This is a genomic window from Citrobacter sp. wls708 (assembly GCF_005281255.1).
Taxonomy (GTDB): domain Bacteria; phylum Pseudomonadota; class Gammaproteobacteria; order Enterobacterales; family Enterobacteriaceae; genus Citrobacter; species Citrobacter werkmanii.
Map to the genome: position 1 here is coordinate 57,550 of NZ_SZXE01000034.1, position 57,671 is coordinate 115,220.

52 protein-coding genes and 3 pseudogenes (2 of these 55 only partly in view) are annotated in these 57,671 nt (G+C 51.0%); 22 read left to right on the plus strand and 33 right to left on the minus strand.

What is annotated here, in order from left to right; genetic code table 11:
* Together FDW97_RS18875 and FDW97_RS18880 are read left to right on the plus strand one after the other, a co-directional pair.
* Window positions 1-869 carry the 3' portion of a LysR family transcriptional regulator gene (locus tag FDW97_RS18875; RefSeq protein WP_137351467.1) on the plus strand. 61 nt of this gene lie to the left of the window's left edge, so 869 of the gene's 930 nt are visible here — the last part of the coding sequence; its start codon lies beyond the left edge, outside the window; the stop codon is at window positions 867-869.
* An 89-nt stretch (window positions 870-958) separates the two neighbouring features.
* The gene (locus FDW97_RS18880) at window positions 959-1,948 is read left to right on the plus strand and encodes a zinc-dependent alcohol dehydrogenase family protein (protein WP_137351468.1); all 990 of its coding nucleotides are present in this window, start codon (window positions 959-961) and stop codon (window positions 1,946-1,948) included.
* Window positions 1,949-2,150: 202 nt separating this feature from the next.
* Here the strand turns inward: FDW97_RS18880 and FDW97_RS18885 are convergent, their stop codons facing one another.
* The 9 genes and pseudogenes from FDW97_RS18885 to FDW97_RS18930 form a co-directional block, all read right to left on the minus strand.
* A complete protein-coding gene (locus tag FDW97_RS18885; protein ID WP_137351469.1) occupies window positions 2,151-2,546 on the minus strand; it encodes a hypothetical protein in 396 nt (131 codons plus the stop codon).
* 1 nt (window position 2,547) lies between these two features.
* The gene (locus FDW97_RS18890; protein ID WP_137351470.1) at window positions 2,548-3,726 is read right to left on the minus strand and encodes a hypothetical protein; all 1,179 of its coding nucleotides are present in this window, start codon (window positions 3,724-3,726) and stop codon (window positions 2,548-2,550) included.
* A gap of 2 nt (window positions 3,727-3,728) precedes the next feature.
* Entirely contained in the window at window positions 3,729-4,250 is a 522-nt protein-coding gene (locus FDW97_RS18895) for a PAAR domain-containing protein (RefSeq protein ID WP_137351471.1), read from the minus strand.
* A 251-nt stretch (window positions 4,251-4,501) separates the two neighbouring features.
* Complete coding sequence (locus FDW97_RS18900; RefSeq protein ID WP_038640679.1) at window positions 4,502-5,275, minus strand: amino acid ABC transporter ATP-binding protein; 774 nt, start codon at window positions 5,273-5,275, stop codon at window positions 4,502-4,504.
* Window positions 5,259-6,185, minus strand: a complete 927-nt coding sequence (locus FDW97_RS18905) for an amino acid ABC transporter permease (RefSeq protein WP_137347294.1) — start codon at window positions 6,183-6,185, stop codon at window positions 5,259-5,261. The genes FDW97_RS18900 and FDW97_RS18905 overlap by 17 nt, the downstream gene beginning before the upstream one ends.
* 9 nt (window positions 6,186-6,194) lie before the next feature.
* A complete protein-coding gene (locus FDW97_RS18910) occupies window positions 6,195-6,704 on the minus strand; it encodes a GNAT family N-acetyltransferase (RefSeq protein WP_006684497.1) in 510 nt (169 codons plus the stop codon).
* 10 nt (window positions 6,705-6,714) lie between these two features.
* Window positions 6,715-8,973 (minus strand): annotated as a pseudogene (locus tag FDW97_RS23470) (NtaA/DmoA family FMN-dependent monooxygenase).
* A 25-nt stretch (window positions 8,974-8,998) separates the two neighbouring features.
* Window positions 8,999-10,120 carry an amidohydrolase gene (locus tag FDW97_RS18925; protein ID WP_038640686.1) on the minus strand — a complete coding sequence of 374 codons (1,122 nt, stop codon included), beginning with the start codon at window positions 10,118-10,120 and terminating at the stop codon, window positions 8,999-9,001.
* Window positions 10,120-11,118: an MsnO8 family LLM class oxidoreductase gene (locus FDW97_RS18930; protein ID WP_137351473.1), complete on the minus strand. Its 999-nt coding sequence runs from the start codon at window positions 11,116-11,118 to the stop codon at window positions 10,120-10,122. Before FDW97_RS18930 ends, FDW97_RS18925 begins: the two co-directional genes overlap by 1 nt.
* Before the next feature lie 507 nt (window positions 11,119-11,625).
* Between FDW97_RS18930 and FDW97_RS18935 the strand changes: the two genes are divergently transcribed.
* Window positions 11,626-13,167 carry a PAS domain-containing methyl-accepting chemotaxis protein gene (locus FDW97_RS18935; RefSeq protein WP_137351474.1) on the plus strand — a complete coding sequence of 514 codons (1,542 nt, stop codon included), beginning with the start codon at window positions 11,626-11,628 and terminating at the stop codon, window positions 13,165-13,167.
* 281 nt (window positions 13,168-13,448) lie between these two features.
* Complete coding sequence (gene ansP / locus FDW97_RS18940) at window positions 13,449-14,891, plus strand: L-asparagine permease (RefSeq protein ID WP_038640693.1); 1,443 nt, start codon at window positions 13,449-13,451, stop codon at window positions 14,889-14,891.
* A gap of 42 nt (window positions 14,892-14,933) precedes the next feature.
* Here ansP and FDW97_RS18945 read toward each other — a convergent pair whose 3' ends face one another.
* Both FDW97_RS18945 and FDW97_RS18950 read right to left on the minus strand, forming a co-directional pair.
* Window positions 14,934-15,155: a YgdI/YgdR family lipoprotein gene (locus FDW97_RS18945; protein WP_038640695.1), complete on the minus strand. Its 222-nt coding sequence runs from the start codon at window positions 15,153-15,155 to the stop codon at window positions 14,934-14,936.
* Window positions 15,156-15,291: 136 nt separating this feature from the next.
* Entirely contained in the window at window positions 15,292-16,353 is a 1,062-nt protein-coding gene (locus FDW97_RS18950) for a YncE family protein (RefSeq protein ID WP_038640696.1), read from the minus strand.
* Between the two features lie 261 nt (window positions 16,354-16,614).
* Between FDW97_RS18950 and pqqU the strand changes: the two genes are divergently transcribed.
* Window positions 16,615-18,735 carry a TonB-dependent receptor PqqU gene (gene pqqU / locus FDW97_RS18955; protein ID WP_137351475.1) on the plus strand — a complete coding sequence of 707 codons (2,121 nt, stop codon included), beginning with the start codon at window positions 16,615-16,617 and terminating at the stop codon, window positions 18,733-18,735.
* A 31-nt stretch (window positions 18,736-18,766) separates the two neighbouring features.
* Here the strand turns inward: pqqU and FDW97_RS18960 are convergent, their stop codons facing one another.
* Both FDW97_RS18960 and FDW97_RS18970 read right to left on the minus strand, forming a co-directional pair.
* Window positions 18,767-19,804, minus strand: coding sequence for an NADP-dependent oxidoreductase (locus FDW97_RS18960; RefSeq protein ID WP_137351476.1), 1,038 nt, complete (start codon window positions 19,802-19,804; stop codon window positions 18,767-18,769).
* Window positions 19,805-19,861: 57 nt separating this feature from the next.
* The gene (locus tag FDW97_RS18970; RefSeq protein ID WP_038640700.1) at window positions 19,862-20,437 is read right to left on the minus strand and encodes an XRE family transcriptional regulator; all 576 of its coding nucleotides are present in this window, start codon (window positions 20,435-20,437) and stop codon (window positions 19,862-19,864) included.
* Between the two features lie 37 nt (window positions 20,438-20,474).
* Here FDW97_RS18970 and mddA point away from each other — a divergent pair, with 37 nt between their 5' ends.
* Window positions 20,475-20,993: an L-methionine sulfoximine/L-methionine sulfone acetyltransferase gene (mddA, locus tag FDW97_RS18975; protein WP_137351477.1), complete on the plus strand. Its 519-nt coding sequence runs from the start codon at window positions 20,475-20,477 to the stop codon at window positions 20,991-20,993.
* Window positions 20,990-21,439, plus strand: coding sequence for a DMT family transporter (locus FDW97_RS18980; RefSeq protein ID WP_085048177.1), 450 nt, complete (start codon window positions 20,990-20,992; stop codon window positions 21,437-21,439). The genes mddA and FDW97_RS18980 overlap by 4 nt, the downstream gene beginning before the upstream one ends.
* A gap of 80 nt (window positions 21,440-21,519) precedes the next feature.
* Here FDW97_RS18980 and FDW97_RS18985 read toward each other — a convergent pair whose 3' ends face one another.
* On the minus strand, window positions 21,520-21,753 hold the full coding sequence (locus FDW97_RS18985; RefSeq protein WP_038640708.1) for a YdcY family protein: 234 nt from the start codon (window positions 21,751-21,753) through the stop codon (window positions 21,520-21,522).
* Window positions 21,754-21,770: 17 nt separating this feature from the next.
* Window positions 21,771-23,369, minus strand: coding sequence for an ABC transporter substrate-binding protein (locus FDW97_RS18990; protein ID WP_137351478.1), 1,599 nt, complete (start codon window positions 23,367-23,369; stop codon window positions 21,771-21,773).
* 282 nt (window positions 23,370-23,651) lie between these two features.
* Between FDW97_RS18990 and FDW97_RS18995 the strand changes: the two genes are divergently transcribed.
* The 3 genes from FDW97_RS18995 to FDW97_RS19005 are packed head-to-tail and all read left to right on the plus strand — an operon-like array spanning window position 23,652 to window position 30,101.
* Entirely contained in the window at window positions 23,652-24,959 is a 1,308-nt protein-coding gene (locus FDW97_RS18995) for an SrfA family protein (protein WP_137351479.1), read from the plus strand.
* Window positions 24,960-24,963: 4 nt separating this feature from the next.
* Entirely contained in the window at window positions 24,964-27,945 is a 2,982-nt protein-coding gene (locus FDW97_RS19000; RefSeq protein ID WP_038643177.1) for a virulence factor SrfB, read from the plus strand.
* Window positions 27,942-30,101 (plus strand): virulence factor SrfC family protein, encoded by a 2,160-nt coding sequence (locus tag FDW97_RS19005; protein WP_137351480.1) that lies wholly within the window; start codon window positions 27,942-27,944, stop codon window positions 30,099-30,101. The genes FDW97_RS19000 and FDW97_RS19005 overlap by 4 nt, the downstream gene beginning before the upstream one ends.
* A 10-nt stretch (window positions 30,102-30,111) precedes the next feature.
* On the opposite strand, the gene FDW97_RS19010 is transcribed toward FDW97_RS19005, so the two are convergent.
* Window positions 30,112-30,285, minus strand: coding sequence for a GhoT/OrtT family toxin (locus FDW97_RS19010; RefSeq protein ID WP_069324931.1), 174 nt, complete (start codon window positions 30,283-30,285; stop codon window positions 30,112-30,114).
* 192 nt (window positions 30,286-30,477) lie between these two features.
* On the opposite strand from FDW97_RS19010, the gene yncL reads away from it, so the two are divergent.
* Window positions 30,478-30,573: a stress response membrane protein YncL gene (gene yncL, locus FDW97_RS19015; RefSeq protein ID WP_071524268.1), complete on the plus strand. Its 96-nt coding sequence runs from the start codon at window positions 30,478-30,480 to the stop codon at window positions 30,571-30,573.
* 119 nt (window positions 30,574-30,692) lie between these two features.
* Here yncL and FDW97_RS19020 read toward each other — a convergent pair.
* Window positions 30,693-31,471: pseudogene (locus tag FDW97_RS19020) on the minus strand (helix-turn-helix domain-containing protein).
* Window positions 31,472-31,572: 101 nt separating this feature from the next.
* Here FDW97_RS19020 and FDW97_RS19025 point away from each other — a divergent pair.
* Window positions 31,573-32,697, plus strand: a complete 1,125-nt coding sequence (locus FDW97_RS19025; RefSeq protein ID WP_085048172.1) for a multidrug effflux MFS transporter — start codon at window positions 31,573-31,575, stop codon at window positions 32,695-32,697.
* A 389-nt stretch (window positions 32,698-33,086) separates the two neighbouring features.
* Here FDW97_RS19025 and FDW97_RS19030 read toward each other — a convergent pair.
* Window positions 33,087-34,046 (minus strand): annotated as a pseudogene (locus FDW97_RS19030) (IS630 family transposase).
* 123 nt (window positions 34,047-34,169) lie between these two features.
* Here FDW97_RS19030 and FDW97_RS19035 point away from each other — a divergent pair.
* The 3 genes from FDW97_RS19035 to FDW97_RS19045 are packed head-to-tail and all read left to right on the plus strand — an operon-like array spanning window position 34,170 to window position 36,948.
* Window positions 34,170-34,532 (plus strand): GtrA family protein, encoded by a 363-nt coding sequence (locus tag FDW97_RS19035; RefSeq protein ID WP_085048171.1) that lies wholly within the window; start codon window positions 34,170-34,172, stop codon window positions 34,530-34,532.
* A complete protein-coding gene (locus FDW97_RS19040) occupies window positions 34,529-35,464 on the plus strand; it encodes a glycosyltransferase family 2 protein (protein ID WP_085048170.1) in 936 nt (311 codons plus the stop codon). The genes FDW97_RS19035 and FDW97_RS19040 overlap by 4 nt, the downstream gene beginning before the upstream one ends.
* Window positions 35,461-36,948, plus strand: coding sequence for a hypothetical protein (locus tag FDW97_RS19045; protein WP_085048169.1), 1,488 nt, complete (start codon window positions 35,461-35,463; stop codon window positions 36,946-36,948). The genes FDW97_RS19040 and FDW97_RS19045 overlap by 4 nt, the downstream gene beginning before the upstream one ends.
* A 158-nt stretch (window positions 36,949-37,106) precedes the next feature.
* Here the strand turns inward: FDW97_RS19045 and patD are convergent, their stop codons facing one another.
* The 8 genes from patD to FDW97_RS19085 form a co-directional block, all read right to left on the minus strand.
* Complete coding sequence (gene patD / locus FDW97_RS19050) at window positions 37,107-38,531, minus strand: aminobutyraldehyde dehydrogenase (protein WP_085048168.1); 1,425 nt, start codon at window positions 38,529-38,531, stop codon at window positions 37,107-37,109.
* A gap of 21 nt (window positions 38,532-38,552) precedes the next feature.
* Window positions 38,553-39,359, minus strand: coding sequence for an ABC transporter permease (locus FDW97_RS19055; protein WP_003020204.1), 807 nt, complete (start codon window positions 39,357-39,359; stop codon window positions 38,553-38,555).
* Window positions 39,349-40,293, minus strand: a complete 945-nt coding sequence (locus FDW97_RS19060) for an ABC transporter permease (RefSeq protein ID WP_069324933.1) — start codon at window positions 40,291-40,293, stop codon at window positions 39,349-39,351. The genes FDW97_RS19055 and FDW97_RS19060 overlap by 11 nt, the downstream gene beginning before the upstream one ends.
* Window positions 40,294-41,310 (minus strand): ABC transporter ATP-binding protein, encoded by a 1,017-nt coding sequence (locus FDW97_RS19065; protein WP_121529078.1) that lies wholly within the window; start codon window positions 41,308-41,310, stop codon window positions 40,294-40,296.
* 16 nt (window positions 41,311-41,326) lie between these two features.
* Window positions 41,327-42,472: a putative ABC transporter substrate-binding protein YdcS gene (gene ydcS / locus FDW97_RS19070; RefSeq protein WP_069324934.1), complete on the minus strand. Its 1,146-nt coding sequence runs from the start codon at window positions 42,470-42,472 to the stop codon at window positions 41,327-41,329.
* Between the two features lie 329 nt (window positions 42,473-42,801).
* Window positions 42,802-44,211 (minus strand): PLP-dependent aminotransferase family protein, encoded by a 1,410-nt coding sequence (locus FDW97_RS19075; protein WP_069324935.1) that lies wholly within the window; start codon window positions 44,209-44,211, stop codon window positions 42,802-42,804.
* A gap of 92 nt (window positions 44,212-44,303) precedes the next feature.
* Window positions 44,304-44,720, minus strand: coding sequence for a type II toxin-antitoxin system HicB family antitoxin (locus FDW97_RS19080; protein WP_087856629.1), 417 nt, complete (start codon window positions 44,718-44,720; stop codon window positions 44,304-44,306).
* Between the two features lie 46 nt (window positions 44,721-44,766).
* On the minus strand, window positions 44,767-44,943 hold the full coding sequence (locus tag FDW97_RS19085; RefSeq protein ID WP_137351481.1) for a type II toxin-antitoxin system HicA family toxin: 177 nt from the start codon (window positions 44,941-44,943) through the stop codon (window positions 44,767-44,769).
* 264 nt (window positions 44,944-45,207) lie between these two features.
* Here FDW97_RS19085 and FDW97_RS19090 point away from each other — a divergent pair, with 264 nt between their 5' ends.
* The 4 genes from FDW97_RS19090 to FDW97_RS19105 all read left to right on the plus strand — a co-directional run bounded on the left by FDW97_RS19090 (window position 45,208) and on the right by FDW97_RS19105 (window position 48,166).
* The gene (locus FDW97_RS19090; RefSeq protein WP_085048164.1) at window positions 45,208-46,611 is read left to right on the plus strand and encodes a cytochrome ubiquinol oxidase subunit I; all 1,404 of its coding nucleotides are present in this window, start codon (window positions 45,208-45,210) and stop codon (window positions 46,609-46,611) included.
* Window positions 46,611-47,621: a cytochrome d ubiquinol oxidase subunit II gene (gene cydB / locus FDW97_RS19095; RefSeq protein ID WP_087856574.1), complete on the plus strand. Its 1,011-nt coding sequence runs from the start codon at window positions 46,611-46,613 to the stop codon at window positions 47,619-47,621. The genes FDW97_RS19090 and cydB overlap by 1 nt, the downstream gene beginning before the upstream one ends.
* Complete coding sequence (locus tag FDW97_RS19100) at window positions 47,621-47,746, plus strand: DUF2474 domain-containing protein (protein WP_064507023.1); 126 nt, start codon at window positions 47,621-47,623, stop codon at window positions 47,744-47,746. The genes cydB and FDW97_RS19100 overlap by 1 nt, the downstream gene beginning before the upstream one ends.
* A 189-nt stretch (window positions 47,747-47,935) precedes the next feature.
* Window positions 47,936-48,166, plus strand: coding sequence for a DUF2554 family protein (locus tag FDW97_RS19105; protein ID WP_038640744.1), 231 nt, complete (start codon window positions 47,936-47,938; stop codon window positions 48,164-48,166).
* Here FDW97_RS19105 and FDW97_RS19110 read toward each other — a convergent pair.
* Together FDW97_RS19110 and FDW97_RS19115 are read right to left on the minus strand one after the other, a co-directional pair.
* Window positions 48,163-50,124 carry a U32 family peptidase gene (locus FDW97_RS19110; protein WP_110498016.1) on the minus strand — a complete coding sequence of 654 codons (1,962 nt, stop codon included), beginning with the start codon at window positions 50,122-50,124 and terminating at the stop codon, window positions 48,163-48,165. The two genes, FDW97_RS19105 and FDW97_RS19110, sit on opposite strands and share 4 nt — an antisense overlap.
* Window positions 50,125-50,203: 79 nt before the next feature.
* Complete coding sequence (locus FDW97_RS19115) at window positions 50,204-50,740, minus strand: helix-turn-helix domain-containing protein (protein ID WP_042308263.1); 537 nt, start codon at window positions 50,738-50,740, stop codon at window positions 50,204-50,206.
* 105 nt (window positions 50,741-50,845) lie between these two features.
* Here FDW97_RS19115 and FDW97_RS19120 point away from each other — a divergent pair, with 105 nt between their 5' ends.
* Entirely contained in the window at window positions 50,846-52,012 is a 1,167-nt protein-coding gene (locus tag FDW97_RS19120) for a benzoate/H(+) symporter BenE family transporter (RefSeq protein WP_137351482.1), read from the plus strand.
* On the opposite strand, the gene FDW97_RS19125 is transcribed toward FDW97_RS19120, so the two are convergent.
* Window positions 51,995-52,864, minus strand: coding sequence for a helix-turn-helix domain-containing protein (locus FDW97_RS19125; RefSeq protein WP_085048160.1), 870 nt, complete (start codon window positions 52,862-52,864; stop codon window positions 51,995-51,997). The genes FDW97_RS19120 and FDW97_RS19125 overlap by 18 nt on opposite strands.
* A 185-nt stretch (window positions 52,865-53,049) precedes the next feature.
* Between FDW97_RS19125 and FDW97_RS19130 the strand changes: the two genes are divergently transcribed.
* Window positions 53,050-53,958, plus strand: a complete 909-nt coding sequence (locus FDW97_RS19130; protein ID WP_087856570.1) for a DMT family transporter — start codon at window positions 53,050-53,052, stop codon at window positions 53,956-53,958.
* A 37-nt stretch (window positions 53,959-53,995) separates the two neighbouring features.
* On the opposite strand, the gene FDW97_RS19135 is transcribed toward FDW97_RS19130, so the two are convergent.
* The 3 genes from FDW97_RS19135 to tehA all read right to left on the minus strand — a co-directional run bounded on the left by FDW97_RS19135 (window position 53,996) and on the right by tehA (window position 56,423).
* The gene (locus tag FDW97_RS19135) at window positions 53,996-54,670 is read right to left on the minus strand and encodes a DUF3313 domain-containing protein (protein ID WP_085048158.1); all 675 of its coding nucleotides are present in this window, start codon (window positions 54,668-54,670) and stop codon (window positions 53,996-53,998) included.
* A 155-nt stretch (window positions 54,671-54,825) separates the two neighbouring features.
* A complete protein-coding gene (gene tehB / locus FDW97_RS19140) occupies window positions 54,826-55,422 on the minus strand; it encodes a tellurite resistance methyltransferase TehB (protein ID WP_137351491.1) in 597 nt (198 codons plus the stop codon).
* Window positions 55,422-56,423: a dicarboxylate transporter/tellurite-resistance protein TehA gene (tehA, locus tag FDW97_RS19145; RefSeq protein ID WP_085048156.1), complete on the minus strand. Its 1,002-nt coding sequence runs from the start codon at window positions 56,421-56,423 to the stop codon at window positions 55,422-55,424. The genes tehB and tehA overlap by 1 nt, the downstream gene beginning before the upstream one ends.
* 113 nt (window positions 56,424-56,536) lie before the next feature.
* Between tehA and ydcK the strand changes: the two genes are divergently transcribed.
* Entirely contained in the window at window positions 56,537-57,517 is a 981-nt protein-coding gene (gene ydcK, locus FDW97_RS19150) for a YdcK family protein (RefSeq protein ID WP_137351483.1), read from the plus strand.
* Here ydcK and rimL read toward each other — a convergent pair.
* A protein-coding gene (gene rimL, locus FDW97_RS19155) for a 50S ribosomal protein L7/L12-serine acetyltransferase (protein WP_137351484.1) crosses the window boundary here: on the minus strand, window positions 57,509-57,671 show its final stretch. The gene runs 383 nt beyond the window's last position; 163 of the gene's 546 nt are visible here — the last part of the coding sequence; its start codon lies beyond the right edge, outside the window — the gene reads right to left on this strand; it ends in the stop codon at window positions 57,509-57,511. The two genes, ydcK and rimL, sit on opposite strands and share 9 nt — an antisense overlap.

Consider the following 57,671-nt stretch of genomic DNA (forward strand, 5'->3'; position numbering starts at 1 on the left):
TTGCCAGAGCTGCAGACGTATTGCACCTGCATCGCCCCGCAGTGACCAAAGCCATCCAGCATCTTGAAGACGAACTGGGGGCAAAGTTGCTTAACCGCACAACCCGTAAAGTGACGCTGACCGATGAAGGTGACGCTTTTTACCAACGCACAAAAATACTGCTTGGCGACGTTGATGACATCATGGCCTCTTTCTCGCCAACCCGCCCGCCACGCGGAAAACTCAGGGTTAATGCCCCTCTGTCGCTGGCGCATTCCGTGTTAGTTCCTGCGCTGAAAGATTTCCAGTCGCGATATCCTGACATCGAGATGGTACTCACCTCCACCGACCGTAAAATCGATATGCTTGCCGAAGGTATCGACTGCATGATCCGTATCGGCGAATTACAAGACTCTTCCCTGATATCCAGGCGACTTGGTGAAGTAAAGATGGTGACCTGCGCGTCACCGGATTATTTGCAACAACATGGCGTACCACAGACGCCAGAGGATTTATCCCGACACCAGGCGCTTAACTTTTTTAGCGAGCGTCACCGGGAAGCGCTGGAGTGGTCCTTCATTAGCGGGGGTAAAACTTTATCATTCACGCCCACCGGGCGGATAAGCGTTGATAACTCCGATATATTGCTGACCGGCAGTTTATCTGGACTCGGCATCATACGTGGTGTTCATGCCGTGCTGGCCCCTTACCTCCAGTCGGGTCAGCTCGTTGAGGTGCTGGCCGATTACGCCGGAGAATCAAAACCGGTTTCTGTGCTTTACCCCGACAGGCGTCACCTCACCCCTCGCGTGCGGGTATTCATTGACTGGCTGTGCGAACTTTTTAGCCAACAAAAACCGCGGCTTCAGGGATTGTTACGAAATGAGTAATAGTGAAGTTCCGCAACTGCGGTTTTTCACTCTCATCTGAATCGTTAAATTGTGCGGACCCAATACAGAACAATTTACTGAGGTCTGCTATGTCTAAGGTCGTAGTTTTTAATCAAATTGGTGACGCTGACGTCCTGAAGATTCAGGACATGCAGGTTCCCGCACCTGATGCAAATGAGGTTCAGATCCGCGTACGGGCAATTGGTATCAACCGTGCGGAGATTATGTACCGCACAGGCCAGTATATTTACCAACCTAATTTCCCGGCACGGTTGGGTTATGAAGCTGCCGGAGTCGTTGAATCCGTAGGAGACAACGTACGTGAGTTTGCACCTGGGGATTACGTTAGCGTCATTCCGGCTTTCAGCTTTCATCAATATGGTATGTATGGAGAAGTCGTTAATGCCCCGGCGCACGCGGTCGTAAAACATCCGCACAACCTCAGCTTTGCCGAAGCCGCCGCCAGTTGGATGATGTATGTGACCGCATTCGGTGCGCTGGTTGAATATGCGGATATTAAACCTGGAGATAATGTGCTGATCAATGCTGCTTCCAGTAGCGTGGGACTGGCGGCAATTCAGATTGCTAATATGCTCGGCGCAAAGCCTATTGCGATGACGCGAACCAGCGAGAAGCGAAGCCAGCTTTTGCAGCTTGGGGCAGCAGATGTTATCGCCAGTCATGAGCAAGATCTTGTCACTGAGATCTCACGCATTACTGATGGCAAAGGAACCCGTGTGGTCTTCGATCCGGTCGGTGGCCCGGGAGTGGCAAAAATTGCCCAGGTGATGCCGGCCGGTGGGATCTTTTTCCAATATGGCTCGCTTGATGCACGCGACCTTTCTATACCGGTCATTGAGATCCTCGGTCGCCATTTGACTTTCCGTGGTTATGAAATTTTTGAAATCACCTCGGACGCAGAAAAACTTTCGCGAGCGAAACGGTTTATCTTTGAAGGATTGCAGTCCGGGCAGCTCAATCCGCTGATTGATAAAACCTTCGCCTTTGATGATATCGTCGAGGCACATCAATACATGGAAGCCAACGGTCAGGTAGGCAAAATCGTTGTCACTGTATAACCCCTGTGCGGCACACCCTTGTGCCGCAATGTGTCTCAAAGCACTTTCGACAAAAACTGCTGGGTGCGCGTGTGGCGTGGATGATTCAGCACCTAATATTGTACGTTAATGCTATTTTTAACCATCAAGAAATGAGAAAACTTGTCTCTGAGCGGGTTCTCGTATCTTGATGGGCTATGCTGAGAGCGCCTCTCAAACGATCTTAAGAAGATCCTTCTGAATCTTTGACCGTAATAGTATAGGTTTTATCGAACTCTCCTGATTTTGAAAGCATTCCGCCACCTAAGCCCCCATGTACTCGCACTTTAGCTATGCCTGCTTTTGTTGGTATCCCTCTAATCTGGATACAATTATTGAATTCATTATCATCACAATACTGTAAGTGAAGCCCTAAATTATCTGGATGAATATCTCCAGCAATGACTTGTTTACCATAAAGATCATAAGAAAGAACTACTCCACCAAATATATTTATTTGGTTATAATAGGGAATGCCAACAGTTGCATCATTAAGCACCTCCCCTTCTGGAGTGAATTCTGCCTGCAACGAACAGGCAGACAATAAAAATAAAGGCAGAACCAAAAAAAATTTTCCCATTTTATTTCAATGATTTGAAAACCATCCCTCCAAAAAACCTGTTGATAAAAAATTGCAAATCTTTGTTTGGTTTTATCCAGTTTTTTTCCTTTCCCCAAGAAAACAATTCTAAACTAATATATCCATTAGCATCTTGCATGACTGAACCATTCCAAACAACCCAATGTGTAGGTAATGTTGTTTTATTTGTACTATTTACAAGAAGTCCATCATTTATCAATGTTACGACTTTATAATCTTGCTCAATATATTTATTTAAATCTCTGATTCCCTGAACACCCGCCTGAGTAATACCGACATTACTGAAAACCATTTTATAGCCGACTTTTTCAAACCATTCTGCCAAAATTTGCCAAATTGTGATACCAGCAACTGGAGAATCAAGAGCATCAAAGCTCAGCATTGTATTCTCTGAATCTCTGAGTCCAGCAAGTGTCATCCAGTCTGTACCGGCTATCTTCGGTCTGCCGTCATCATAGTAAAATGCACCTGTAGGATGCCGACAGCCTTTACCTGGCGAAATGATTAAATTACCTATTTTAGTTTTTCCGTATCGCCAAAGTTCACGGGCAGCTTGCGCATACACATCAGGGCGATCCTTTTGCAGGCAGTAAAAAAATGCTGCAGGTCCACATACACTTGCAGCTATTTGATTAGGGAAATCAAATCCGTTAAATCTTTCTTCTATTTGACGTTCTACTAATTTTTTATCAAAAGGATCCCTGGAATTACCAATGGGATATTCTTTTGCTATAAATGGTCTCTCCTCGCGGGTTATGGTAATTATTTTCGTTTCACCGCCCTGACTTTCAGGTTTAGGTGTACCTGCCGATTCAAAATAACAGAGATTTTCACGTTTAGCCTCAGACCATGCTTTACCTGTACTAAATTCTGCAAGCGTATACATCTTTGTGAAAGGCTTTGGAGTAACACTGTGAGTATGCAGCATCGTCTTACGATAAAGCGTCATTTCCATAATGTAGATAGTTGATAGAGGCTCATTTATATCTTCAGACATATGTATCTGAGTTTGGTAGTTATCCTTAAATTTCTGCTGTCTCACATCTATCAGATAATATTTATTTCTGTCAGCATTCATACGATAAATAGATAGATCATATAATAAAGAGTTTGCAGGAACATTAGAGCGAATACGGGTGCTGAGCGGATAAACAGCCATAATTAATCCATTAATATGTGCAGGTTAATATTTTCAGCGGATTCAGCATAATGCCACTCTGTCATCCCTTGGCTATCTGTATTCCCCGTTTCTGTATGGCCGTCCGGGAGTATGAGAAGATACCGGCAATCCACCATCAGTCTGCCGTTATCATCTGCACACTTAAAACGAATACAGTTTCTGCTGCTGACATCCTGTGAGTTCTGCATCATTATCGATAATTGACTGGTGTCGCGGGTGGTTAAAGTACCCGCGCCACTGCTGGTATATTGTGTGGCTGTACCAAAAACATAGTGATTGGAGCAGCCACACAACACCCTGTCGCCAGTAGCTACATATGCTTTACCATTTTCCATCCAGTCCACTGCAGAAGCGAAAATTGGAAAATGTCCATTGCATTTCCGACAAATTGCCCTGTCACCGGTTTGGGCAATAGCTCTATCACCATCATACCAGGATGCAGAAGCAGTAATAATTTTTCCATAACTTGTTTTATCGCCGAGACAGGCCAGTGCTCTTACCATTTTCAATTCCTTAGTTAAAAAGTGGTAATACTCAATGGCATGATACATAACACATGATTTAAGCAAAGTTTTACTATGCTTGCTCACAACTTTACTAAGGGTGATATATTCCAGATCCAAGTCATTATTCACATGATAATAAAGTGATTTTTTGATAATTAGTCACTAAGTTTGTTACTCGAAAGGAAAACTAATTTAGGATTAACGGACGTTCATATTTTCTTGATAATTTCACTCTTTGGACGCAGTACTCAAAGCACTTTCGACAAAAACTGCTGGGTGCGCGTGTGGCGTGGATGATTCAGCACCTGCTCGCTGCTGCCCTGCTCGACAATTTTGCCATCGACCATAAACACCACCTGATCCGCCACTTCCCGGGCGAAGCCAATCTCGTGCGTTACTACAACCAGCGTGGTTCCCGACTGCGCCAGCGCTTTGATAACATCCAGCACTTCGCCCACCAGTTCGGGATCAAGCGCTGATGTGGGTTCATCAAACAGCATGACGCGCGGATTTAATGCCAGTGCACGGGCAATGGCGATACGTTGTTGCTGTCCGCCGGATAAGTGACGCGACCAGGCATCGGCTTTATTACGCAGTCCTACCGCATCAAGCAGGGTTAATGCCCGCTCGGTAGCGGCTTTACGTGTTGCCAGACCGTGCGCAATGGGCGCTTCAATCAAATTCTCCAGCACCGTTAAGTGCGGGAACAGGTTAAAGTTCTGGAACACATAGCCGACGTTAACGCGCTGGCGCAAAATTTCCGCCTCTTTCAGCTCATACAGCTTGTCTCCCTGCCGACGATAGCCAATGTAATCGCCATCAATTTGAATAAACCCTTCATCGACGCGCTCCAGATGGTTGATAGTCCGCAACAGAGTGGATTTCCCGGAGCCGGATGGGCCAAGAATAACGGTTACCGTACCGGGCGGGATCTCCAGCGACACATTATCCAGCGCTTTGTGGCGACCGAAGTATTTGCTGACGCCGGTAATAGAAATATGGCCTTCAGGCGAGTGGGACATGGGCGGTCTCCTGCTGTGGACGTTGACGACTGCGTTTTTCTGCACGACTCACCCGGGCGGTATTGATCGCTGAACGTCGTTCGCTACGTGCCAGCGCGCGTTCGACCAGGTGCTGAATTAACGACAGGACGCTGGTGATCACCAGATACCACACCGCGCCGACCATCAGCAGCGGGATCACCTCCTGCGTGCGGTTGTAGATCATCTGGATGGTGTAGAACAACTCAGGCATGGCCAGCACGTATACCATCGCCGTCCCTTTCGCCAGACTGATGATTTCATTGAACCCGGCAGGCAAAATAGTGCGCAGCGCCTGCGGCAGGATAATTCGCAGCGTACGTCGCCATGCCGGTAAGCCCAGCGCCGCCGCAGCCTCGTACTGACCGTGATCAACCCCCAAAAATCCACCACGAATAATTTCAGCGGTATAGGCGCTTTGCACCAGCGTCAGGCCGACTACCGCAGTGGAAAACTGGCCGAGTACATTGATGGTCTCAAAACTGCCCCACTGAATGGGAGTAAACGGAATACCAATCGTCAACGTGTCGTACAGATAGGAGAAGTTGTACAGAACGATTAGCACTACAATCAGCGGTAACGAGCGAAACAGCCAGATGTATCCCCATGCCAGACCGTTCAGCAGCCAGGAAGATGAAAGTCGCGCCAGCGCCAGCAGACCGCCGATGAGAATGCTCAACAGCGTACCGATAAGCGTCAGCAACAATGTTTGCCCGAGACCGGACAAGATAACCGGATCGAAGAACCAGCGGGCAAACACGGCCCATTCCCAGCGCGGGTTAAACGCCACGGACTGGATAATCACCGCCAGAACAAACAAAGCAATGACCGCTCCGACGGTACGCATGGGATAGCGCGCCGGTACGACTTTAATGCTATCAGTCGTTTTCATTTTATCTCCTCAGGCTATTCTGGCCTGACCGGCGATGGTTAACAGTTTGGTAAAGCGCAGTCGGCCATCAAACGGCGGCTGGCTGTACTCTTCAGGATCGCGCGCCGTATCAAACTGCGGATCGTAGCCCTGACTTAAATACAGCCGGACGGCCTCCGGCTGGCGAAATCCGGTGGTCAGATAAATCCGGCTGTAGCCCGCGAGTAGCGCCCTACGCTCCAGCTCCTGCACCACGCGCGCCGCCAGCCCCTGCTGTCGCAGGCTACTTTTCGTCCAGATACGCTTAATCTCGGCGGTATCTTTGTCGTAAGGTTTGTAGGCCCCTGTGGCGATGATCTCACCGTTACGTTCCAGTACTACGAACAGCCCCTGCGGCGCCAGATACCATTCGGTCAGTTCCACCTCTGCGTCGCGAGAAAAATAATCGCCATAGCGGGCGGCATATTCACCAAACAGACCGTTCAAAATGGGTTGCAGCTCGCTGGCTTCAGGTGAGACCACGCGAAATTGATCGCTCACGATAACCTCCTTAGTCGCCTAACCCGGCTGGGTTGATCTCAGATTGCGGAATGCGTTCAACCCCTTCCCCCCAACGGTTCAGTACCTTGTCGTAGTCGCCGTTGCCAATCACGCCGTTGAGGGCGGTTTGCACAGGCAGAACCAAACCGCTGTCCTTTTTCAGCGTCACGGCGATATGTGCCGCTTTTGGCCAACCGCCATCAACGCTACCCACCAATTGTGTTTTACCGTTGAGCGCGGCTTTCCACGCGCCAATAACGTTAGGACCGAAGTAGGCATCAGCGCGACCTGACTGCAGGGCCAGAGTCTGGGCGGCATCGTCTTTGGTATACACTGGCGTAAACGGCTGTAACCCTTTCTTCACGTTTTCATCGTTCCAGGCCAGCAGGATGGCTTCCTGGTTCGTCCCCGAACCGACGATAATGCGCAGACCGGCGATATCTTCCGCCTGCTCGATTTTCTTCAGCTTGCTGCCGGTTTTGACATAAAAGCCCAGGGAGTCCTTACGATAGGTCGCGAAATCGAATTTCTCTTTGCGCGCTTTCGTGACGGTAATATTGCTGATCGCGGCATCATATTTGCCGGAGGTGACGCCCAGCGGCCAGTCTTCCCATGATGTGGGCACAACGTTGAGTTCCAGCCCCAGACTGTCTGCCACCAGACGGGCAATGTCCGCCTCGCTGCCGATCAGTGTTTTATTGTCATCGGCAAACACGGTCAGCGGCGGCTGACTGAGCCCGGCAATCGCCACGGTGAATTTGCCCGGTACGGCCAGATGCAGGTTCGCAGGTAATTGCGCAATCGCCTGCGGATTTTTTGCCGTATTAATCGGCGTTTTATTGGCTTCCAGGCTTACGCCCGTGCCGTTAATAGTCACGTCATTTGCCCAGACGGTCGCGCTGAAAGCCAGCGACAGCGCGAGGAAGACTGATTTTTTCTGCATAGCGTTTTTCTCTTATTGTGTGAATTGATTTGCAGGTGTCGCTAATCCCAGGCTTGCACGCAGGGTCGTACCGGGATATTCATGGCGGAACAGGCCACGAGCCTGAAGCACGGGGATAACCTGTTCGACAAAACGTGGGAAGGTATCCGGCGTTCCTCCCTGAATGATAAAACCGTCAGCCGCTTTCTCGTCGAACCACTGCTGAAGGCCGTCGGCTACCTGCTGCGGCGTGCCGCTAAAACGCGGACGCGGGCTGGCGGCTTCCTGGGCAACCTGACGTAGCGTTAACCCCCGTTCGCGCGCATTACGCTTGATCTCATCGGTCGTGCTGCGAAAGCTATTTTGTCCGAGGGAACCCAGATCCGGGAACGGTGCGTCCAGCGGATATTGGGCAAAATCATGATGTTCGAAGTAGCGGCCAAGGTAGTTCAGTGCGTCAGTAATGGAAACCAGCGCAGCGGTAGTCTGATACTGCTGCTCTACGTCCTCTGCACTGTCGCCAACAATGACGCTGACACCCTGGAATATATGCAATTGTTCGGGACCGCGCCCGGTGGTTGCTAATTGGCTTTTTACATCCTGATAGAACGCTTTAGCTTCCGCCAGCGACTCCTGATGAGTAAAAATGGCATCAGCATGCTGCGCTGCTAATTTCTTGCCATCGGATGAAGCCCCAGCCTGAAATATAATTGGACGGCCTTGTGGTGTTCGCCCGATATTTAACGGCCCGGCAACCTGAAAATAATCCCCATGATGGTTAAGCGTGTGCAATTTTTGCGGATTAAAAAATTCTCCGCTTGCCTTGTTACGGGTAAAAGCATCATCTTCCCAGGAATCCCACAGTCCTTTCACTACCTGTAAATATTCATCGGCAATACGATAACGTTGGGCATGCTCTGGATGCTGGGCGCGGGAATAGTTTTTTGCCGACCCTTCCAGAGGCGACGTCACCACGTTCCATCCGGCACGGCCCTGGCTGAGATGGTCGAGGCTGGCAAACTGCCGGGCGGTGGTAAAGGGCTCGCTGTATGACGTGGAGACAGTGCCAACCAGTCCCAGATTGCGGGTGATGCTGGCCAGCGCAGATAATACCGTCAGCGGCTCAAAGCGATTTAAAAAATGTGGAATTGATTTTTCATTAATATACAGACCATCGGCGACAAAAATAAAATCCAACTTCCCTTTTTCCGCAATAAGCGCTGTTTCTTTAACAAAGTCAAAATTAATACTGGCATCGGCCTGCGCCGCCGGATGACGCCATGCAGACATATTTCCCGATGCGCCATGCAGAATAGTGCCGAGCCGTAGTTGCCGATTTTCAGCCATAATAACCCCTACCCAACAGGTAAAATTAAATGTGTGCGAATGCCGTCTTTGCTAAATGAGCAAAGTAATGCGCGGCGGGTTCTATTAAGCGTTCATCCGGATTAAATCCCGGATGATGTAATCCGTATTCGCTGGCGCTACCAATACTGACGAACGCTCCAGGCGTATTTTGCAGGTAGACGGCAAAATCCTCACCGCCCATATGCAGGTCGGCATAGTGGGTGGCGTAGCCTGATTGTTTCGCCACGGCGGTGGCGATATCCGCCCAACGATCATCGTTCACCAGCGCGGTCGGTCCCGCATGCCAGATAACATCAATTTGTGCGCCAAAAGCGTGGGCAAATCCGGCGGCGATGTCATTTACCCGGGCTTTGACCTGCTGCTGCACCTCAATGCGATGCGTTCTGAGCGTCCCTTCCAGCTCTACGGACTCCGGCAGTACGTTCCATGTGTTTCCTCCCTGAATACGGGTCACGCTGAGCACCACTGAATCCAGGGTGTTAACGTCGCGACTGGCAACGCTTTGCAATACTGTTACCAGTTGGCTGGCGAGCAGGATGGCGTCTTTGCCTTCATGCGGACGCGCCGCATGTGCGCCTTTGCCATTGATACGTAACACAAAGCGATCAACATTGGCATAGAATGCACCGCCGCGCGTGGCGAACTCCCCTACCGGCAAACCCGGTTCATTGTGCATGCCAAAAATAGCCGCGACGTTTTGCAGTGCACCGGCGCGAATCAGTGTTTTTGCGCCGCCAAAACTCTCTTCCGCGGGCTGAAACAAAATACGTACTCGCCCCGGTAAGTCTGCTTCCTGCTGCTTAAGCAGCAGCGCGGCGCCAAGCATGACGCTGGTGTGAATATCGTGCCCGCAGGCGTGCATCACCCCCGGCGTGAGTGAGCGAAACGGAACATCGGCGCTTTCTTCTATCGGCAAGGCATCAATGTCCGCCCGCAAGGCGATGATCTCTTCTCCCTGACCAATTTCCGCGACCAGACCGGTTTTCAGGTTGAATGGCAGAATCTGGACATCAGCACTGCGCAACCAGTCGCGAATACGCGCTGTCGTCGCCACTTCCTGCAGGGAAAGTTCCGGGTGTTGATGCAATTCACGACGCCAGTTGATAAGCGTTGTCGCCAGTGTCATCAGATCACCTCCACGGCGTTATGGGCTTGTGCCAACAAACGTAGCGACGTCAGACGCGCGTGCCCTTCCGCCACTGGCGTGTCGATAATGAACTCATTAATGCCAAATTGCGTATGCAGGGCGTTCAGTTTTGCCAACACGTCGTGGGCAGTACCGTGTAACAAGGCCTGTTCACGACGCGCGATTTTGCGGGGTGGACTGCCAGCCTGCGCAGCGAAGGCCAGCGCTTGCTCTTCGCTGGCAACCGTGACGCGTTGCCCATTTTCGAGTTCCACGCCCCAGATCTGCACGTTTTCCGCAAGCTGCGCGGCGGTGTCGTTACTGTCAGCCACAATCACCTGGACGGCGACTATCGTCGGGCGTGTGCTGTGGGTCTGCCAGAAGGACAAAACGTCACGCAATAACGCTCTGTCACCGTTGAGGTGTGCCGCGAAGATGAAATTCCAGTCGGATTGCGCTGCCAGCTGAGCGCTTTGTACACTGGCTCCCAGCACAAACCCTTCTGGCGGCCACGGTGGGATTGGCGTCGGGAAAACCGTTTCCCCGCTTTCCGTGCCGTTCAGCGCCAGCCAACCGTTAAGCTGAGAAAGCTGGTCAGCAAAACTGCCTTTTTCATCCTGATGAAGTCCCAGCTGTAACGCCTGAGTCGACAGGGGTAAGCCGCCAGGCGCTTTTCCGACGCCAAGATCGACACGTCCGGGGGCCAACGATGCCAAAAGATTAAAGTTTTCCGCCACTTTGTACGGGCTGTAATGCTGCAGCATCACGCCGCCGGAACCGACGCGGATACGCTGGGTTTGCCCAAGGATCCAGGCGATCACCAGCTCCGGCGACGGGCTGGCCAGCTGTGGTGTATTATGGTGTTCCGCGATCCAGAAACGATGGTATCCCCACTCTTCTGCCAGTTGCGCCAGACGCAAGGTCCGGGCAAGCGCCATCACGGCAGTTTCTCCTTCCCCAACGGGGCTTTTATCCAGAATACTCAGGCGATATGACATGTTACAGGCCCATATTTGTTAACATGTCTTTATTATTAAATTATCAAATAACCATAATGAAACACTTAATTCACATTTGCTCAGCAAAAAAGTAGATAACCAGCCCTGTTGCTGCCAGGGATAAGATTCGGCTTATCTCTCACGGGCGAAACACGCCGCAAAAACAGCCTGCACGTATTACCTACAAAATATAATAGGGTTGTTGTTACTACAGTAATACCTTCTTTATCCTTTCTGCCAGTGTGCTTTTTATGGTGATTTTTTTAGCGTGATTTACATTAAGTCAGATTAAATAGCTTGCCACGTTATATATTTGTATTAGATGTTTCACTTTCATGACAATTAACAACTTTTATACGTCGGGATTTTTATTATAACTACTTCCACCGAAATCATGATTAGTAGAGAATACAGCGTTTCTTATTAAAATGGTTTAAACAGTTTTTAATATCCCCTGGCTTTATTGCGGGGATTTTTTATGGCTTATACATACCACCTGGGGCCTCTATGAAAAGTAACATGCCTGTTACACAAATTGAGTACGCACTTAACGATAAAGCGACGCTGCTTTCGACAACAGATAAAGAAAGTCATATTACCTACGCCAACTCTGCTTTTATTGACGCCAGCGGATTCAGCGAACACCAGTTAATGGGCGAGCCGCATAATATTATTCGCCACCCTGATATGCCCTCTGCCGCTTTCGCCGATATGTGGTACACGCTACAGCAGGGGGACAGTTGGACGGGAATGGTGAAAAACCGGCGGCAGAATGGCGATCATTACTGGGTGCGGGCCAACGTGACGCCGGTCTGGCACAATGAAAAACTCACTGGTTACATCTCGGTACGCACTGTTCCTTCGCGCGATGAAATAACCCAAAGTGAAAACTTATATCAAAAAATAAATAGTCAGCAGCTTAAAGGCTTTCGTCTGTTTAAAGGTATTATCATTCGTCGCGGCATAATGGCATGGGTTTCAATGTTTAAATGGCTGAGTATTAGCCAACGCATTAATTATAGTTTAGGGGTAACTGCCCTGCTGGCGTTGTTATTTATCTTATCCCCTGTGAATTCTATTATTCAGGCGGGTGGGCTGTTGATGCTGTTTCTGGCACTGGCTATTTACCTTAAGTATCAAATTTGTCAGCCAGTTAATACGCTACTGACGCAAATGAAGAAAGTGGTGTCTGGTCGTAAAGCCGATAACTGTCATTTAAACAGGGTCGATGAAATAGGAATGTTGATGCGTCTGGTTAATCAATCCGGGCTTAATCTGAATTCACTGGTCGATGACGTCAGTACGCAAATATCCGGTATTCGCGCCATCAGTCAGCGGGTATCAAAAGAAGGTACTGCGTTGCACAAGCGTTCAGAAGAAACCTCCGCTGACCTGCAACAAACGGCTGCCGCCATCGAAGAAATTGGCAGTGCGGTACAGCAAACCGCTGAAACGGCGGCGCAGACCATGACCATGGCAGATAAAACCAGCGCCAACGCGGCAGCAGGCGGCGATATCATGAAACAAACCATTGCCATGATGCAGGCAATCTCGCGTGATAACGGACAGATAGTCGACATCATTGGCGTTATCGATAGTATTGCCTTTCAGACCAATATCCTGGCGCTCAATGCCGCGGTTGAGGCCGCGCGAGCCGGAGAATCCGGGCGCGGCTTCGCCGTTGTCGCAGCAGAAGTTCGCAATCTGGCGCAGCACTCAGCGTCGGCGGCAAAAGAGATCAAACAGTTGATCGAGAAGAACGTCGCCAACGTTAACAGCGGCGTCAAAATGGTGGAGCGAACGGAAACACATCTCACCGGGATGATTGGTGATGTCCTGCAGATGTCGATGATGATCAAAGAGATTAGTCTGGCCACGCGAGAGCAAACCCAGGCGCTGGAGCTGATTAACGATTCAATTTCACGCGTGGGCGCCATGACACACAATAACGCCGAAATGGTGGAACGTGTTACTGATGCTACCGCCGATCTGACCCAGCGATCATCACGCTTACAGCAGGCCGTTCAGGTATTTGGCGTATCAGCATAACGTTACGGCGCTTATCGGGCGAATGTCTTAATAAGCGCACTCCTCTCCCTGGTTAAAACGCCCCTTTCTTTTATTGGCTGAATCGAGGCCACACCGCGCCAGTTCCGGCTGCACAAAAATGCTGAATTCTTGTTATCGGGGCTTTGCGCAAGTGAACAATTGAATGTAGGATGCTCGGCCGGCAGTTTTCCCCCGTAACACAATGAAGGGTAACGCTGTTTTCGCCGCAGCAGGTGCGGCAAAAAGGATTTTGTAAATCAGTCAGGTCAACAGGAAACGTAATGAACACACACAACACGCAAGCCGCGGAACAACATGCGGCGAAACGACGCTGGTTGAATGCTCACGAAGAGGGGTATCACAAGGCGATGGGCAATCGACAGGTACAAATGATCGCCATTGGCGGCGCGATTGGTACCGGATTGTTTTTAGGGGCAGGCGCACGGTTGCAGATGGCTGGCCCCGCTTTGGCGCTGGTCTATCTGGTGTGCGGTATTTTTTCGTTCTTTATTCTTCGCGCGCTCGGCGAACTGGTTTTGCACCGCCCTTCCAGCGGTAGCTTTGTCTCCTACGCCCGCGAATTTTTAGGTGAGAAAGCCGCCTATGTGGCGGGCTGGATGTATTTCATCAACTGGGCGATGACCGGTATTGTCGATATCACCGCAGTTGCGCTGTATATGCATTACTGGGGCGCATTTGGCGACGTGCCGCAGTGGGTGTTCGCCCTCGGGGCGCTGGCCATTGTCGGCACCATGAACATGATCGGCGTGAAGTGGTTCGCAGAGATGGAGTTTTGGTTTGCGCTGGTCAAAGTGCTGGCGATTGTGATTTTCCTGGTTGTGGGTACCGTTTTCTTAGGTAGCGGAAAACCGCTGGATGGCAACGCCACGGGTTTTCACCTGATAACCGACAACGGCGGATTTTTCCCGCATGGCCTGCTGCCAGCGCTGGTACTGGTTCAGGGGGTCGTCTTCGCGTTTGCCTCCATCGAACTGGTCGGCACTGCCGCTGGTGAGTGCAAAGATCCGCAAACGATGGTGCCGAAAGCGATCAATAGCGTTATCTGGCGTATCGGTCTGTTTTACGTGGGTTCGGTGGTCCTGCTGGTTCTGCTTCTGCCCTGGAACGCCTACCAGGCGGGGCAAAGCCCGTTTGTCACCTTCTTCTCCAAACTTGGCGTGCCATATATCGGCAGCATCATGAATATTGTGGTGCTCACCGCGGCGCTTTCCAGTCTGAACTCCGGCCTGTACTGCACCGGGCGTATTTTACGTTCCATGTCGATGGGCGGTTCCGCGCCAAAATTTATGGCTAAAATGAGCCGCCAACAGGTGCCATGGGCCGGGATCCTCGCCACGCTGGTCGTGTATGTCGTAGGGGTATTTCTGAACTATCTTGTGCCGTCGCAGGTGTTTGAGATCGTGCTTAATTTCGCCTCGCTGGGCATCATTGCGTCGTGGGGATTTATCATGGTTTGTCAAATGCGTCTGCGCCGGGCGATTAAAGAAGGTAAAACCGCAGACGTCAGTTTTAAACTGCCGGGTGCGCCGTTTACCTCCTGGCTCACGTTGCTGTTCCTGCTGAGCGTGCTGGTGCTGATGGCGTTTGATTATCCAAACGGCACTTATACCATCGCATCATTACCGTTAATCGCCATCCTGCTGGTTGCAGGCTGGTTCGGCGTGCGTAAACGCGTAGCGGAAATCCACCGCACCGCGCCGTAAGGATAAAAAGGCCTGATAGCTTACCCCTTCAGGCCTTCTTTTTTAGTCTGCTTCAATGAGCTGCGCAACATCGTTGCTATTAATTTCCCGCGCATTCCCATCCTGATCGGTATAGCTGGTCATTCCCGTGTCTTTATCCAGCTTTGGCTTGCCCTGGGTGGTAATCGTTTGTCCGCTTTTGGTCGTCATAACGTAATTGGTTGTGCAACCTGCCAGCGTAAACAGCATGACGCCTGCACAAAGACACATAAATGGCTTTTTCATGGTATTCCCGTGTTATTCAGTTAGCCGTTGAGGGCGTAGTGTAAGTCCCTGAAGTTAGTCAGGCTACTGGCGGGGTGTAACGAGGCGTATCGTGAGGTTTAGAGAAATGACAGGAGGGGTTTCCCCCTCCGGTTAATTACAGCGCAATACGAATCACATCGTCCGGCTGAGTAGCTTCCTGCTCGCGTGTAGATTTCTGTTTCACGCTAACGTACAGCGTTTTACCGTCGGCGGAGAGCGCCAGGCTGTTCGGGAATGTTGGGGTCTCGAACGTTTTGACAACTTTGTAGCTTTTCGCGTCGATCACGCTTACTTTACCGGCCTGACGATGGGTCACATAGGCCTCGTTGCGCGCCGGGTTGAACAGCACGGCCAGGGATTCCGGCGCGGCGACTTTCGCCAGTACATTGCCGTTGCGGGTGTCAATAACCAGCACTTCCGCAGCCTTAGAGTCGGTAACAAATGCGCGGTTACCCGCCGTGTCCAGACTCAGGTTGATAAAGAAGTGCTCTTTTCCATCATCCAACAGCTTTTTACGGCTGAGAATTTTGTTATTGGTGGTATCGATAGTGATAAATTCGCCGTCCGCATTGGCGGTGTACAGGCGTTTAGCCTTGCTGTCGACAGCCAGAGCGGTGCTCATTTTGCCAGTATTTTGGATTGTGTCCTGAAGTTTGATCGTCTCACCGTCCACGACCCAAATTACGCTCTCTTTACCAATACCGCTAATGTAGACCGTGTTGGTCGCATCATCGGCGACCAGCTCACGCGGCTGCAGCGGGCGCACATCTTCAGAACGCTTACGCGCATCCAGCACCAGGCGCCCTTTCACCGCGCCTGTTTTGGCATCCATCGCCGTCACCGCGCTGTTTACCGTATTACCAAACCACAGCGTTTGCGTGGTGTTATTGATGGTGGCGCCAAACGGTTTGAGATCGTTATGGATAACCTGAGTCACTTCGAGCGTCACCGGGTCAAGACGGTAAACCACGCCCCCTGTATCCAGTTTGCGGCTCTGTGAGGTCGCCAGCCACAGCGCGTTCTCTTGCTGGCTGTACGCCATTTCATAGGCACCTTTGCCCACAGCTTTGCGCAGCAATTCTTCCGCAGCCTGTGTCGTAAAAGATGATGCCACGAGCAGTGAACCTAACAGTAAAGAACCACGCAGGCGCGGCGAAAACAGATGACGTAAAGACATGACGACTCCCTTTGATAAATTCGTTTGTTACTGCTTCACATAGCTTCAATGAGCAAAATCATGGTTTTGCCTTTTTAAGAATGAGAATAGTAATCATTATTCATCGCAAAGTGGAGCACTTCTTCACATATTGACTACACTCGTTTTCATTGCCCGAAAAATTACCGCAATTCAGTAGCGCTAAAATTCATCTTTTTTATAAAAAAATTCACATGCTTACCGTCCGTTTTCCGGCGTCAGCATCATAAACTGGCCTTATTCATGACGATTTTTTCAGCCCGCTATATTGTCTTTCCTGTTTCATTACTGCCTGTCTTTCTCTCGACTTTTGCCGCGGCAGACAGTGAGATAAACGAGCAAACGCTGATCGTTAGCGCGACGCCACAATCCGTTTCAGAGCTGGATACGCCTGCCGCCGTCAGCGTTGTTGCCGGTGAAGATATGCGTCTGGCAACACCGCGCATTAACCTGTCCGAATCGCTGACCAGCGTCCCTGGGCTACAGGTGCAAAATCGGCAGAACTACGCGCAGGACCTCCAGTTGTCGATTCGTGGTTTTGGTTCACGCACCACGTATGGTATCCGTGGCATTCGTATGTATGTAGACGGAATCCCAGCCACCATGCCGGATGGGCAAGGCCAAACATCCAATATCGATATCAGCAGCGTACAAAATATTGAAGTCCTGCGGGGTCCCTTCTCTGCGCTGTATGGCAATGCTTCCGGCGGTGTGATTAATGTCAGTACTGAAACAGGGCGTGAGCCGCCCACCATTGAAGCCAGCGGCTATTACGGTAGTTTTGGCACCTGGCGCTACGGTTTAAAAGCCACCGGAGCGCTGGGCGACGGTACTCAGCCAGGCGATGTGGATTACACCGTTTCAACGACCCGATTTACTACCCATGGGTATCGCGATTACAGCAGCGCGCAAAAAAATCTGGCTAATGCCAAACTGGGCGTACGTATTGATGACGCGAGTAAACTGACGCTGATTTTCAACAGCGTGGATATTAAGGCCGACGATCCCGGAGGCCTGACGAAGTCAGAGTGGGATGCCAATCCGCAGCAATCGCCCCGCGCCGAGCAATTCAATACGCGAAAAACCATCAAGCAGACCCAGGCGGGATTGCGCTATGAACGCCAGCTCAGCGCGCAGGATGATCTCAGCATCATGACCTATGCGGGGGAGCGCGAAACCACCCAGTATCAGTCGATCCCAATGGCCCCACAGTTAAGACCCTCCCATGCCGGAGGCGTTATCACTCTACAACGTCATTATCAGGGGATAGATAACCGTTGGACTCACCGTGGCGAATTGGGGATCCCGGTGACCTTCACCACCGGCATAAACTATGAAAACATGAGTGAAAACCGTAAAGGCTATAACAACTATCGGCTTGATAATGGTGTGCCTGAGTATGGTCAGAAAGGCGACATGCGACGCAATGAACGTAACCTGATGTGGAACGTCGATCCCTATCTGCAAACCCAGTGGCAATTGACGGAGAAGCTTTCGCTGGATGCCGGCGTTCGTTACAGTTCCGTGTGGTTTGATTCCAACGATCGCTACATTACGCCGGGTAACGGCGATGACAGCGGGGACGCCAGCTATCACCAATGGCTCCCTGCCGGATCGTTGAAATATGCAATGACGGACGCCTGGAACGTCTATTTGGCTGCGGGGAGAGGATTTGAAACGCCGACAATTAACGAACTCTCCTACCGTTCCGATGGCCAAAGCGGGATGAATTTTGGTTTACAGCCGTCCACAAATGACACCATGGAAATCGGCAGCAAAACGCGCATCGGCGATGGGCTGTTTACCGCGGCCCTGTTCCAGACCAACACGGATGACGAAATCGTCGTTGATAGTAACAATGGCGGTCGTACGACCTATAAAAACGCCGGGAAAACCCGCCGTCAGGGAGGCGAGCTATCCTGGGACCAACGCTTTGCCACAAACTGGCGCGTAAAAGCGGCATGGACCTGGCTGGATGCAACCTATCGCAGCAATGTCTGCGGCGATCAAAACTGCAACGGCAACCGACTGCCCGGCATAGCGCAAAACATGGGATTTGCTTCACTGGGCTACGTGCCTGATGAAGGCTGGTATGCGGGAGCAGATGTGCGTTATATGGGTGACATTATGGCTAATGATGAAAATACGGCGAAAGCCCCGTCATATAGCGTAGTCGGCCTGAATACCGGCTATAAATTTTATTACAGCAACCTTATGATCGACCTGTTTGGCCGGGTGGATAACCTGTTTGATAAGATCTACGTCGGTTCGGTGATTGTGAATGAATCAAATGGCCGATACTACGAACCGGCGCCAGGACGAAACTATGGCGTGGGTATTAATCTGGCCTGGCGTTTTGAATGATACTGGCGGGAATCGCTCCCGCCAGCACTCTTTACGCATCGTCTGCTACGCGAATAACCACCTTGCCGAAGTTTTTACCGGTCAGCAAACCGATAAAGGTCTGCGGCGCATTCTCCAGACCGTCAGTGACCTGCTCACGGTAGTGGATTTTACCCTCTTTAATCCAGCGCCCCATCTCCCGCTGAAACTCATGAATGCGGTGACCATAATCCTGACCAATGATAAAACCCTGCATCCGGATACGCTTTTTCAGTAAGGTTGCCATCAGCAACGGTAATCGGTCAGGGCCGGTCGGAAGCGATGTCGCATTATAACCGCTGACCAGTCCGCAAAGCGGAATGCGCGCCGAGGTATTGAGTAACGGCAGCACAGCGTCAAATACCTTACCGCCAACGTTCTCGTAGTAAATATCAATCCCCTGCGGACACGCTTTTGCCAGTTGTTGTGCAAAATCGTGCGCATGGTGATCGAGACAAACATCAAAGCCCAGCACTTCGGTAGCATGCCGGCATTTCTCTGCCCCGCCCGCTACACCGATCACCCGACACCCTTTGAGCTTACCAATCTGTCCAACCGTTGCGCCCACCGGGCCAGTTGCAGCGGCAACAACCAGCGTTTCCCCTGCTTTCGGCTGGCCGATGTCCAGCAAACCCATATAGGCGGTAAATCCCGGCATCCCCAAAACACCCAGCGCCCAGGAGGGATGTTCAGGATTATCGCCAAGCTTCACCAGCCCGTTGCCGTCCGAAATGTCATAGTCCTGCCAGCCACTGTAGCTCAGCACCCATTCGCCAGGCTGGTAATCAGGATGGTTGGAGGACACGACGCGGCTCACAGTGCCGCCGACCATCACACCGCCAATCTCAACGGGAGGCGAGTAAGACGGTTCATCGCTCATGCGCCCACGCATGTAAGGATCGAGAGAAAGGAAAACGGTGCGCAGCAAAACCTGACCTTCTCCCGGCGTTGCGACTTCATCTTCTTCAAGACGGAAGTTATCCGGGATTGGCGCGCCATGTGGGCGGGAAGCCAGTACCCAACGGCGGTTACGATTAGTCTGTTGACCCATGATGTGCTCCTCTGCTTTTGGCATGAATCCATCAATAGTAGCAGCCTGCGCCAGCATTTAGCTCACGACATGGTTTAATCGCACAACCAGATAAACGCAGGTTTGCGTGGTTTCATTGATAAACCGACAGTCATTCGGCGGCCCCAGTTCCAGACAATCGCCCGCTTTCATTTCATGACGCACATCGCCTTCCACAAAGACTAACTCCCCCTGCTGTAGCCAGATAAGCTGTCTGGCCTGCACGTAGGAGGATGCTGGCATTGGGATATCGCTTCCGGCGGGCAATTCGATTTGTACCAGGTCGATGGGGAGATCGCTGCGCGGTGAGACATGGCGTCGCAGATAGTGGCTCTGCGGATCGTGCCAGACGGGCTGGTCAGCGAGGCGCAGCAGCTTGCCCTCCTGCATTTCGGCTCGTGCAATCAGCATCGACATGCTGATGCCAAACGCCCCGGAGAGCCTGCCCAGCAGCGTGGCCGTGGGGCTACTCTCACCACGCTCTATTTTATGGATCATTGCCCGCGACACGCCTGCACGCTCGGCGAGTTCCGTCAGAGACCAGCCGCGAGATTCTCGTTCAAGGCGAATTCTTGCACCGATCCGTTGATTTATGCTGTCTTCAATAGTATTCATATTGTAATACTATAGTGAACAATCTCTGAGGTTCAACATGTCAATTCGATTTGCCAGCAAAGCAGACTGCGCCGCTATTGCTGAAATTTATAACCACGCGGTACTGCATACGGCGGCTATCTGGAACGATCAAACGGTCGATGCCGAAAACCGTATCGCCTGGTTCGAAGCCCGCCAGTTGATGGGCTATCCCGTGCTGGTAAGTGAAGAAAACGGCGTAGTCACTGGATATGCTTCGTTCGGCGACTGGCGTAACTTTGACGGATTTCGTCATACCGTTGAGCATTCGGTGTATGTCCATCCTGAGCATCAGGGCAAGGGCCTGGGACGAGCGCTGCTCAGCCGACTGATAGAAGAAGCGCGGGTGTGCGGAAAACATGTAATGGTGGCGGGGATTGAGTCTCAGAATCAGGCGTCGCTGCATCTGCACAGTACGCTGGGATTTAACATCACGGCACAAATGCCGCAGGTTGGCACCAAATTTGGTCGCTGGTTGGATCTGACCTTTATGCAACTGCAGTTAGACGATCGTCGCGATCCGGATGCCGGCAGATGAACCAGACGCTGACCCTCTCCTTTCTGATTGCCGCAGGTATTGGTCTGGTGGTGCAAAACACCTTAATGGTGCGTATCACGCAGACCTCCTCGACGATCCTGATTGCCATGCTGCTGAACTCACTGGTTGGGATTGTACTGTTTGTCAGCATTCTGTGGTTCAAGCAAGGCGCCGCGGGGTTTGGCGAACTGATCACCAGCGTGCGCTGGTGGACGCTGATCCCCGGTTTGCTGGGGTCTTTTTTTGTTTTTGCCAGTATCAGCGGCTATCAAAATGTGGGGGCTGCCACCACGATTGCGGTACTGGTCGCCAGCCAGTTAATTGGCGGACTGGTGCTAGATATTCTGCGCAGTCATGGCGTACCGCTCCGTGCGCTGGTGGGGCCTGTTTGCGGCGCGGTGCTGCTGGTCGTCGGGGCCTGGCTGGTCGCGAGACGCTCTTTTTAACTGCTGGATGGCGCTTCGCTTATCAGACCTACGGAATTTACCCAGCCTGAACATACAGGCCGGATAACAGTAATAACGAATTAAAGGATTGTGCCGCCTTTGGTCAACTGTTCGCGACGGGCTTCCATATCCTCTTTATGCTGACGACCATGATGTGCGATAGCCGTACGCAAACGCTGTTGCTGGGTGTAACGATCTTCCCGGCTCAGCGCGGCATCATCGCTGAGTTCAATCAGCAATTCATTCATATGCGTAATGACGCTCTCTTCAATGGCGGCATCAACACGTGCGCTGACCTCATCCAGATGCGACATAACCTCTCCTTAACTCTTTAATTTAATTTTGCTTTTGAAAAATCACTGCCCATCAGGCTGACGCTGTATCCGCTGACGTTGCTACGCGTGGCATAGAACGTTTTGCCATTTGCCAGGGCTATCCACGGAGCCTGCTGGTAGAAAATCTCTTGCGACTGCTGGTACAGCGCGGCGCGTTCTTCAGGTTTGCTCACCAGTTTCGCCTTTTGAACCAGAGAATTATACTCTTTATCGCACCAACGCGCGGCGTTAGATCCGGTTTTAATGCTGTCGCAGCCCAACAGTACATCAGCGAAATTATCCGGATCGCCGTTGTCTGACATCCAGCCGAACAGCGCGGTGTCATGCTCGCCTTTGCGCATTCCGGAGAGATATTCGCCCCACTCGTATGACACTATTTTTGCCTTTACGCCGACTTTTGCCCAATCGCTCTGGATCATCTCGGCAATACGTCGGGAGTTCGGGTTGTATGGACGCTGAACCGGCATTGACCACAGCGTCGCTTCAAATCCGTTTTCCAGCCCAGCCTGTTTCAGCAGATCTTTCGCTTTTTGCGGGTCGTAAGCGTAATCTTTTAGATCGTTATTGAACCCCATCATATTCGGTAGAATCGGCGATTTTGCCACCGTACCGGAACCTAAAAAGACGGCGTTAATAATGGCTTTTTTATCGGTCGCGTAGTTCAACGCCTGACGTACCAGCACGTTATCAAACGGTTTTTTCTCGGTATTAAACGCCAGATACCCGACGTTCAGCGCTTCAACCGAATGCAGCGTCAAATCTTTATTCTTGTTGATCTCGTCAAACTGGATTGGCGCAGGCGCCGGGATAATCTGGCATTCGTTAGTTTGCAGTTTTGCCAGTCTGGTCTGTACATTTGGTGTGATCGAGAATATCAGGTGCTTCGTCGGGACGGCGCCATCCCAGTAGTTCGGGTTGGCCAGATAACGGATTTGGGAATCCTGTTTGTACTGCTGCAACACATATGGCCCGGTGCCAATCGGCCAATTATCAACGTTTTCCGGGGTGCCTTTTTGCAGCATCGCGTCAGCATATTCCGCAGAAAGAATGGAAGCGAAATCCATCCCCCAGTCGGCAAGAAACGCGGCGTTAGGTTCATTCAGCACAAACTGAACGTGATAATCATCCACCTTCTTCACTTCTTTGATCAGTTTATCCAGACCGACATCGTTAAAGTATTCGTAGCTGCCCTGAGAAACTTTGTGGTACGGATGATCGGCATCTTTCTGGCGCAATACCGAGAAAACCACGTCATCGGCGTTGAAGTCGCGGGTAGGTTTAAAGAATTTATTACTGTTGAATTTCACCCCCTGGCGCAGGGTAAACGTGTAAGTCTTCCCATCGGGAGAAATTGTCCAGTCCGTTGCCAAAGACGGTATTGGGGTATTCTTTACCGGATCAAAGTTAATGAGTCGGTTGTAGAGCACCTGTGAACTTGCCACAAACGACGGACCGGAACTGGCGATTTGCGGGTTAAATGACTCCGGCGACGCTTCTGAGCAGTAGATGATGGTGTCAGTGCTGGCCGCGAACGCAGCGCCTGAGGGTAAGGCGGCGCTGAGCGCCAGCGCGAGTAACGTTTTCCTTGCAATCATGGTTATAAGCCTTCTTATTTTATTATTAACCGGAATATCAGAGCATAGCTGACAAAAACTGACCAATAACAAATCACTATCAGGTTATTCTAATCCGGTGGTTTTCGCTGAATTATTCATCACCACAAGCGAATTAATTTCCATTAAGTCTTTTTCAAAACGTCAAGATTTTTCCCGGCACTCTATGCCATGAAAATTCGCCCCTTTTTGCCTCTCTTCCGTCGTTTGCTCGTTTTTATAAACCGTAAAGTAGATGTGTGAAGAAGTCTAAGGGGTAACAACGTGGCAAAAACTCTCTTGCGCAGCGGCAATTTGGATGACTATCAGGCCGTAGGTGGCGGTGGTCAGGCCGTGTTTGATTCAGCACTGCAAATTCGTGAAACGCTTCGCTTGCGTAAACAGCAGGCGATGGTGGATTGTCTGGCGATCCCACAAATTAACGACAACGGCGATCGGGTTGACTGGTATTCTCCGGTTGAAGGAAAAGTCATTGCGTGGAAAGCCGCTGATGAAGAGGCACGTTTTCGTGCGCTGCGCTATCTGGAGAGCACGCTGGAAAATGCGGCGGCCCTGAGCCGTAAAAGCCTGCAATCGGGGAAAACCGCCCTCCAACTGTTTGGTTCATTGCTCGAAAAAGCCATCCAGTTTCCTGGCGAGAATCACGTGTTTCTGGTTGATGGTAAACCCGTTATTACGTTCTGGGGCTTCGTCAATCTGAATGAAAATCCCCGCGACGATGTGCTCGATTGCCTGCGCCTTGCCGATATACCACCGGTTGTCACTGTGACAGAGCCTGACCCGGAAGAAGAGACTTCACCTGAAATCACCTTCACTGAGGCCGATGCCCCTTTACTGATGCCGGTCGTTGAACCGCCAAAACCGGTTGAACCCGAACCACAACCGTTGGCCATGATCAACGAACCGGAAGTCACACCGCCACCGGTACAGGTGAAGCCCGCACGTCGCCTGCCGCTGTGGAGTCTACCCGTTGCCGCCGTCATTATCGCAGCCATTGTCGGACCGTTGTTATGGAAACAACAAGCCGTTATCCCTACCCCCTCAGTTGCCCCCATTGCAGTGGCTAAAGCAGACATGACGCCGTTACCGGAACTGAACTCCGCACTACCTTTGCATCGGGCTGAAGTCATTCCGGTAGCGAAAAAAGAGAAACCTGACGCAGGACCGGTAGTGATTGCCGCTATTCCCAAAGATGCGCTGGTCATGGATGCCAGCCAGATGAAGGCAGGAACGACGCGTTTCCTCAACGGTAACTGGCGCGTCATGGTCGACGTGAAAGATCCGGTCAGCGGCAAAGCGCCGTCGCTGCGTTATCAGATCCAGACGAATAAAGGCACTGCACGCGTTGTTCATGGCGACAATATTGTTTGTCGTGCCGAGATTTTCTCTGGTTTGCATCAGACTGGCGAATTAATGATTAAGAGTCGCGGCAATGCCCGTTGCACGGACGGATCACGTTATCCGATGCCTGAAATTACCTGCAAAGCGGGAACCAATGACGTCGCCACCTGCACCGCACGATATGACGATCACGCGGAAATCCCTCTGACGATCAAAAAGATAGGTGCCTGATTTTATGTTGGTGAATCTGTGTGACTACAAACAAAGCGTGACGCTCATCGCCAATAGCGGTGTGCAATTTCTGGATTTTGGCCTGACGCCGCAGGAATCTGCGCATCATGGCCGCTTTGTGCGCAAAACGGCCAACGGTCCCCTGCTACGGCTGGACTTCGATCTGACAACGGGACGCTATACCTTGCCGGGCAGCACCGGCGGTCAGCCCGAAGTGGTGAAGCCGGAAAGCACCCAGACGCTGCATTATTCTCTGGACGTGCTCGACGGCATCTGGCTACCGCTGCCGTTCCTGCGCTTTAATCCGCCGCGTACGTTTGTTGAAGGCCCGGATAACTGGGCGCGTGTACAGGTGCGAAAACTGGCGCAACCAGACAGCGCGGGCAACACTCACCGCGTTACCCTGGCGCTGGACAGCCAGCTCACTGAAAATGCCCCGGCAGCGTTAACCCCCAACGAAAATGACCTGCTTAACGGTACGCGATTTGCACTGGCCTGGCATGATAACGAAATTGCCGATTTCCTCGACCAGACCTGGATTGACGGCTGGCTGCGCGAATCCTTTATGCATCATGTCACGCAGCATGAGAATCGCTCAGAACATGAGATCCAGCAGGCGCTGCGTAATTTTGAATATCAGGCGCACTGGTTAAATTTGTTAACCCTGTTAGGCGAACAGCTTTCTATTCCTGAAGTCAAGCTGGTCACACATACGCTCAGCACACCGGCGATTCCCGTCGATCTGATCCTGGACATTGGTAATACCCATACCTGCGGCGTCCTGATTGAGGATCACGGCGATGCCAATGATGGACTGCGCCAGACCGCTGAATTACAGGTGCGGTCATTAAGCGAGCCGCAGTTTCTTAACGATCCGCTATTCACCAGCCGACTGGAGTTTTCCGAAGCGCGGTTCGGTAAACAGCACTTTTCCGTTGAGAGCGGTCGTGATGACGCCTTTATCTGGCCGTCGATTGTTCGCGTGGGCGATGAAGCCCGAAAGCTGGCGATGCAACGTATGGGTACGGAAGGCAGCAGCGGGATCTCCAGCCCGCGCCGTTATCTGTGGGATGAAACGCCGGTGCTCCATGACTGGCGCTTTAGCCAGATGAATGGCAAAACCCAGCGCGAACCGCTGGCTACCGCCTTCCCGCTGATGAATCTCATGAATGATGACGGACAACCGCTGTTCAGCCTGCCGCAGGATGACCGTCTGCCGGTGTTCTCACCGCAATACAGCCGCAGCACGTTGATGACGCATATGCTGTGTGAGATCCTGGCTCAGGCGCTGGGTCAAATTAACAGCGTGGCGACGCGTTTGCGCCTTGGTTTCCCGGCCTCTCCTCGCCAGTTGCGCACATTGATCCTGACCCTACCCTCAGCGATGCCAAAACAGGAGCGCGAGATTTTCCGCCTGCGTATGTTTGAAGCCATTGCACTGGTCTGGAAAGCAATGGGCTGGCACCCGCAGGATGAAGACTTCACCACCCGTAAGCAGCAGGAAAAGAGCGTGGTTCCCGTCCCTGAGATCCAGATGGAGTGGGATGAAGCCAGCTGCGGTCAGTTGGTGTGGCTGTATAACGAGGCGATTTCCCACTACGATGGTCACACGGAATCGTTTTTTAATGCCCTTGCCCGTCCGGACCGTCTGCCGGAACCTGGTGAGATTAAAGGCCGTGCACTGCGCGTGGCATCCATCGATATTGGCGGTGGGACCACGGATATGGCCGTCGTCCATTACCAGCTTGATGACGGCGTTGGCGCGAACGTCAAGATCACCCCGCATTTGCTGTTTCGCGAAGGCTTTAAGGTTGCGGGCGATGACATGCTGCTGGACGTGATTCAGCGTTGCGTTCTACCTGCCCTGCAAACCCGCTTGCAGCAGGCTGGCGTGACCGACGCCGCCGCATTACTGGCTACGCTGTTTGGCGATTCCGGGCGCATCGATACTCAGGCGATCCTTCGTCAGCAAACGGCATTACAACTCTTTATGCCGCTCGGTCATGCGGTACTCTCCGCCTGGGAACAAAGCGATATTAACGATCCGGTAGCCGGACTGCATGCCACCTTTGGCGAGCTGCTCAGCCAGCAACCCACGCGTAACGTGATGAACTATATCCAACAGGCTATCGATCATGCGTTGCCGTCTGGTTCGCCAGCGTTTGATGTTTTGAGCGTGCCGTTACAGGTGCAGTTCAGGCAGTTACAAGAAGCGTTACTGGCGGGGCAATTTACCCTGACCTCGCCGCTGCACGCGGTTTGTGAGGCTATTTCACATTATCGTTGCGATATTTTATTAGTGACCGGCAGACCCGCTTGTTTACCGGGCGTACAGGCGTTGATCCGCCATCTTCAACCCGTTCCGGTTAATCGTATGATCTGGATGGATAACTATCGGGTGCACGAGTGGTATCCGTTCAGTCAGCAAGGGCGGATTGGCAACCCCAAATCCACCGCAGCAGTCGGTGCAATGCTATGCAGCCTGGCGCTGGATCTGCGTTTACCGCGCTTCAATTTTAAAGCTGCCGATATCGGCGCTTACTCGACCGTACGTTATCTTGGCGTGCTGGATAATACGGTCAACACGCTACGCGATGAGAACATCTGGTATCACGATATCGATCTGGATAAACCCGGCGCGAAGCTGGATACCCGTTTGCACTTCCCGCTGCGCGGCAATGTAACGTTAGGCTTCCGCCAATTGGCAAACAGCCGCTGGCCTGCCACGCCGCTGTATACGCTGAGCATAAATTCTGCCGAACTGGCAAAAAGTATCGCCGGAGATGGCGTGTTAAATGTACGGCTGCAGTTACGCGGCGGCAGCAAAGAGAGCGGCCCGGAATGCTTCGTACTCAGCGATGCCTGGTTACAGGATGGCACCCCCGTTGCCGCCAATGCCTTAACGTTAAAATTGAATACGCTGGCGGATCGTCGCCATAGCGGTAGCCATTACTGGATTGATAGCGGGAGCGTGTACCTGAAATGAGTAAGATGTTAAACACCGCGCAGGCCGTCATCGAGTGGGTAACAGAGACCCGCCAGCGTTCCGTACGTCTTGATGATGAGGCGGATGCCCTGCTGACACAACTTACGTTAGCCGCGGTTAATGAATCTGCGCTGACAGCGACCTTTTCAGCACGAGGCTGTGTTGGGTTATATGGGCACTCACAATCAGCGAAAGCGCATCTGCTCGCGGCATTGTGCAGCAATGCCAATGGCAAAGTGAACATCGTGACACCGGATCGCAGTTTTGATTATTTTTCGCATATTAATCCGGGGCATGCACCGACCAATATGGCGATTCGCTTTACACGTGAAGATAATCCGCTCAATAGCGAATGGCCGCTGCGCTTACGCTTACTCAGTGAAGCCGAACTGGTACAGCTGTTTATCACACAGTTCTGTGCGCTTCCGGACAACCGCCAGGTTGAGAAATCGATTATTGAGGCGCGCCTGGAAAAATGGCAAACCCTGCGTCAGCGTCATCCGGTGCAAGGCATCACGGCTCAGGATGTCGCGGCAATCGGTCGTTTCTGGCGCTCCTGCGTACCGGCTAATCAGCAGCAAATTGACGATGCGCTATGGCATCAGTTTGCTACGCTTCTCCCCACTCTGGATCTGACGACCCGGGCAAACGCCTGGGCATTATTGTGGGGAGAACAACCAGAGCTAACGCAGCAGTGGCTGGCGCTGGCGCATACGCTGCAACAAACCGGGAACGCGCAAGAACTGGCGGCTCCGCTGAGCCTGTTGGTTGACCATTTTGGTTTACCTGCTGAGAGTTTTCTCACTCAGGTGGCATTGCACGGGAGTGAGGCGCAAAGTGATGTGGTTGTTCATCCAATTGAAAACCATCAGTTGCTCAATGCGGTCAGTCTCTCACAGGCATCACTAGCGCTGTTGACGCGCGAGCTGATCCTGACGGTGGAAGATGCTGTACTGGAGAATGTCGATCTGCTCGATATCCCTCTCGCCCTGGATGCTCATCCCCATCCGCTGTGGCAAGCAAAATTAGGCTGGATGCTGGAGCATTATCGCCAGCAACTGCAACCGGATGTGCTCTTAATCTGCAATGCGGTATCTACCCGCGCCCAGACGCCAGCCATTACCCGCAAGCTGCTGGGCTGGGTCAACGATACGCAACCCCTACATGACGCCGCATTACCGGGCGTAGTCTGGGCCATCACCCCACAGGATGCGCGTTTTAGCACCCAGCAAAACCTGGATGAGTCCGTACAGCAATTAATGGGCAAACCGGGACTGCACTGGGGTACGCTGCAGGCGCTGGATAACCACAGCTTACAACGCCTTGTCGAATGGCTGACTCAGGCGACTTCACCACAACAGCGTCAGGCCAGGCTGACCTCTCTGCGCGAACAACACCAACAGCGCATCCGCGAAACGCTGATGAGTTGGATTAACACCCGCGCTGATGAGTCAGGTAGCAGCGAGTCGGTGATCCGCCAGTTACAATCCCAGGCGGCAAAACATGGCGAGCTACTGGAGGGGTTACTGCCGCCAATGCGCCTCTTTGAGTCGCTGCTGCGTGTTCATCAGCCGCGCGAGGAACAGGTGAACGGGCTATTTAATGAAGAGATCGACCTGTTTGCTGAAGTGCGTGACATACCGCACTCGCCGGAAAGCAAAGAAACTGGTTATCTGGCACACAAAATGTGGGTTAATCACGTACGTCAGTGGTGTCGCGATGAAAATAATGCGCGCCGTTTAGGTCTCGATCCTCGTACGCTAAGGCAGGTGGCTGACATTCTTGTGACCACCAGTTATCGCCTGGAGATGCCGCAACGCTTACAGCGCATGATGCAGCGCGAAAACGTCTGTGCAGCGCAGCTACATGCCGATATTGGGGATTTTATTACCTGGCTTGGATTTACCAACGTTGCTGAGGAACAGCGCCCTGCCAGCAGGATCCAAAAAGGCGCGGCTATTTTCAGCGCGCCAAAGCAACAACCGATGTCGCGCCTGGCCAAACTGGAAGAACAGCCCTCGCACGGCGCAAGCCGCTATGTTTACGACTGGCTGGTTGCTTTGTATACCCGCGCGAATGAGAACGTGGGATATCAGCACCCACAGGATGTTAATGAAGTCGACAAAAAACGTTTAGATGACCTGCTTTCCTGCTGAAACGGCCTCATCAGAAAAGTGAAAACATCAGCGCGACGGGAAAGCTCATTGGCCAGGTCGCCCCGACTAATACCGCGCTGAGAAAACGAATCCGCTTTTTCTCGCGTGACAGAAACCAGGTGATGATTGCCGTGATAGCGGCCATCACCGCATAAAAGACCAACATTTTTTGGTACAGAGACATGTAAGGCATCCTGGCCGGAAGGTGAAATCGCGCGCAATATGCTCTTTTTCATGACTCACATCAAGTTTTATTAATTATTTTAAGAGAAACGGCGGTAAAACAACCCGTTTTCATTATGTTCAGAATTCGTACTATTGCGGATAGTTATAACCCGTACTATACCCATAGGGGTTAAAACGAAAGGTGGCACAAATGAATGTTTCCAGTAAAACTGTGGTGCTGATAAATATATTTGCTGCTGTAGGACTTTTCAGTCTGATTTCCGCAAGGTTCGGCTGGTTTGCTTGATGTGACTCTTCTGAATTAATTGCAGCGTCCACTGGCAGAGAGGGTTTTCTCTCTGCCATTAGCCAACGATCTTCCCACTCTGCCTTCATCCGGTAAATCATCCTTAGGATGTAATATCCCTAATCCTTCTGCGGCATTATTTGCCTGTAAAGCGGGCTGGCGTGGTGCCGGTATGCTGACGGAAAAATGCAATAAAAGCACTGTCACTGACAAATTCCAGATGTTGCGCCACCTGACTACCAGGACTCCCGTCAGCCAGCATTTCCATGGCTTTTAACAGTCTAAATTGCTGCCGCCAGTGCTGATAATTCATCCCGGTATCTCTGATGAAGATCCGACTGATGGTCTTCTCACACGCCCCAACCCGTTGTGACAACTGATTCAGTCGCGGTGGCAACGCCCCCATGCGCAATTGCTCAAGCCATACGTCCAGCCGTGGATCTGAGGGAAATTGTAATGTCCAGTTTTCACTACGCGCGGCCCGCAATTCCTCACAAAAAACGGTGATGAGGCTGGCCTGTTGCACCGCAGGCATATCCCATGACCAAAAGGCCATGCGTTCTATGACTTCGAAAAAAAGTGGATTAACCTCGACGATATGCATTGGCAGATCGGATAACGGCAGCGAGGTTGAAAAGTACAAAGAACGATAAGCCATTACGCCACGCATGATGGCGCGATGAACCGTACCGGCCGGGATCCAGACCGCACGCCGTGGCGGCAGCAGGCACAGGGCCTGCTCCAGTTCAATCGTGATGCTCCCCGCCGCCGAAAAAAGGAGTTGATGACGAAGGTGGCTATGGCGTCCGGAATCGTGTACGCCCATATCGGCGGCAATCCCAATTACCGGGTTATCAAAGCTATCCGCATCGAAAATTTCATCGGGGGCAATTTTCATTATCTGTCCGATATTTGATATATAAAGTCCTGATAATAGTAATAAGACATACCCCTTTCAGCAATAATTCCCGCCTGTTTTCGGTCTCTTCGGATATTGCTATGAATATTCTTCGTCGTCCGCCGCTTTGGCTGCTCACTCTGCTGATAATGTTTCCGCAACTGGTGGAAACCATTTACAGCCCGGCATTGCCAGGTATCGCTACCGCTTTTCACATAAGCAGTGAACGTGCAGCTCAAACACTCTCCGTTTACTTTGTGGCCTTCGCCGTCGGTGTGGCGATGTGGGGCTGGCTGAGCGACAGTATCGGACGACGGCGGGCGATGCTGGCAGGACTAATCTGCTACGGCACAGGTTGTGCATTGGCCATTGTTGCCAATAATTTCAACGTGTTGCTGCTGGCGCGGATGGTGTCAGCCATCGGAGCGGCTGCCGGGTCAGTCGTGGTACAAACCATATTGAGGGACTGTTATGAATCAACCACGCTATCCCGCGTCTTTTCTGTGATGGGCGCCGCGCTGGCCCTGAGTCCGGTTTTCGGCCTGCTAAGCGGAGGTTGGCTGGTGTGCCTGTATGGTCATATCGGTGTATTCGTTGCTCTTGTTTTGCTGGCGATATTACTGCTCATACTGACAGCAACCCGTTTGCCGGAAACAAGGCCGGAGAATACGATCCGCCCGCGGATGGCTGTGCTCCTTCTCCGCATGGCACGGGACGATGAGCTGTGGAAAAATGCTATGCTGATCGCCCTGTTAAATACCATGCTGTTTAGCTATTACAGTCTGGCGCCATTTCTTTTCAGACAGTTGGGATGGAGTTCCAGAGCCTTTGGCTGGACGGGAGTGTTACTTGCGCTTGCTTCGCTGTCGGGAAGCCTGTTGAATCGGCGTCTGTTAACGACAGGTCTGACGCCGCAACAGCTGGTACGTCATGCCTGTGTGCTGGCCATGTTCTCAGGTCTGGCGGCGTGGTGGCTACAGCATACTGCATGGATCCTGATACCGGTGTTTGGGGTGGTACTGGCCTATGGTATCGCCATTCCCAATGTATTGAGCCAGGCACTGCGTCGCTATCGTGAACAAGCCGGGGCCGCTGGTGCTTTGTTCGGGTTAAGCTATTACCTGTTGCTGGGAATGATGCTGGGATTGGCTGGCATGGTGCAACAACTGGGGCTGGTGCTGAGCGTCTGTGCGCTACTTGCCTGGCTTTGCAGCTACCGCCGCTGATAACTGGACGGTATACCTGAAAGCACAAAGCCCCGGCGTTAAGCTGGGGCTTTGTCGTATCAATTAGCCTGACCTCGCGGATATTTCCAACTTACCGCCGTCCGATGGCGACGAGGCCAGTGGCGCGAATAGTATAGAGACCCGTTTGCTAATTTTTAGCTATCCGTGCCTCTTTTACGTTTCGTGTCTGGGAGGCTTAAGAGCAAGCACTGACACAGTGCTTGATTGTTACAGTCAAAGATCCAAGGCATCTTACCAAATTTTTTATTCTGCAAGTGTTCACTATCGGTCAACTCACATGTCAAGCTCACGCGGACTGCGAAAATCAATGCGCAAAACCCCCTACTCTCATATGCAACGATATATAGACAGTATATACCCAATAAACCTCAAGATGCGGGTTTGAGTACCTGAAAGCGATCGTTAATTCGGAATGTCAGTGAGTCTGCTATATCCGGCAGCGTCTGGTTAAATAAGACAGATATTGCGTCCCTGAGCTCTAGCGTACTGCTGAAGTAGCGATTATTCCGGGCATGTTCGTTCATTAACTTCCACATTCGCTCTATCGGATTCAGATTTGGGCTGGAAGGGGGAAGGTAATGCAGCCTGATATTTACCACCTTTGCCCAGTCTTTCACTAACTGTGAACGGTGGTAACCTGCCACATCCAGGATGACATGGATTTTCTGGTTATAATCAGGATGCACCTTACGTATCTCATTGAAAAAATGATACATTATATTCATTAATGGTTTTATATTCACAGATTAACGGAGAAGCCAGCGCTTTCAGATTCAGCGCCCCCATGATATTCAATCATGTACGGCTACCCGTTGTTTCCACCGCTTTTTTCTGGCCTTTACGTATCCAGCCATAGCTGATTTTAGTGGCCTGCGTCGGATGGACTGCATCAATATAAAGAACCGGTTTATCACCCGCAGTTGTTTTAATTTCGTCATAATATTCAATGAATTGCCTTTTTCCTCTTCATTGAATTTATGGGGGATGTCTGGCGGTCTTTTGTAGGTGAAGCCGTTACGATGCAGTTACTTGTTCATTCCAGGATAACTGGCTGATTAACAAAGCGGTTTGTTCAGCACTGCGCTTACTGTCTGAGCCACCATTTTGGGGCTTCAGCTTGCCTTTGTTCAGGAACTCGCTGATATGGTGGCCAACAGTTGTCAGATGCAGACGCAAAGCCTGGGCAATCATGGCCGAACTCCAGCCTTCAGAAGCCAGAAGAATAGCTTTAATGCGATCACAAACCCGCTTGTCACGACTGGAGTCATGGAGGCGTACAAGTTCCGCTTTTGTTGGTTGGTGATGAAGATTCTCATGGTGGGCAGCATGATCTCCAGTGGCTGAAAAATCCAGCATCTTCAATGATCACCGGTATAAATAGTTATTGAGGGTCGATCTAACTATCGGTAAATGCTAAACTCCTGACCTTTCAGAATTTACCGATTTCTATAATGTTAAAGTTATTTAGTCGATATGTTTCAGTTGGTGTAATCAATACGGCACTACATTGGCTCGTTTTTGGTGTGCTGCTTCACTTTTTCGGGGCAAGCCAGGCCGTCTCTAACGTAGTTGCATTCTGTGTTGCGGTTACGTTCAGTTTCTTCGTCAACGCAAAATGGACCTTTAAATCTCATGCAACATCAGGACGCTATATTGCGTTCGTATTATTTATGGGATTTATGGCAGCACTGACAGGCCATATAGCCGATGCTCTTGGCGCACCAGCTGTTGTGACCCTTGTTGCATTCTCTGCCTTCAGTCTGATTGCTGGTTTTATATACTCAAAATTCATTGTCTTTAGGGATGCGAAATGAAGATTTCACTGGTCGTTCCGGTCTTTAATGAAGAAGACGCAATCCCGATTTTTTATAAAGCGGTACGGGAAGTTGACTCGCTAAAGCAGTATGATGTCGAAATCGTCTTTATTAACGACGGCAGTAAAGATGCTACAGAGTCCATAATTTATGCGCTTTCTGTGGCCGATCCACTTGTCATTCCATTATCGTTCACTCGTAACTTCGGGAAAGAGTCCGCTCTGTTTGCTGGTCTTGACTATTCCACCGGCGATGCTGTCATTCCTATAGATGTTGACCTTCAGGACCCGATTGACGTTATTCCAGAGTTGATTGAAAAATGGCAGGCTGGCGCAGATATGGTCCTTGCAAAGCGATCCGACCGTTCATCAGACAGCAGGCTTAAGCGAAAATCAGCTGAGTGGTTCTATAAATTACACAATAAAATTAGCAATCCGCAAATTGAAGAGAATGTTGGCGATTTTCGACTAATGTCTCGTGAAGTCGTCGATAACATTAAGTTAATGCCGGAGCGTAATCTGTTCATGAAGGGAGTTCTAAGCTGGGTAGGCGGTAAAACAGATGTCGTTGAGTATGCCCGCGCTTCTCGCATCGCTGGAAGTTCAAAATTTAACGGCTGGAAGCTTTGGAACCTGGCTCTGGAAGGTATAACCAGCTTTTCGACATTCCCTTTACGTGTGTGGACCTATATCGGTCTTTTCGTAGCAGGAATCGCGTTTCTATATGGAGCATGGATGATTATAGATACGCTCGCTTTCGGAAATTCTGTACGTGGCTACCCATCCCTCCTTGTCTCAATACTTTTCCTTGGTGGGGTGCAATTAATCGGAATTGGAGTGCTTGGCGAATATATAGGTCGTATTTATATTGAAACTAAGCACAGGCCAAAATATATAATAAAAAAAACTAACTATAAAGGTACTTGGAAATGATTACTGAAAAAAATAGCAGAAAATTAACACCCATTTTGCTATTGCTTCTTACAGCAATGTCACTTTTTTTCTTTCTGCATTTACACCCTACGGTCATTATATCTGGTGATGACTGGGGTAATCTAACTGTCTCCAGAGGACTTTATCCTCAATGGGGTATAGCAAATCCGATAAAGGTAATGCCTGAGGTTGGGTATCCTTTGTTCGCCACGTTATCAACAACGTTGATTATGCCACTTGGTTTTGGGTTTCTTGAATCGTTTTCCATCATTACAGCAATTTTCATTTCTTTATTGCTAACATTCTTTTGTCATCAGTTACTTTTGCTACTTAAAATCGGGTTGAAAGCTAATTTTTATCGAGCTTTTATCTTAACTATCCTTGCATATTCTCTGATTTTTTTCTTGTTCAATGAGGCGGGAAATCATAAGAGTTTATATATGCTATGGGAAGTTAATATAACATGTTTTTATCATTACATAGCACCCGCTCTTATTAACTCAATATTAGCAATCTACATTATAAGAAAAAAAGACATGCTTTCAATTGTCGATTTTAAAAAAAATGGTTTTGCATTTTGTTTAATAATATTTTTAATTTCATATATCGCTATCTTCTCAAGTTTATTTGCTAACGTTATTATAGCGGTCACATGTGGGGTCTTATTGTTATTCGCTTTCATCGAAAACAGTTTTTCTATAAAAAAAACAATCCAAAAATGTCCACTGCATATATTAATAATTTTAATATGGCTTATCGCTGTCGTATTTGAAGCAAATGGTGGAAGGGCAAGCAGTCTTGGGACTGGTTCTCTTGACATTGAAGGTTCTGTAAAGATTTTTAATGATCTTTTATCACAAGTGCAACCAATTTTCATTTACAGCGGATCTTTTTTGATTTTGGCTGGGCTGGCAATATCTACATATATATGCATAAATAGCACCAATAAAAATAATGCAAAAACATTCTTTATATGTTTTCTATCTGGCATACTTACTTTGGTTGCATTAATTCTTCTGTGCTCAAGGGCTGGTAGTTATTATGCCGCAAGACCAGTAGTAATGTGGGGGATATTTCTTTTTTGCTTGGTTTGCGTGCTAATTTCTATTGATTTTCTATCAAGAAAAACAAGTAAAGGAACTAACTTATTTCTCACTATTGTAGTTTGCTTGATGGTATATTTTAATGTTACTAAGGATTCAACCCTTCAAGAGTCCATCAATCTTAACTTAAATTACAAAGAAGGGATTACAGTAAGTCAATACATTATAGACAAAGTTGTTGAAGCAGAAAAAAACAATCAAAAAAATCTTATTTTGGCTGTTCCCAAAGGAGATGACAATGATAACTGGCCATTCCCATTGTATGAAGGCCCGTTTATTAGCAAGGCTTTGAAAAAACATGACTTAATAAAAAATGATATTTACATTGAGGTTAAGCCAGACCCTTCACTTAATAAAAAAATGTCAGTACCATTAAATTAATATCATTTGGGGTGATATCCACCCCTTTGACGAATAACTTAAGAACTAGTTCAATTATAATAAATGATGGACATAATGATTAAATAGTACCCTACAGTCTCCTAACAAAAAAAGTTGCCACGATATATTCACATCTATCGCGGCAACTTAACAGAGTGTTAGTGCTTGATCATGACATGGCGAACAATCGTGTAATCCTCGAGCCCGTACACCGACATATCTTTGCCATAACCAGACTGTTTTTGCCCACCGTGCGGCATCTCGCTGACCAGCGTGAAGTGGGTATTGACCCAGGTGCAACCATATTGCAGACGAGCACTGAACCGATGCGCGCGGCCGACGTCCCGGGTCCAGACAGAAGATGCCAGTCCGTATTTCGAATCATTCGCCCACGCCAGTACCTGGTCTTCATCATCAAATACGGTCACGCTGACCACCGGGCCAAAAACTTCCCGCTGCACGATGGCATCTTCTTGCTTCGCCCCGGCCAGCAGCGTTGGGGCAAAGTAGTAGCCTGCGCCGTCCACTTTTTTACCACCGGTGATAACCTTGATATGCCCCAGGGCTTTGGCCTCATCGACCGCTTTGGCCACGCGATCAAGATGTGCCTGCGAACTTACCGGTCCCAGCTCCGTCGATTCGTCGTTCGGCGCGCCAATTTTCAGGCTGGCAACCGCCGCGCCAAGTTTCTCAACCAACGCGTCATAAATGCCTTTCTGGGCATAGATTCGACAAGCGGCGGTACAGTCTTGTCCGGCGTTGTAATAACCAAAGGTTCGCACGCCGCTCACTACCGCATCCAGATCCGCATCATCAAAAATGATGACCGGGGCTTTGCCGCCCAGTTCCATATGTGTGCGCTTAATTGAAGACGCGGTATGCTGGATAATGTGTTCGCCGGTGGCAATAGAGCCGGTCAATGAAACCATGCGGACCTTTTCATGTCCGGTCAGCGGATCGCCCACGGTTTTTCCACGGCCAAACAGCACGTTGACAACGCCTGCCGGATAAATATCTTTGGCAAACTCGGCCAGTTTAAGCGCCGTCAATGGGGTAATTTCCGACGGTTTAATCACCACGCAGTTCCCCGCCGCCAGCGCCGGAGCCAGTTTCCACGCCGCCATCATCAGCGGATAGTTCCACGGGGCAATAGAGGCGACCACGCCCAGCGGATCCCGGCGAATCATTGACGTATGCCCTTCCAGATACTCTCCGGCGGCCTGTCCTTGCAGGGTGCGGGCCGCCCCGGCGAAGAAGCGGAAAACATCGACGATGGCCGGAATTTCATCGTTGAGCACACAGTGCAGCGGCTTACCGCAGTTGAGCGATTCCAGCTCAGCGAAGGTTTGCGCGTTATCCGCGATAGCATCCGCCAGTTTCAGCAGTAACTCGGAACGTACTTTCGGTGTGGTTTGTCCCCAACTGGCAAAGGCACTGTCGGCCGCACGGACCGCGGCATCAACCTGCGTGGCTGAGGCCTCGGCAATCTCCAGAATGCATTCACCAGTTGCAGGGTTATAGACTGGCTGCTTTTCACCTTCACCGTTGACCAGCTCGCCATTAATCAGTAATTGATGTTGCATAGCAATTTCCCATATCGTCGTTTATTTACCGTTTCCGGCGAGAGTGTCGCCTTCACGCGTTAGCCACCAGGCCCCTAAAATTGGCAGTGTAGTCACCAGCATTACCAGCAATGCCACAACGTTGGTGACAGGCACATCCCGTGGACGACCCAGTTGATTGAGCAGCCACAAAGGAAGTGTTCTTTCATGTCCGGCGGTGAACGTTGTCACGATGATTTCATCAAATGACAAGGCAAACGCCAGCATTCCGCCCGCCAGCAGTGCTGATGCCAGGTTCGGCAGCACCACGTAACGAAAGGTTTGCCAGCCGTTGGCGCCAAGATCCATAGACGCTTCAACCAGACTCCATGAGGTACGGCGAAAACGCGCCACAACGTTGTTAAACACCACCACCACGCAAAACGTCGCATGCCCCACCACGATCGTGAGAAAACCCGGTTCCAGGTTGATGGTTTTAAACGCCGTCAACAGCGCCAGACCGGTGATGATCCCCGGTAACGCGATTGGCAACAGCAGCAACAGCGATATTGCACTCTTGCCAAAAAAGTCCCTGCGCCACAGCGCGGCAGCGGCCAGCGTCCCCAGAACGAGAGCAATAGCCGTCGACAATGCAGCGATTTTAAGTGACAACGTCACAGACTCCAGGATATCGCTACGCTGCGCCGCAACGCTAAACCACTTCAGCGTCAACCCCTGCGGTGGAAAACTAAAAGCAGCCTCCTCAGTATTAAAAGCATAGGTGGCGATGATGAGGATGGGAAAGTGCAGGAAAATAACCCCGCCCCATGCCGCCAGTTTGAGTAACCAGGGTGCGCGTTCAGAGTGCATCGAAAGCTCCCAGACGCTTCACGAACGCCAGATACAGTGCGATTAACACAATCGGCACCAGAGTAAATGCCGCCGCCATCGGCATATTGCCGATCGCCCCTTGTTGCGAATACACCATGTTGCCGATGAAATACCCCGGCGGTCCCACCAGTTGCGGCACGATAAAATCGCCCAACGTCAGAGAGAAAGTAAAGATAGATCCCGCCGCGATACCGGGTATTGCCAGCGGAAGAACCACATAGCGGAAGGTTTGACGCGGGCGCGCGCCCAAATCAGCGGAAGCCTGTAACAGTGACGGCGGAAGCCTCTCCAAAGCGGCCTGTACCGGGAGGATCATAAACGGCAACCAGATGTAAACGAACACCAGAAAGCGCCCTAACCCTGAGGTCGACAACGTATTGCCGCCGACAGCAGGTAGCGTCAGGAACGAAAGCAGCAGCGGCTCCAGCCCAAGATGGGTTAAAAACCACTGCGCCACACCGTCTTTCGCCAACAGTAACGTCCACGCGTAGGCTTTAACAATGTAACTGGCCCACATCGGCAGCATCACCGCAATGTAAAAAAAGGCTTTCATTTTGCCGCTGGTATAGCGCGCCATATACCACGCCATCGGAAACGCCAGAATCGCGCTGGCAATGGTGACCGCTATCGCCATCGTCAGGGTACGCAAAATGATGTCGTAGTTGGCGGGATTAAACAGCGCCTGCAGATTCGCCAGCGTCAGGTCCGGCGTGACCGACATGGTGAAATCGTCGAAGGTATAAAAACCTTGCCACAACAGCGTCAGCAGTGAGCCAAAGTAGACGATGCCAAACCACATCAGCGGCCCGAGAAGCAGTAAAAACAGCCCCAGCCCCGGATTACGCCAGAAAAAACCGGAAATCTTGTTCAGATTTGTCGGTTGCGATGGCGAATGTAAGACGTTCATAGCCATTCACCTCTCCTCAACCAACGGCACCATCACGTCGCGTGACCACGATGCCATCACCTGCTGACCCGGCGACAGCGTTGACGGCAGCATTTCTCCCGTCAGGTTCGCCTGGCTCACCAGTAATTTTTCACCGCCAGCCAGTTTCAGTTCAAACCGTGTCGCCGCGCCCTGGTACTGCACCGCCTGGATGACTCCCGGAGCCTGGACGTCTCCCCCGGCATCATTCAACCGAATGTGTTCCGGACGCAGGGAAAACATTCCCTGTAGCCCGCAAACGTTCGCTGACATCGTGGCATCAAAGACATTGGACGTCCCGACGAAGCTCGCCACAAACGGTGTCCGTGGACGCATGTACAGTTCACGCGGAGAATCCACCTGTTCGATACGACCGTTATTAAACACCGCCACACGGTCAGACATCGACAGCGCTTCGCCCTGATCGTGAGTGACAAAAATGAAGGTGATACCGAGAGATTGCTGTAACTTCTTCAGCTCTAATTGCATCTGTTCGCGCAACTTAAGATCCAACGCCCCGAGCGGCTCATCCAACAGCAGAACGCGCGGTTCATTGACCAGCGCCCTGGCAATCGCCACGCGCTGACGTTGTCCGCCGGAAAGCTGTGACGGTTTGCGCTCATGAACAAAACCGAGTGCAACTTTATCAAGCGCCTCACGGGCTTTGGCGTGACGCTGTTTTTTATCAATCCCTTTGACCATCAGCCCGTAAGCGACGTTGTCGAGGATCGACATATGTGGGAATAGCGCGTAGTCCTGAAATACCGTATTGACGTCCCGCTCCCAAGGGGGCAATTCGCTGGCCTGTTTTCCAAAAATGGTGATTGCGCCGCCTGAAAGCTGCTCGAACCCGGCAATCAGGCGCAGACAGGTGGTCTTGCCGGAGCCGGATGGCCCCAGCATTGAGAAAAACTCCCCGTCGTTAATCGCAATACTCACGCCATCAACTGCACGAACATCCCCGTACAGACGCGAGACGTTATGAAACTCTACTGCGTACGTCATAAAACCCCCAGCGGAATTAACGACCGCCCATAATGGCGATGTAATCCTGCGTCCAGCGACTGTAAGGAACGAATTTGCCGCCTTCCGCAATTGGCGTTTTCCAGAAAGCGATTTTGTCAAAGTAGCTATAACCGTTGGTTTCACAGCCCTTTTCACCCAGCAGCGGGCTGGCTTTACATCCTTCAGGCACCACTGGCAGAGAACCAAACCAGGCCGCTACGTCGCCCTGTACTTTCGGGGTTAATGACCAGTTCATCCATTTGTAAGCACACACCGGGTGTTTCGCTGCACTGTGCAGCATGGTGGTGTCAGCCCAGCCGGTAACCCCTTCTTTTGGGAAAACCGTGGCAACAGGCTGCCCTTCGGCTTTCAGGGCGTTAGCCTGATAAGGCCAGGCGCTGGATGCCACCACGCCTTCGTTTTTGAAGTCACTCATTTGCACAGTGGTATCGTGCCAATAACGATGAATTAGCGCATGTTGATCGCTCAGGACTTTGATAACCGCCTGGTACTGTTGTTCGGTGAGTTGGTAGGGATCGGTGATGCCTAATTGCGGCTGGGTGGCTTTAACGAATAACGCGGCATCGGCAATATAGATCGGACCATCATAGGCCTGCACACGTCCTTTATTGCTTTTTCCATCCTCGAGTTTTTGCTCAACAAACACCACGTTCCAGCTATCCGGCGGCGTTGGGAAGGTTTTGGTGTTATACATCAGCAAGTTTGGTCCCCACTGATACGGGGTGCCATATACTTTTCCGCCAACGTTAAACCACTCGCCTTTCACCACGCGTGGATCGATAGTTTTCCAGTTTGGGATCAGCGCGGTGTTAATCGGCTGCACGCGTTTACCCATAATCAGACGCAGTGAAGCGTCACCGGACGCGGTCACCAGGTCGTAGCCGCCTTTTGCCATCAGGCTGACCATCTCATCCGATGTGGCCGCCGTTTTCACATTGACCGCGCAGCCGGTATCTTTCTCAAACTGCGAGACCCAGTCATATTGTTTATCGGTTTGTCCGCGTTCGATATAACCCGGCCAGGCAATAATATCCAGGCGGCCTTCTGGTTTATCTAATGATGTCGGGGGTTCGGCTGCCTGTGCAGTCATCAGCGTCATACTGAGCGCACACAGGCTACTGAGGGCAAATTGCTTGCTCATAACATCTTACTCCTGTCTAAAAAATATTGAGCGGCAGCCTTGCCGTAAATATATGTCCTTTCCTAAAAATAGTCGGGGTGTGCTAAGCGTTCCTGCTGGCGCAAGGAAATTTAATCAGGTTGTGAGCTAACGCTCATTACGCTACTGATTCAGACTGGGTGTTTTAATCTTCTGGAATATAGACAAGGAGTTAGGTGCAGAGGTGGCAATAGTTAGAACTATTGATTTTTTGTATGGTAGCACCCGATATAAATAACATCAGAGTTCGGTATTCTCTATTTCGAAAATAAGAACGCACTATTCTTTTATATTGAATAGCGCGTTACATTTTATTTCATCATGTCGCGAATTAATTTTCCAAGCTGTTTCACCGCCAGTTCCTCGCGTTCTCCCCAATGCCATGCGGTATTAAAGCGAAAGAAACGTGTCCAGCTCCCCGAGGTTGAGAACATTTTTCCCGGCGCAATGCTGATGTGGTGCGCCAGCGCTTGCGTACTGAGCTCTCCCGCATCCAGCGGTTCCGGCAGTTCGAGCCACAGAAAATAGCCGCTGTCGTTGTGGTGAATTTTGACCTCCGCCGGAAGATGGCGCAGTAGCGTTTGCCAGGCCTGCTGTTTGCGTTCCGCAAGCTGACGGCGTAAACGACGCAAATGCGCGTCATAGCGTCGTGTTGACAGATAGTCGACGAGTGCAAGCTGCATGGGAGAACTGGTGGATAAGGTGCTCATTAGCTGGAGTCGTTGAATGCGCCGGGCATGTTTCCCTGCCGCCACCCAGCCAATGCGAAATCCGGGCACCAGGCATTTTGAAAATGATGAACAATGCAGAACGCTATCGCTGCGATCCCAGGCTTTAGCGGGGAGCGGTTTTTCCCGGCCAAAGTAAAGTTCGCTATAAACATCATCTTCAATCAGCATCACATGATATTTCTCCAGTAATGCAACCAGATGCGCTTTTTTCTCTGCGCTGAGCGTAAACCCCAGCGGATTTTGGCTGTTGGTCATCAACCAGCACGCTTTTACCGGATACTCCTGCAACGCCTGCTCCAGCGCGGCCAGATCGATCCCCTCTTTGACATCAGTGGCAACAGACAGCGCCTTCAGACGTAATCGCTCCAGTGCCTGCAATGCGCCATAAAAACAGGGGTTTTCGACAATCACCCAGTCCCCCGGTTCAGTGACCGCCTGCAGACTCAGGTTGAGAGCTTCAAGCGCACCGGTGGTGATCACAATTTCGTCAGGTGAAATGGTCATTCCCTGTTGGGCATAGCGACGGGCAATGGCATGGCGCAATTCATGATTCCCCGGCGGCAGGTTTTCAATCACGCTCATAGCCGTGGCCGTTTTACTCACCTGCGCCAGCGAGCGGTTTAACTGCTGAAGGGGAAACAGACGCGGGTCAGGGAATGCAGAGGCAAATGGCATTACTGACGCATCCCGGCTGGCCTGCAGCATATCAAAAATGTAGGTGTTGATATCCACCGCTTCGTCGCGCATCACCTGCACCTGAGGTGCTGCAGAATGACGTTCAGGGCGCGCGGCAACATAATAACCCGACTGGGGCCGGGCAATAATCCGCCCCTGGCTTTCCAGCAACTGATATGCGTGGCCAACGGTCATAAAACTCATCCCGCTACTGACCACCTGCTCACGCAATGAAGGCAGACGATCGCCGGGTTGCCATACGCCAGACGCGATTTGATCGCGAATTTGCTCTGCCAGTCGCTGGTACTTTTTCATCTTTCGTCCTGATTACCGGTGTTGGTGACAACCACTATATATATCAGTTTACATAATCAAGATATTTTTTATAACTGTTATAGTTAACAGTTTTACAACATCGTTACCGACAGTTCTTTTCCTAAAGCGCGGGCAGCTATCTGCACAGCATCAATTTTTGTCGCGTGCTTTAAATCGAATAAACGGGTGATTTCCTGCTTAGGCCTGCCGATCCTGTTTGCCAACTCCTGCTGGGTAATATTCGATTCAAGGAAGGCATTTAACAACAGAACCTTAGACGCAACGCTCAGTGGTATTTCCACATAGTCAGCGCCAGCGACAACCGCTGAAGGCAAAGGAATCGGTTCGTTATCGTCGAAATAGAATTCAAAAGCGGTGACCAATGCGGCCTGCGCAGCCTGCAAAGCATCATGGCGAGTTTCTCCCTGAGTCAATGCTTCAGGAATATCCGGAAAAGACACCATGAACCCACCTTCCACGGCGGGTATTAGATTAACGGGATAACGCATAATTTTCTCAAAATTTCTCATATAGTCAGCCTTATAGAGATGATGATTACTGTAAGCCAGGCTGCTTTTGGATCGCTTTTCGCAGGGCCTCTTTTATCTCATCACCAGGATGCCTGGGCATAACGCTACGCCTTGCCTGATACCTCAACTTCAGATGATTTGAGCCGTTTGTAACTTTAACTCCCTGAGATTCAAGCCAGCGTCTGAACTCACTTTGCTTCACTGCGCCTCCCTGTCGTCTATTATATACACAAAGTAAACATTTATGCTTACTTTTTTGATTGTGTTGCTATTAATAACGCAAAATCACTAGCGTGGGGAGGACGCTATTTAATAACAGGAATCCAGCTTCCAGATTTCATATCAGCCAGGCCAACCTATAACAGAGCGACAACTGTTATGGTTAAAAAGAACTGTTCTGTTTCTGCCCTCCATTGCTTCCCAGGCTTAGAATTGCGCCAAATCAATTTTACCTGCGGAGTTAAGCATGTTCGGTCTTGACGCGTTTCACCTGGCGAGGATCCAGTTCGCGTTTACGGTATCCTTCCACATTATCTTTCCGGCCATTACCATCGGCCTCGCCAGTTATCTGGCAGTGCTCGAAGGGCTGTGGCTAAAAACGAAAAATCCCACCTGGCGCTCGCTATATCATTTCTGGTCGAAAATATTCGCCGTAAACTTTGGTATGGGCGTGGTTTCCGGGCTGGTGATGGCCTATCAATTCGGCACCAACTGGAGTGGTTTTTCCGAGTTCGCCGGGAGCATCACCGGACCGCTGCTGACCTATGAAGTATTAACCGCCTTTTTCCTCGAAGCGGGTTTCCTGGGCGTAATGCTGTTCGGCTGGAATCGCGTGGGGCCAGGCCTGCACTTCTTCGCGACCTGTATGGTTGCGTTGGGTACCATTATTTCTACCTTCTGGATCCTCGCCTCCAACAGCTGGATGCAGACGCCGCAAGGCTATGAAATCGTTAATGGTCAGGTTGTTCCCGTCGACTGGTTCGCCGTTATTTTCAATCCTTCATTCCCTTATCGTTTGCTGCATATGTCCGTTGCCGCCTTCCTCAGCAGCGCGTTATTTGTCGCCGCTTCTGCGGCGTGGCATTTGCTGCGCGGAAATAATACGCCAGCTATTCGCGCTATGTTTTCGATGGCGCTGTGGATGACATTAATCGTCGCCCCGCTCCAGGCATTGATTGGTGATATGCACGGTTTGAATACGCTGAAACACCAGCCGGCAAAAATTGCGGCGATTGAAGGACACTGGGAAAATCCGCCCGGTGAACCCACTCCGCTATTGCTGTTCGGCTGGCCGGATATGGAACAGGAGCGTACCCGCTATGGACTGGAAATCCCGGCGCTGGGCAGTCTGATCCTGACCCACAGTCTGGATAAACAAGTCCCGGCCCTGAAAGAGTTTCCTAAAGAAGACCGGCCCAATTCAACCATGGTGTTCTGGTCGTTTCGCATTATGGCAGGGCTAGGCATGCTGATGATCCTGCTGGGCGCGATCGCCCTGCGGCTACGTTACAAGCAGCGGCTATACACCTCACGTCCTTTCCTGCGTTTTGCATTATGGATGGGGCCCTCCGGTCTGATTGCCATTCTGGCTGGCTGGGTAACCACTGAAGTTGGCCGTCAACCGTGGGTGGTCTACGGTCTGCAACGTACCGCGGATGCCGTTTCCGCGCATGGCGATTTACATATGAGCATCAGCTTGCTGTCATTCTTTGTGGTGTACAGCTCCGTATTTGGCGTCGGTTACAGCTACATGATCCGCCTGATCCGTAAAGGGCCACAGGAACATGAACCGTCAACGCCGCCATCCGGCACGCCTGCACGACCGCTTTCTGCTGCAGTTCTCGATTCTCAACCGGAGGCTCACCGCTAATGGGTATCGATTTATCAGTTATCTGGTTTGTCATTATCGTGTTCGCCACGTTGATGTATATCGTGATGGACGGTTTCGATCTCGGTATCGGCATTTTATTTCCTGCTATTCAGGATGCGGATGACCGTGATGTGATGGTGAATAGCGTCGCCCCCGTGTGGGACGGCAATGAAACGTGGCTGGTACTGGGCGGAGCCGGACTATTCGGCGCTTTCCCCCTGGCCTATGCGGTGATTGTCGATGCGCTGACGATCCCACTCACCCTGATGCTGCTCGGCCTGATTTTTCGCGGCGTCGCTTTTGAGTTTCGCTTCAATGCCACGCCGGCACATCGACCATTCTGGGATAAAGCTTTTCTCGGCGGTTCAATTCTGGCGACATTCACTCAGGGCATCGTAGTAGGTGCAGTACTTAACGGATTTTCTGTCACCGGACGCAGCTACAGCGGCGGCCCTTTCGACTGGCTGACCCCGTTCACGCTGTTCTGCGGTGTTGGCCTGGTCGTAGCTTACGCCCTGCTGGGGGCCACATGGCTGGTGATGAAAAGCGAAAATCCGTTGCAGGATAAAATGCGCCGTGTGGCCAAAAAACTGCTGCTGGCGATGCTGGTTGTTATCGCCATTATCAGCCTATGGACGCCGCTGGCGCACAGTGCGATTGCCGAGCGCTGGTTTAGCCTGCCTAACCTGTGGTTCCTGATGCCGGTTCCGCTGCTGGTGGTGTTGATCAGCATGTGGTTGTGGCGCTCGCTGGACCAACAGCACAGCCATGCACTGCCCTTTGTTTTGACGCTGGGATTGATCTTCCTTGGGTTCAGCGGTCTGGGGATCAGCATATGGCCGCATATCATTCCGCCATCCATTACGCTCTGGCAGGCGGCAGCGCCTGCGCAAAGTCAGGGCTTTATGTTGGTTGGCGCCCTACTGATTATCCCGATAATCCTGGTGTATACCTTCTGGAGCTACTACGTTTTCCGCGGCAAAGTTCAACATGGTGAGGGGTATCATTGATGCAACAATCAATCTGGAAACGCCTGATGTGGCTGGTGATCCTCTGGGGCGGCAGCGTGCTGGCCCTGGCCGCCGTCGGTATGTTCTTTCGTTTACTGATGACGGCTGCTGGCTTTAAGTCCTGATACCCTCCCTGAAAACAACCGGGCAGCGCGATGCTACCCGGTTGTAACAAATCCCAACGTTGACCAAACAAAAATGCAAAAAACATCTCATTGGCAAAACAGAGATTGCCATTTCCCCGATTAAAATATTGAATAGTCACCTGGCGAAATTATCGCCACTTCCGCTGCTAACGTACCAGAGGGTTCATGATGTTTAAGAAAGGGTTAACGGTGTTATTGCTGGCCAGCGCGCTTTTTTCGGGTCAACTTCTCGCAACCAATCAGGGACATGAGTATCTTCAGGTGCAGGATGCCGATCACGTATTACGGCACACCGCCGACAGCGATGAACTGCGCGTGACGGCGGAAGAATCCGCCGCCGATCTTCGCGAACATCATTACTGGCAAAAATCACGCAAACCCGATACTCACCAGGGTTAAGGTTTACGCTTTGGCAATGTTTTCATCAGTTCTTCGGGACTGACGGAAGCGACGATGCTGCCCGGCAACGGCATTTTCAGAATATGATGTTTCATCTTGCCGATTACATGCATTTCGCACGGTCGGCAATCAAATTTCAGCGTCAGAACTTCATCGCCGTTTACCAACTGCATCGGTGTCGCTTTCCAGCTCTTGATGTTTCCTTTCGCCTGTTTCGGACACAGGTTAAATGCAAAACGCAGACAATGTTTGGTGATCATCACCGGCACATCGCCCTTTTCTTCATGCGCTTCATAGGCCGCATCAATCAACTGAACGCCATAGCGGTGATAAAACTCACGCGCTTTATGGTTGTAGACGTTTGCCAGGAAGCTCAGATGCGTTTGTGGATATACCGGAGCCGGCTGTGACACTGGTTTGCGACTGCCGCGCTGATAGTTTTGCAAACGCGCCGCATCCAGCATGTCGACAGCTTCACGTCGCAGTTGATTGAGTTGACCGTTTGGCACAAACAGCGCCCCCGGGAGATTAACCTGAATATCGCGGGCGTAATAAAGCGTTTGTCCAAGTTTGGCCAGACCATCCTGCAGGTTGCTTAACGCTTTTTCCGCATTGTTCGCTTCGTCAAAGTGGCCGTCCAGCGTATGCGTGATGCTCACCCCCTCTTCACTGGTGAGCGTCAGGATCAACTGCTCCTGCCAGCCGCCCAGTTCAATATCAACCGCGATACGACGTTCGCTGGAGGTTTTGGTTAACGCCTGCTGCCAGTTATGATCGAGATTACGGTTCAGCGGATGATGCGCACGAACTTTGTGCAAATCGGCTGGCATTTCATTCGGCCACACCCGATATCGATTGTGCCCCGTTTTTTCAACGGTATTGGCACGGAAACCAACCACCTCACGCTTGATTAATACGTTCAGACCATCGCCGTTCGCCAGCGGCTCGGTGACCTCAACATCCAGATGATCTTTCGCGACCTTCAGAACTTCACCAACCGGCAGACCAATGAATTTTGGCGAGTCAAACGCGCCGATATCGCCCTTACGCGCATTGACAAAATAATCGGTGCTACCGCGATGGAAGGTTTTTTCCGTGGAGGGGGTAAAGAAATGTTCGGTGCGTCCGGCTGATGAACGGGCAAGGTCGCCGCGCTCTTCAATGATGGCGTCGAGCATCTGACGATAATGCGCGGTAATATTCTTCACATAGCTCATGTCTTTGTAGCGCCCTTCGATTTTGAAAGAGCGCACGCCTGCATCAATCAACGCGCCCAGGTTGGCGGTCTGATCGTTATCTTTCATCGACAGCAGGTGTTTTTCATAGGACACCACGCGCCCCTGATCGTCTTTCAGGGTATACGGCAGACGGCAAGCCTGGGAGCAGTCGCCGCGATTAGCGCTACGTCCGGTTTGCGCATGTGAAATATAACACTGACCTGAATAGGCAACGCACAACGCACCGTGAATGAAAAATTCAATAGTCGCGTCCGTGGCCTGGTGGATGGCGTTAATTTGCTCAAGGCTCAGTTCCCGCGCCAGGACAATCTGGGTAAATCCGACATCAGACAGAAACTTCGCCTTCTCGACGCTGCGAATATCACACTGCGTGCTGGCATGCAGCTCAATGGGGGGAATATCCAGCTCCAGAATCCCCATATCCTGCACAATCAGAGCATCAACACCGGTCTGGTACAGATCGGTAATTAATCGCTGTGCGGGCTCCAGTTCATCATCGTGCAAAATCGTATTCAGCGTCACAAAGATTTTCGCCCCGAAGCGATGAGCGAATGGCACCAGTTCGGCGATATCTTTCAGGCTGTTGCTGGCGTTATGACGCGCGCCAAATCCCGGTCCGCCAATGTAAACGGCGTCTGCGCCGTGCAGAATGGCTTCGCGCGCAATGGCGGTATCCCGAGCCGGGCTTAACAATTCAAGGTGATGAGGTTGCTGGCGCATACAGTTGTTACCATCCACAAGCGGTAAAAATGGCGGCTATTGTAGTCACAAGCGCGGCATTTCGGAATAGTTTTCCCGATCAACTGCGCGGGTAATGGATCAGCGAATGAAAGTGAACCGTTTGTTCACCGCTGTTACGGTAACTATGGGCCGTATCGCCGGCAAAACGGACACCTTCACCGGCTTTAATGGTACGCCATAGACCATCAATGCACATATCCAGCAGTCCACTAATCACCACTACGTGCTCTATAACACCGCTTTCATGTGGCGTGGATTCACTAAGCGCGCCGGGCGCCAGCAGTATCGAAAAGTGATCGAAACACAACTGAGGATCCCATGGGAACAGCGGTGTGACGACCATCGCCTGGTGTTGGGGATCGAAAGACGGCGTGCCGTCTGACTCAGGAGGCGAAATAAACGTTGAAAATGGGACATTCAGCCCGGTGGCGATTTTCCACAATGTCGCCACTGTAGGGCTGGATTCATTGCGCTCAATCTGCCCCAGCATCGCTTTTGACACGCCGGTTTCCTCCGCCAGACGCGAGAGGCTCCATTCCCGCTGGTGGCGCAGCGTCCTGAGCGTCGTCGCCAGATAGTGAGTTAAGTTATCCATGTTTCTCCTCCTTCGCCCTTCCTTCTCAAGGCTACAGCTTAGCACTTGTACGCTATAACGCACAGTGCTACAGTGGCTGACCGTTATAACGCACACGGAGTTGCTATGCGCACATTTTCAATCCCTCTGCCTACTGTACTATCAGGTTTTGTCGCGGTGCTGGTCGGTTATGCCAGTTCGGCAGCCATTATCTGGCAAGCGGCGCTGGCCGCAGGTGCGACGACAGGGCAAATTGCGGGTTGGATGACCGCGCTGGGAATAGCGATGGGCGTTAGTACGTTGGCGCTGACATTATGGTATCGCGCCCCTGTTCTCACTGCATGGTCAACGCCCGGCGCCGCACTGCTGGTTACGGGCCTGCAAGGGGTAACGATTCAGGACGCGATCGGTATTTTCATCGTGGCTAACGCCTTAATTGTGCTGTGCGGCGTAACCGGACTCTTTGCCCGACTGATGAAAATAATCCCCCACTCGCTGGCGTCAGCCATGCTGGCCGGGATCCTGCTACGCTTTGGCCTGCAGGCGTTCAGTAGCCTTAATAGTGAGCTTATCTTATGCGGTAGCATGCTGGTGGCATGGTTAGCGTTTAAAGTCATTGCCCCACGGTATGCGACAATCGCCGCGATGCTGATAGGTATAATCATCGCGCTGATAAAAGGTGACATTGTCACTAATGAGGTAAGTTTATCTCCAGTGTTACCTGAGTTTATCGCCCCGCATTTCTCATTTGCCCACAGCATTAGCATCGCCCTCCCGCTGTTTCTGGTCACCATGGCCTCGCAAAATGCACCTGGTATCGCCACCATGAAGGCGTCAGGTTATGCGTTACCCGTTTCACCGTTGATTGTCTTTACCGGTCTGCTGGCGCTGCTGTTTTCCCCTTTTGGCGTCTATTCCATTTGCATTGCCGCCATAACCGCGGCAATTTGCCAAAGTTCCGAAGCGCATCCTGATGCAACGCGACGTTGGCTTGCCGCGGCGGCGGCGGGTGTCATCTATCTTTTGGCAGGGGTTTTTGGCGGTTCGGTCACCGGACTGATGGCGGCCTTGCCCGTAAGCTGGATCCAAATGCTGGCGGGCCTGGCGCTGCTTGGCACGATTAGCGGCAGCTTATACCAGGCATTACATCATGAATCCGAGCGTGATGCGGCTATCATTACTTTTCTGGTCACTGCCAGTGGCCTGACGCTATGGGGGGTTGGGTCTGCATTTTGGGGGCTGATCGCCGGAGGTGTGTGCTACGCGGTGTTTACTTTATTTCGCCGCACGTAACTGCGTTGGCGTTTTACCCGTCACCTGCTTAAACCGGTTGCTGAAATGGCTCGCTGAACTGAACCCGCAAGCCATCGCAATATCCGACAAACTGCGGGAAGAATGACAGACCAGATGCTGGGCTAATACCATGCGTCGTTGCATAACGTACTGATGCGGCGCCATATTCATTGACTGGCGAAACATTCTGGCAAAATGGAACTCACTCAGCGCCGCCTCACTTGCCAAATCGCTCAGGGTAATGGGGTACGCCAGATGCGCTTCTATGTAGGCCAGTACATTGCGCAATGTGGCAGGCGCAAGTCCCCCGGTGACAACGGGCAACTGCCATTGGACGTTGCTGTAATGCTGGATCAGATGCGTGAGCAGTAGCGAAGACGCGGCGCTGAGCGTGAGATGGTTGGCCGGTTGTTGCCAGTCATTCCCGAGTAAAAACTGACGATAAACCGCTGTTATCCCCGGATCGCTGCCAAACGTATGCTCATCCAGCGTGAAGCTATAAGGGCTTTTGTCCCAGACTTTTTCACCCACTTCGCGCAAATGGCCGTCCGTACAATAGAGATGAACAAAGGAAAGATCGTCACGAATATCCCAACTGGATTCGCTCTCTTTCGGCATCAGGCAAAAACGGTCCGGCCCACCGCCATTCTTCCAGCCGCCGGCCGTCTTGTGGTAACTCTCGTAACCATCGGCGATGTATAAGCTGAGGGTATGGTGATCGCAATACTGGGTAATGGTATCACGCTTATTTGACCAGGCCGCCAGTTGGATCCCTGAATGTAACGCAACCGACTCGTGCAGCACGGCATTGTGTTTGCGTAAGTTTTCAAAGGCACCGTAGGGCTGAGACATACCATCACATTCAAAATAAGTTAGCAGGCTTTCAGTCTATATCAGCTACATATTGTTAACAGCTTCCTTTTCACATTTGCGCGAAAAAAAGCGCAAGATTTTGCAAGTCCACCGCAATCTGATGAAAGCCCCCTGCTACCCAACGTGACACAGTGTGCGCCTGAAGATCAAAAAGAGAGAGTTGTATGAACGCACTATTGTACTGCCTGGTGGTGGTGATTTGGGGGACGACATGGATTGCCATTTATCTGCAACAAGGACCGGTTTCAGCGCCGGTTTCTATCTTTTGGCGCTTTGCCGTTGCCAGCTCGGTAATGATAATAATCCTGCTGGTTAGCGGTAAATTACGCAAACTATCTGGTCGTGACCATCTGTTTTGTCTGTTACAAGGCGGATGCGTTTTTTGCTTTAACTTTTGGTGTTTTTATACGGCTGCGGCGTGGATTAACACGGGCCTTGAATCGGTGATTTTCTCGATGGCCGTCCTGTTCAATGCGGTCAATAGCTTTCTGTTTTTCGGTCAAAAACCGCCGATGCGCTTTTATATTGCCGCCGGTCTCGGTCTGACTGGCATTGTCACCCTGTTCTGGCAGGACTTACTCAACAGTGGGTTCAACCATTCACTTCTGCTGGGCATCGGCTTAAGCGCTCTGGGAACCTTTGGTTTTTCATTGGGCAACATGATAAGTCTGCGCCATCAGAAAAAAGGGCTGGAAGTATTGACCACCAATAGCTGGGCCATGTTGTACGGTACATTTCTGATCGCCGCTATTGCGCTGGTGCGTGGCGATGACTTCACTCCGCAGTGGACTTTCAGCTATCTTAGTGCACTGCTGTACCTGGCTATTTTTGGTTCGGTGATTGCCTTTGGCGCCTATTTCACACTGGTCGGTCGCATTGGTCCCAGTAAGGCCGCATACAGTACGCTGCTTTTTCCTCTGGTCGCACTGACGCTGTCAACATTGTATGAAGGGTATATCTGGCAGGTAAATGCGATTGTGGGATTAGTATTGATTTTGCTGGGGAATCTGGTGATGTTTGCCCGACCAGAAGCGCTGATGGGTAAGCTCGTATATCGTCGCCGGACGGCATAAAAAAACGCACCATCCTTAGATGGTGCGTTCATCATTATTATTGTGTTTTTTTGTTCACATCAAACATGGAAGCATCAGTCGCCATGTCATCAACAACTTTCTTCAACGTTTCGAACGCCATCGGCGTGCTTTCGTTGTTCAGATCTTTACCTTCACCCTTACGTACAACTTTAATGACCGGTTTATTGGTCGCCGCATCAATCAACTCACCCTCGAAGTAGAGGTTGGTATCCATGGTACGGTGGCCCGTTGCCATTTGCGTTCCCGCAACCAGCAGCGCAACCGGGATCACTTCGTAGAACTGCAGCCCTTCTTTACTGGTCGCTACACCGGTAATTGCCCCGCGGAAAATCAGGCTACGTGGCCCAGGGGTAGTCACCAGGGGTTTACGTTTACTGATTGCGGATTTCAACTGTGTATTGGTGTAGGTCAGTAGTTGATCAAGAACCTTCTGCCCTACCTGCGTTGTAGGTTTAGGAACCGGATAATACGTTACCGGGTTATATACAATGTTGTCATATTTGGATTCGTTGTAGTTCGGGTCAACCCAACGGAGTACCGTTTGTCCGGTTGCCGATTTTGTTTCCTTCAGATCAGAGTAATTTTTTAAAAACCCAGAATATTTATCCGGTTCGGTCACTTTTGACGCACAGCCGGATAATGCCAACAAGCCAGTAAGCACTGCAACTTTAAATAAAGTATGAGTACGCATGAAACGATCCCTTTAGTTTTCGCAATGATGCCTAAAAAGAATAGCAAAACAGATTCATTTTGGATGCACTAAAAATGGTAAGGACCGCACAATTTTATCTTTGCGCTCAACATAAAAAATGCTGAACGCAGAGAGAGTTAACCCAGACAGGAACTTCAGACAGTTTTGCGTGCCAGCATAGTAGCAAAGCGCAGTTTAATGCGATTACCATTTTCATCCGTACGATGAAGTTCACCCACTTCTTCGTTGTATTTCAGCAGATCCCACCCGCTGTAATAGTTGCGTAATTCACCCGTTTTAAACGCAAACGGAAAACCAACAGTGCACGGGAAATCATCAGTGTCCATTGCCGCAACGATTAAATTATATCCGCCTGGCTTCGTGCAGCGCTGCATATTATCTATCAGTCCCGGGATAGTTTTAGCCTCAAGGAACATCAGCACAACGGTAGAAAGAATAAAATCATATTCGCCATCAAAGCGTAAGGCGTTAAGATCCGCGACTTGCGCATGCAGGTTGGTCAGTCCTTCCGCCGCTTTAATACGTTCAAGGTTCGCTATGCTCATGGGGTTTTTATCCCATGCGGTAACGTCATAGCCGTTTGCCGCAAGGTACAGGCTGTTACGACCATTACCGCAGCCCAGATCTAATGTTTTACCTGGCGCGACCACTTTTGCCGCTTCAACAACATCGGAATGCGTACGGGTTAAATCGTATTTCTCAGTAAAGTAGTTTTCGTCGCAATGAGTCATCATTTATCCTCAGATTTCAGTAGTGCAGCACGTTCTGTGCGGATAAGCAGCTTTCCCTGCAGCAGCAAAGCAAGCGTACGTATCAGTAATAATGCAATGATAAAATTGGTAAAAATAAACAGAGGGATAGACAGCGTATGAAAAAATCCTGATTCGCTGCCGTGTCCCAGATGCAGGCCCGTCGTCGCCAGGGCCGACACGCCAAACGAGAAGCTCCAGAACGAGGCATTAAATGGTTGCGACAGGTACCATGGCATGAGACGTAGCATAAACAGAAGTTGCAGCAGACCATAGCCGAACAGCATTTTGGCTAACGTATCCCCCTCACCGCCGTTGACGCTAAGCCAGGCGCTGCAAGCGACCAGCGCGGGCGCCAGTTGAATGCCAAGAGAAGTCCGTAAGACCGCTGGCAGTTCCCCGCAGCTACGTAAACGTTGCAGGATCACCGGTTCCAGGCTGAGCCAGGAAAATACGCCTGCCCCCAAAAACACCATTCCGGCATCATTGAAACCAAGCGCACCACAAGCCATTGCGCTGATAAAGTTATTGGCGACGGTCGGCAGATACAGACCAGGCGTGGTGGCTTCCTCTGGATGCGCTCCACGCCATAACCCTGCCGTTTGCCAGGCCGCGTACGCCAGTTGTATCACCACGCCAATGCTGAATAACCCGATCGCCAGCGGTCGATACCAGGGAACAAAGCCAATGGCTACCAGCATGGTTGTGGCCGGAAACAGACTGACAAAGCTACTCATCACCGGGTGACGAATTTCAGCCAGTACGCTGTGCGGGAAGTGCAGCAAGCGATACATAAAAGCCAGCGTCAGCAGCCCCCAAATGGCCATGGCGAGAATCACTAAACCGTCGCCAATCCAGTGGCTCACCGGCCAAATCTGGCTGGCATAGCGCCAGGCGAATCCCATCCCGATTGTCCCCAGTACCATGCCAAAATAACCGGCCGGAAGATTGAGGACCCGTTCACTCTGTTTGCTCTTACTCATTTTGTTTATTTTTTAAAGTATATTTGAAATGCATTTTATGGAATTTCAGCCGGTTTAGCCAGTGCGGAAAACTTTGCTACGTTTAACTAAGGTGCGCAACATGGAAATGAGCAATGACCAAATATCGACTCAGCGATGAGCTTCGCTCCTTTAGTTACCAGGATAATGGCAATAAAAAAAGCGTATTACTACGCCAAATCATTGCGCTCATTGATTTTAATGATGTTACCGCCGGTACACCTGGCGGCTGGATTGATGACGAAAGCGTCTTGTCGCAAAGCGGTGATTGCTGGATTTACGATGAAAATGCGCTCGCATTTTCCGGCGCATCGATAACCGGAAACGCCCGGGTTACTCAGGCAAGCGTCGTCAGAGATGGTGCGCAAATAGGCGATGCCGTGTGGATTGACCGGGCTGAAATCAGCCATCACGCACAAATACGTGACAACGTCACGATACAGGATTCGGTTATTCGCGGCGAGTGCCTTCTCTGGGGTAATGCACGCGTTGTATGTGGATCCGAAATCATTGCCGCCAGGGGACTCACTGTTGAAAACGACCAGTTGCTGCAGATTTACGATCGGGCGACCATCAGCAACTCACGCGTAGTGCATCAGGCGCAGATCTATGGCGATGCGAAAATCAACTACGCCTTTATTGAACATCGGGCGGAAGTTTTTGATTTTGCCCAGGTGGAAGGTAATGAAGAGAATAATGTCTGGATTTGCGATTGCGCCAAAGTCTACGGGCATGCGCGCGTCATCGCCGGAACCGATGAAGATGCTATTCCTACCCTGCGCTACAGTTCACAGGTGGCAGAACACGCGGTAGTCGAGGGTAATTGCGTGCTGAAGCACCATGTGTTGGTCGGGGGACATGCTACATTACGCGGCGGACCAATCCAGCTTGACGATCACATCCTGGTTGAAGGTCACGCCTGCGTTCTTGGAGAAGTGTTGGTTGAGAATCACATTGAGATAACCGGCCAGGCGCACATTGAAGCGTTTGATGGCGATGCTATTCATCTGCGCGGGCCGAAGGTGATCAATGGTGAGCAGCGCATTACGCGCACACCTATCGCAGGCTTATTCTGAGGGAACATCAATGATGCGGGCATAGAGATTCACATCATAGTAATCGCCATTGAGGAACTCCGCTTGTCGTAAACATCCTTCCAGTTGGAAGCCATTGCGCAATGCCACCCGGTTGCTCTCAACGTTTTCTACGCGGCATTTAATCACAAAGCGG

Excerpts from the sequence above, each read along its gene's own strand:
- FDW97_RS18880 (WP_137351468.1), top strand. The coding sequence starts at position 959 with ATGTCTAAGGTCGTAGTTTTTAATCAAATTGGTGACGCTGACGTCCTG.
- FDW97_RS18885 (WP_137351469.1), bottom strand. The coding sequence starts at position 2,546 with ATGGGAAAATTTTTTTTGGTTCTGCCTTTATTTTTATTGTCTGCCTGT.
- FDW97_RS18890 (WP_137351470.1), bottom strand. The coding sequence starts at position 3,726 with ATGGCTGTTTATCCGCTCAGCACCCGTATTCGCTCTAATGTTCCTGCA.
- FDW97_RS18895 (WP_137351471.1), bottom strand. The coding sequence starts at position 4,250 with ATGGTAAGAGCACTGGCCTGTCTCGGCGATAAAACAAGTTATGGAAAA.
- FDW97_RS18900 (WP_038640679.1), bottom strand. The coding sequence starts at position 5,275 with ATGTCCCACTCGCCTGAAGGCCATATTTCTATTACCGGCGTCAGCAAA.
- FDW97_RS18905 (WP_137347294.1), bottom strand. The coding sequence starts at position 6,185 with ATGAAAACGACTGATAGCATTAAAGTCGTACCGGCGCGCTATCCCATG.
- FDW97_RS18925 (WP_038640686.1), bottom strand. The coding sequence starts at position 10,120 with ATGACACTGGCGACAACGCTTATCAACTGGCGTCGTGAATTGCATCAA.
- FDW97_RS18930 (WP_137351473.1), bottom strand. The coding sequence starts at position 11,118 with ATGTCATATCGCCTGAGTATTCTGGATAAAAGCCCCGTTGGGGAAGGA.
- FDW97_RS18935 (WP_137351474.1), top strand. The coding sequence starts at position 11,626 with ATGAAAAGTAACATGCCTGTTACACAAATTGAGTACGCACTTAACGAT.
- ansP (WP_038640693.1), top strand. The coding sequence starts at position 13,449 with ATGAACACACACAACACGCAAGCCGCGGAACAACATGCGGCGAAACGA.
- FDW97_RS18945 (WP_038640695.1), bottom strand. The coding sequence starts at position 15,155 with ATGAAAAAGCCATTTATGTGTCTTTGTGCAGGCGTCATGCTGTTTACG.
- FDW97_RS18950 (WP_038640696.1), bottom strand. The coding sequence starts at position 16,353 with ATGTCTTTACGTCATCTGTTTTCGCCGCGCCTGCGTGGTTCTTTACTG.
- pqqU (WP_137351475.1), top strand. The coding sequence starts at position 16,615 with ATGACGATTTTTTCAGCCCGCTATATTGTCTTTCCTGTTTCATTACTG.
- FDW97_RS18960 (WP_137351476.1), bottom strand. The coding sequence starts at position 19,804 with ATGGGTCAACAGACTAATCGTAACCGCCGTTGGGTACTGGCTTCCCGC.
- FDW97_RS18970 (WP_038640700.1), bottom strand. The coding sequence starts at position 20,437 with ATGAATACTATTGAAGACAGCATAAATCAACGGATCGGTGCAAGAATT.
- mddA (WP_137351477.1), top strand. The coding sequence starts at position 20,475 with ATGTCAATTCGATTTGCCAGCAAAGCAGACTGCGCCGCTATTGCTGAA.
- FDW97_RS18980 (WP_085048177.1), top strand. The coding sequence starts at position 20,990 with ATGAACCAGACGCTGACCCTCTCCTTTCTGATTGCCGCAGGTATTGGT.
- FDW97_RS18985 (WP_038640708.1), bottom strand. The coding sequence starts at position 21,753 with ATGTCGCATCTGGATGAGGTCAGCGCACGTGTTGATGCCGCCATTGAA.
- FDW97_RS18990 (WP_137351478.1), bottom strand. The coding sequence starts at position 23,369 with ATGATTGCAAGGAAAACGTTACTCGCGCTGGCGCTCAGCGCCGCCTTA.
- FDW97_RS19000 (WP_038643177.1), top strand. The coding sequence starts at position 24,964 with ATGTTGGTGAATCTGTGTGACTACAAACAAAGCGTGACGCTCATCGCC.
- FDW97_RS19005 (WP_137351480.1), top strand. The coding sequence starts at position 27,942 with ATGAGTAAGATGTTAAACACCGCGCAGGCCGTCATCGAGTGGGTAACA.
- FDW97_RS19010 (WP_069324931.1), bottom strand. The coding sequence starts at position 30,285 with ATGTCTCTGTACCAAAAAATGTTGGTCTTTTATGCGGTGATGGCCGCT.
- yncL (WP_071524268.1), top strand. The coding sequence starts at position 30,478 with ATGAATGTTTCCAGTAAAACTGTGGTGCTGATAAATATATTTGCTGCT.
- FDW97_RS19025 (WP_085048172.1), top strand. The coding sequence starts at position 31,573 with ATGAATATTCTTCGTCGTCCGCCGCTTTGGCTGCTCACTCTGCTGATA.
- FDW97_RS19035 (WP_085048171.1), top strand. The coding sequence starts at position 34,170 with ATGTTAAAGTTATTTAGTCGATATGTTTCAGTTGGTGTAATCAATACG.
- FDW97_RS19040 (WP_085048170.1), top strand. The coding sequence starts at position 34,529 with ATGAAGATTTCACTGGTCGTTCCGGTCTTTAATGAAGAAGACGCAATC.
- FDW97_RS19045 (WP_085048169.1), top strand. The coding sequence starts at position 35,461 with ATGATTACTGAAAAAAATAGCAGAAAATTAACACCCATTTTGCTATTG.
- patD (WP_085048168.1), bottom strand. The coding sequence starts at position 38,531 with ATGCAACATCAATTACTGATTAATGGCGAGCTGGTCAACGGTGAAGGT.
- FDW97_RS19055 (WP_003020204.1), bottom strand. The coding sequence starts at position 39,359 with ATGCACTCTGAACGCGCACCCTGGTTACTCAAACTGGCGGCATGGGGC.
- FDW97_RS19060 (WP_069324933.1), bottom strand. The coding sequence starts at position 40,293 with ATGGCTATGAACGTCTTACATTCGCCATCGCAACCGACAAATCTGAAC.
- FDW97_RS19065 (WP_121529078.1), bottom strand. The coding sequence starts at position 41,310 with ATGACGTACGCAGTAGAGTTTCATAACGTCTCGCGTCTGTACGGGGAT.
- ydcS (WP_069324934.1), bottom strand. The coding sequence starts at position 42,472 with ATGAGCAAGCAATTTGCCCTCAGTAGCCTGTGTGCGCTCAGTATGACG.
- FDW97_RS19075 (WP_069324935.1), bottom strand. The coding sequence starts at position 44,211 with ATGAAAAAGTACCAGCGACTGGCAGAGCAAATTCGCGATCAAATCGCG.
- FDW97_RS19080 (WP_087856629.1), bottom strand. The coding sequence starts at position 44,720 with ATGCGTTATCCCGTTAATCTAATACCCGCCGTGGAAGGTGGGTTCATG.
- FDW97_RS19090 (WP_085048164.1), top strand. The coding sequence starts at position 45,208 with ATGTTCGGTCTTGACGCGTTTCACCTGGCGAGGATCCAGTTCGCGTTT.
- cydB (WP_087856574.1), top strand. The coding sequence starts at position 46,611 with ATGGGTATCGATTTATCAGTTATCTGGTTTGTCATTATCGTGTTCGCC.
- FDW97_RS19100 (WP_064507023.1), top strand. The coding sequence starts at position 47,621 with ATGCAACAATCAATCTGGAAACGCCTGATGTGGCTGGTGATCCTCTGG.
- FDW97_RS19105 (WP_038640744.1), top strand. The coding sequence starts at position 47,936 with ATGTTTAAGAAAGGGTTAACGGTGTTATTGCTGGCCAGCGCGCTTTTT.
- FDW97_RS19110 (WP_110498016.1), bottom strand. The coding sequence starts at position 50,124 with ATGCGCCAGCAACCTCATCACCTTGAATTGTTAAGCCCGGCTCGGGAT.
- FDW97_RS19115 (WP_042308263.1), bottom strand. The coding sequence starts at position 50,740 with ATGGATAACTTAACTCACTATCTGGCGACGACGCTCAGGACGCTGCGC.
- FDW97_RS19120 (WP_137351482.1), top strand. The coding sequence starts at position 50,846 with ATGCGCACATTTTCAATCCCTCTGCCTACTGTACTATCAGGTTTTGTC.
- FDW97_RS19125 (WP_085048160.1), bottom strand. The coding sequence starts at position 52,864 with ATGTCTCAGCCCTACGGTGCCTTTGAAAACTTACGCAAACACAATGCC.
- FDW97_RS19130 (WP_087856570.1), top strand. The coding sequence starts at position 53,050 with ATGAACGCACTATTGTACTGCCTGGTGGTGGTGATTTGGGGGACGACA.
- FDW97_RS19135 (WP_085048158.1), bottom strand. The coding sequence starts at position 54,670 with ATGCGTACTCATACTTTATTTAAAGTTGCAGTGCTTACTGGCTTGTTG.
- tehB (WP_137351491.1), bottom strand. The coding sequence starts at position 55,422 with ATGACTCATTGCGACGAAAACTACTTTACTGAGAAATACGATTTAACC.
- tehA (WP_085048156.1), bottom strand. The coding sequence starts at position 56,423 with ATGAGTAAGAGCAAACAGAGTGAACGGGTCCTCAATCTTCCGGCCGGT.
- ydcK (WP_137351483.1), top strand. The coding sequence starts at position 56,537 with ATGACCAAATATCGACTCAGCGATGAGCTTCGCTCCTTTAGTTACCAG.